42 protein-coding genes, 2 pseudogenes and 1 riboswitch are annotated in these 44,540 nt (G+C 67.7%); of the genes and pseudogenes, 20 read left to right on the top strand and 24 right to left on the bottom strand.

The annotated features are described in order from the left end of the window. Positions 1 to 238: 238 nt before the first annotated feature. Positions 239 to 1,126, bottom strand: a complete 888-nt coding sequence (locus tag WDC87_RS15285; protein ID WP_065178704.1) for a hypothetical protein — start codon at positions 1,124 to 1,126, stop codon at positions 239 to 241. Between the two features lie 93 nt (positions 1,127 to 1,219). On the opposite strand from WDC87_RS15285, the gene WDC87_RS15280 reads away from it, so the two are divergent. After that, a complete protein-coding gene (locus tag WDC87_RS15280) occupies positions 1,220 to 2,515 on the top strand; it encodes an acetyl-CoA C-acetyltransferase (RefSeq protein ID WP_005420942.1) in 1,296 nt (431 codons plus the stop codon). 161 nt (positions 2,516 to 2,676) lie between these two features. On the opposite strand, the gene WDC87_RS15275 is transcribed toward WDC87_RS15280, so the two are convergent. From WDC87_RS15275 to WDC87_RS15265, 3 genes are all read right to left on the bottom strand, one after another. Next, entirely contained in the window at positions 2,677 to 3,972 is a 1,296-nt protein-coding gene (locus WDC87_RS15275) for a heme biosynthesis HemY N-terminal domain-containing protein (RefSeq protein WP_072167353.1), read from the bottom strand. 6 nt (positions 3,973 to 3,978) lie between these two features. Next, positions 3,979 to 4,956, bottom strand: a complete 978-nt coding sequence (locus WDC87_RS15270) for a uroporphyrinogen-III C-methyltransferase (protein WP_072167352.1) — start codon at positions 4,954 to 4,956, stop codon at positions 3,979 to 3,981. 105 nt (positions 4,957 to 5,061) lie between these two features. Beyond that, a complete protein-coding gene (locus WDC87_RS15265) occupies positions 5,062 to 5,871 on the bottom strand; it encodes a uroporphyrinogen-III synthase (protein WP_252744274.1) in 810 nt (269 codons plus the stop codon). Positions 5,872 to 5,906: 35 nt separating this feature from the next. On the opposite strand from WDC87_RS15265, the gene WDC87_RS15260 reads away from it, so the two are divergent. The 5 genes from WDC87_RS15260 (at position 5,907) to WDC87_RS15240 (ending at position 8,992) form a co-directional block, all read left to right on the top strand. Continuing rightward, positions 5,907 to 6,374 (top strand): YiiD C-terminal domain-containing protein, encoded by a 468-nt coding sequence (locus tag WDC87_RS15260; RefSeq protein ID WP_005407593.1) that lies wholly within the window; start codon positions 5,907 to 5,909, stop codon positions 6,372 to 6,374. Between the two features lie 32 nt (positions 6,375 to 6,406). Continuing rightward, the gene (locus tag WDC87_RS15255) at positions 6,407 to 6,832 is read left to right on the top strand and encodes a hypothetical protein (protein WP_061479368.1); all 426 of its coding nucleotides are present in this window, start codon (positions 6,407 to 6,409) and stop codon (positions 6,830 to 6,832) included. Between the two features lie 57 nt (positions 6,833 to 6,889). Next, positions 6,890 to 7,327 carry a rhodanese-like domain-containing protein gene (locus tag WDC87_RS15250; RefSeq protein ID WP_049416566.1) on the top strand — a complete coding sequence of 146 codons (438 nt, stop codon included), beginning with the start codon at positions 6,890 to 6,892 and terminating at the stop codon, positions 7,325 to 7,327. A 100-nt stretch (positions 7,328 to 7,427) separates the two neighbouring features. After that, positions 7,428 to 7,946 carry a protein-export chaperone SecB gene (gene secB, locus WDC87_RS15245; protein ID WP_252744273.1) on the top strand — a complete coding sequence of 173 codons (519 nt, stop codon included), beginning with the start codon at positions 7,428 to 7,430 and terminating at the stop codon, positions 7,944 to 7,946. Between the two features lie 20 nt (positions 7,947 to 7,966). Continuing rightward, the gene (locus tag WDC87_RS15240; RefSeq protein ID WP_065195990.1) at positions 7,967 to 8,992 is read left to right on the top strand and encodes an NAD(P)H-dependent glycerol-3-phosphate dehydrogenase; all 1,026 of its coding nucleotides are present in this window, start codon (positions 7,967 to 7,969) and stop codon (positions 8,990 to 8,992) included. A 125-nt stretch (positions 8,993 to 9,117) separates the two neighbouring features. On the opposite strand, the gene WDC87_RS15235 is transcribed toward WDC87_RS15240, so the two are convergent. Continuing rightward, complete coding sequence (locus tag WDC87_RS15235) at positions 9,118 to 9,594, bottom strand: nuclear transport factor 2 family protein (protein WP_252744272.1); 477 nt, start codon at positions 9,592 to 9,594, stop codon at positions 9,118 to 9,120. Positions 9,595 to 9,708: 114 nt separating this feature from the next. Between WDC87_RS15235 and WDC87_RS15230 the strand changes: the two genes are divergently transcribed. Further along, positions 9,709 to 10,383, top strand: coding sequence for an Ivy family c-type lysozyme inhibitor (locus WDC87_RS15230; RefSeq protein WP_252744271.1), 675 nt, complete (start codon positions 9,709 to 9,711; stop codon positions 10,381 to 10,383). Positions 10,384 to 10,443: 60 nt separating this feature from the next. Here the strand turns inward: WDC87_RS15230 and WDC87_RS15225 are convergent, their stop codons facing one another. The 5 genes and pseudogenes from WDC87_RS15225 to WDC87_RS15205 form a co-directional block, all read right to left on the bottom strand. Beyond that, positions 10,444 to 10,818, bottom strand: a complete 375-nt coding sequence (locus WDC87_RS15225; RefSeq protein WP_072167348.1) for a hypothetical protein — start codon at positions 10,816 to 10,818, stop codon at positions 10,444 to 10,446. Between the two features lie 480 nt (positions 10,819 to 11,298). Then, positions 11,299 to 12,330, bottom strand: coding sequence for an ACR3 family arsenite efflux transporter (gene arsB, locus WDC87_RS15220; RefSeq protein ID WP_252744270.1), 1,032 nt, complete (start codon positions 12,328 to 12,330; stop codon positions 11,299 to 11,301). 13 nt (positions 12,331 to 12,343) lie between these two features. Next, complete coding sequence (locus WDC87_RS15215) at positions 12,344 to 12,847, bottom strand: arsenate reductase ArsC (protein ID WP_043034987.1); 504 nt, start codon at positions 12,845 to 12,847, stop codon at positions 12,344 to 12,346. A 36-nt stretch (positions 12,848 to 12,883) separates the two neighbouring features. Next, positions 12,884 to 13,303: pseudogene (gene arsN2, locus WDC87_RS15210) on the bottom strand (arsenic resistance N-acetyltransferase ArsN2); the annotation flags it as partial. Position 13,304: 1 nt separating this feature from the next. Then, positions 13,305 to 13,634: a metalloregulator ArsR/SmtB family transcription factor gene (locus WDC87_RS15205; protein WP_134968525.1), complete on the bottom strand. Its 330-nt coding sequence runs from the start codon at positions 13,632 to 13,634 to the stop codon at positions 13,305 to 13,307. A gap of 17 nt (positions 13,635 to 13,651) precedes the next feature. On the opposite strand from WDC87_RS15205, the gene arsH reads away from it, so the two are divergent. Next, the gene (gene arsH / locus WDC87_RS15200; protein ID WP_227836879.1) at positions 13,652 to 14,380 is read left to right on the top strand and encodes an arsenical resistance protein ArsH; all 729 of its coding nucleotides are present in this window, start codon (positions 13,652 to 13,654) and stop codon (positions 14,378 to 14,380) included. A gap of 15 nt (positions 14,381 to 14,395) precedes the next feature. Here the strand turns inward: arsH and WDC87_RS15195 are convergent, their stop codons facing one another. The 3 genes and pseudogenes from WDC87_RS15195 to WDC87_RS15185 form a co-directional block, all read right to left on the bottom strand. Next, complete coding sequence (locus WDC87_RS15195; protein WP_088496695.1) at positions 14,396 to 15,082, bottom strand: hypothetical protein; 687 nt, start codon at positions 15,080 to 15,082, stop codon at positions 14,396 to 14,398. Between the two features lie 156 nt (positions 15,083 to 15,238). Continuing rightward, positions 15,239 to 15,511, bottom strand: coding sequence for a hypothetical protein (locus tag WDC87_RS15190; RefSeq protein ID WP_005420910.1), 273 nt, complete (start codon positions 15,509 to 15,511; stop codon positions 15,239 to 15,241). A 195-nt stretch (positions 15,512 to 15,706) separates the two neighbouring features. Then, positions 15,707 to 16,642, bottom strand: a pseudogene (locus WDC87_RS15185) (DUF2268 domain-containing putative Zn-dependent protease). A gap of 215 nt (positions 16,643 to 16,857) precedes the next feature. On the opposite strand from WDC87_RS15185, the gene WDC87_RS15180 reads away from it, so the two are divergent. The 3 genes from WDC87_RS15180 (at position 16,858) to WDC87_RS15170 (ending at position 19,174) form a co-directional block, all read left to right on the top strand. Then, positions 16,858 to 17,433 (top strand): Ax21 family protein, encoded by a 576-nt coding sequence (locus WDC87_RS15180; RefSeq protein WP_049465985.1) that lies wholly within the window; start codon positions 16,858 to 16,860, stop codon positions 17,431 to 17,433. A 266-nt stretch (positions 17,434 to 17,699) separates the two neighbouring features. Then, positions 17,700 to 18,671 carry a Dyp-type peroxidase gene (locus WDC87_RS15175; protein ID WP_252744269.1) on the top strand — a complete coding sequence of 324 codons (972 nt, stop codon included), beginning with the start codon at positions 17,700 to 17,702 and terminating at the stop codon, positions 18,669 to 18,671. An 86-nt stretch (positions 18,672 to 18,757) separates the two neighbouring features. Further along, positions 18,758 to 19,174 (top strand): hypothetical protein, encoded by a 417-nt coding sequence (locus WDC87_RS15170; protein WP_072167331.1) that lies wholly within the window; start codon positions 18,758 to 18,760, stop codon positions 19,172 to 19,174. A gap of 96 nt (positions 19,175 to 19,270) precedes the next feature. Here WDC87_RS15170 and pnuC read toward each other — a convergent pair whose 3' ends face one another. The 5 genes from pnuC to WDC87_RS15145 form a co-directional block, all read right to left on the bottom strand. After that, on the bottom strand, positions 19,271 to 19,843 hold the full coding sequence (gene pnuC, locus WDC87_RS15165; RefSeq protein ID WP_111201259.1) for a nicotinamide riboside transporter PnuC: 573 nt from the start codon (positions 19,841 to 19,843) through the stop codon (positions 19,271 to 19,273). An 8-nt stretch (positions 19,844 to 19,851) separates the two neighbouring features. Then, entirely contained in the window at positions 19,852 to 22,041 is a 2,190-nt protein-coding gene (locus WDC87_RS15160; protein ID WP_252744268.1) for a TonB-dependent siderophore receptor, read from the bottom strand. Positions 22,042 to 22,111: 70 nt separating this feature from the next. Next, positions 22,112 to 22,207: riboswitch (TPP riboswitch) on the bottom strand. A 98-nt stretch (positions 22,208 to 22,305) separates the two neighbouring features. After that, a complete protein-coding gene (locus WDC87_RS15155) occupies positions 22,306 to 23,430 on the bottom strand; it encodes a phosphotransferase (RefSeq protein ID WP_252744267.1) in 1,125 nt (374 codons plus the stop codon). Between the two features lie 129 nt (positions 23,431 to 23,559). Continuing rightward, positions 23,560 to 23,952 (bottom strand): glycine zipper 2TM domain-containing protein, encoded by a 393-nt coding sequence (locus WDC87_RS15150; RefSeq protein WP_053497758.1) that lies wholly within the window; start codon positions 23,950 to 23,952, stop codon positions 23,560 to 23,562. 467 nt (positions 23,953 to 24,419) lie between these two features. Continuing rightward, entirely contained in the window at positions 24,420 to 25,058 is a 639-nt protein-coding gene (locus tag WDC87_RS15145) for a response regulator transcription factor (protein WP_005420808.1), read from the bottom strand. Between the two features lie 75 nt (positions 25,059 to 25,133). On the opposite strand from WDC87_RS15145, the gene WDC87_RS15140 reads away from it, so the two are divergent. Continuing rightward, complete coding sequence (locus WDC87_RS15140) at positions 25,134 to 28,733, top strand: transporter substrate-binding domain-containing protein (RefSeq protein WP_252744266.1); 3,600 nt, start codon at positions 25,134 to 25,136, stop codon at positions 28,731 to 28,733. On the opposite strand, the gene WDC87_RS15135 is transcribed toward WDC87_RS15140, so the two are convergent. Both WDC87_RS15135 and WDC87_RS15130 read right to left on the bottom strand, forming a co-directional pair. Continuing rightward, positions 28,727 to 29,128 carry a c-type cytochrome gene (locus WDC87_RS15135; RefSeq protein WP_053497753.1) on the bottom strand — a complete coding sequence of 134 codons (402 nt, stop codon included), beginning with the start codon at positions 29,126 to 29,128 and terminating at the stop codon, positions 28,727 to 28,729. The genes WDC87_RS15140 and WDC87_RS15135 overlap by 7 nt on opposite strands. Positions 29,129 to 29,193: 65 nt before the next feature. Then, positions 29,194 to 30,870, bottom strand: coding sequence for an electron transfer flavoprotein-ubiquinone oxidoreductase (locus WDC87_RS15130; protein WP_061479353.1), 1,677 nt, complete (start codon positions 30,868 to 30,870; stop codon positions 29,194 to 29,196). A gap of 257 nt (positions 30,871 to 31,127) precedes the next feature. On the opposite strand from WDC87_RS15130, the gene WDC87_RS15125 reads away from it, so the two are divergent. After that, entirely contained in the window at positions 31,128 to 32,291 is a 1,164-nt protein-coding gene (locus tag WDC87_RS15125) for an acyl-CoA dehydrogenase family protein (RefSeq protein ID WP_024956299.1), read from the top strand. A gap of 331 nt (positions 32,292 to 32,622) precedes the next feature. Here the strand turns inward: WDC87_RS15125 and WDC87_RS15120 are convergent, their stop codons facing one another. Both WDC87_RS15120 and WDC87_RS15115 read right to left on the bottom strand, forming a co-directional pair. After that, positions 32,623 to 33,102, bottom strand: coding sequence for a tRNA (cytidine(34)-2'-O)-methyltransferase (locus tag WDC87_RS15120; protein ID WP_061479351.1), 480 nt, complete (start codon positions 33,100 to 33,102; stop codon positions 32,623 to 32,625). Positions 33,103 to 33,171: 69 nt separating this feature from the next. Next, complete coding sequence (locus WDC87_RS15115) at positions 33,172 to 33,648, bottom strand: hypothetical protein (protein WP_014035556.1); 477 nt, start codon at positions 33,646 to 33,648, stop codon at positions 33,172 to 33,174. Between the two features lie 416 nt (positions 33,649 to 34,064). Between WDC87_RS15115 and WDC87_RS15110 the strand changes: the two genes are divergently transcribed. The 4 genes from WDC87_RS15110 (at position 34,065) to WDC87_RS15095 (ending at position 39,534) form a co-directional block, all read left to right on the top strand. After that, the gene (locus tag WDC87_RS15110; protein WP_227836884.1) at positions 34,065 to 36,914 is read left to right on the top strand and encodes a pitrilysin family protein; all 2,850 of its coding nucleotides are present in this window, start codon (positions 34,065 to 34,067) and stop codon (positions 36,912 to 36,914) included. Positions 36,915 to 37,066: 152 nt separating this feature from the next. After that, positions 37,067 to 37,384: a DUF4156 domain-containing protein gene (locus WDC87_RS15105; protein WP_005407628.1), complete on the top strand. Its 318-nt coding sequence runs from the start codon at positions 37,067 to 37,069 to the stop codon at positions 37,382 to 37,384. Positions 37,385 to 37,486: 102 nt separating this feature from the next. Next, positions 37,487 to 38,503, top strand: coding sequence for a 3-oxoacyl-ACP synthase III (locus WDC87_RS15100; protein WP_005420782.1), 1,017 nt, complete (start codon positions 37,487 to 37,489; stop codon positions 38,501 to 38,503). A gap of 140 nt (positions 38,504 to 38,643) precedes the next feature. Further along, positions 38,644 to 39,534 carry an alpha/beta fold hydrolase gene (locus WDC87_RS15095; protein WP_072167325.1) on the top strand — a complete coding sequence of 297 codons (891 nt, stop codon included), beginning with the start codon at positions 38,644 to 38,646 and terminating at the stop codon, positions 39,532 to 39,534. 76 nt (positions 39,535 to 39,610) lie between these two features. Here WDC87_RS15095 and WDC87_RS15090 read toward each other — a convergent pair whose 3' ends face one another. After that, positions 39,611 to 40,042, bottom strand: coding sequence for a YkgJ family cysteine cluster protein (locus WDC87_RS15090; protein WP_005407630.1), 432 nt, complete (start codon positions 40,040 to 40,042; stop codon positions 39,611 to 39,613). A gap of 104 nt (positions 40,043 to 40,146) precedes the next feature. Between WDC87_RS15090 and oleC the strand changes: the two genes are divergently transcribed. The 3 genes from oleC (at position 40,147) to WDC87_RS15075 (ending at position 43,031) form a co-directional block, all read left to right on the top strand. Then, positions 40,147 to 41,805, top strand: coding sequence for an olefin beta-lactone synthetase (gene oleC / locus WDC87_RS15085; protein ID WP_227836885.1), 1,659 nt, complete (start codon positions 40,147 to 40,149; stop codon positions 41,803 to 41,805). Beyond that, entirely contained in the window at positions 41,802 to 42,794 is a 993-nt protein-coding gene (oleD, locus tag WDC87_RS15080) for a 2-alkyl-3-oxoalkanoate reductase (RefSeq protein ID WP_188241375.1), read from the top strand. Before oleC ends, oleD begins: the two co-directional genes overlap by 4 nt. 81 nt (positions 42,795 to 42,875) lie before the next feature. Then, positions 42,876 to 43,031 carry a DUF1328 domain-containing protein gene (locus WDC87_RS15075; protein WP_005407633.1) on the top strand — a complete coding sequence of 52 codons (156 nt, stop codon included), beginning with the start codon at positions 42,876 to 42,878 and terminating at the stop codon, positions 43,029 to 43,031. Positions 43,032 to 43,107: 76 nt separating this feature from the next. On the opposite strand, the gene ddlA is transcribed toward WDC87_RS15075, so the two are convergent. Further along, positions 43,108 to 44,202 (bottom strand): D-alanine--D-alanine ligase, encoded by a 1,095-nt coding sequence (ddlA, locus tag WDC87_RS15070; RefSeq protein WP_252744265.1) that lies wholly within the window; start codon positions 44,200 to 44,202, stop codon positions 43,108 to 43,110. Positions 44,203 to 44,540 lie beyond the last annotated feature (338 nt).

Below are 44,540 nucleotides of genomic sequence, written 5' to 3'. Positions count from 1 at the left end.
CACTCCTCCCCCCCCCCCGATACGCCCCCCCCCCCACCGCCAACAAAACCCCCCCGCCGCCCCCCCCGCGCGGGCCGCGGGGGGGGGGGGGGGGGCGTAAACACCCCGCCAAATAAAAACCCCCCCACCCCACCCGCCGGGGTTTGTTATGCGGCCGCCGCGCCCCCGCCCCCCCCCACCAACCACCGCCGGGGGCGCCCCCCCCCCCCCCCCCCCCACTACCCACATATCACCCGGATCAGCGCGCCAGCAGTTCGCGCGCGTCCTGCCCGGCCTCGCAGTGCACGAACAGTACCGGCACGCCATGTGCTTCCAGCACCGCGGCCATCTGTCGCTGGCGCATCAGGAACTGCTCGTAGATGCCCTTCAGGCGATCGCAGTCGTTCTTGCTGTGGCTGTAGTGCGCGCACCAACCGGCCGGGTCGAACAGCGCCATGCGTGCTTCGCCATGCGTATAGCGCAGCAGCGGCTCGGGCGCGGCATTGAGCCACTCGTCCTCGCCCGGCGCCATGATCGCGGTCTCGATCAGCGGCCACAGTGCGGCCAGGCCCTGGTTGTCGTACTGCATCGACATCATCGCGGCCAGGTCGTTCACGGTGAAATAGCGCGCGTGCTCGATGCGGGCACCGAAGGTGTTCTGCGCCATCAGCGCGGTGTCGGCGTGCGCCATGCCGTTGGCCAGCAAGGTTTCTTCCAGCGCATCGGCGACCGCGCTGGTGGTGGCCACGTCGCTGCCGGTCAGCAGGAACGGCACCACGCGCAGGCCACCGCCCACCAGCGTGGCATCGGCCTGGAACGGCAGTGGCACGTCACCTTCGGCATCGGTACCGAAAGCCAGCAGGCGCGGGCCCTGGTTGCGGCCCGGGGCACGCATCTGCAGTTCTTCCAGGCGGCGATGGATCGGCCAGCCCGGACGCAGCACTTCGGCCGGGTCGAAATGCGCGGCGGCGAACACCAGGTCCAGCTCGGCCACCTGTGGCACCAGCTTGGCCAGGTCACGGCCGACGCGTTCGGCCAGTTCACCGGCCTGTTCAGCGCTGAGCACCGCCTGGCGGGGGATTTCGCCGCCGGCCAGTTCCAGGGCCAGCACGCCAAGGGCATTCATCGCGGGGTCGGGTTTGCTCATGGTTCCACGGTTGGCCCATCACAGGGCGGCAGCTACACTTGGCTCCATTATGCCTGCTCCGTCGTGCAGGCCATGTTGCAGACACCCTCATCCATGCCAGGTATCTCCATGCCCAACGCTCGTCCCGTCGCCATCCTCGGTGGCGTCCGCATTCCGTTCTGCCGCCAGAACACCGCGTATTCGGATGTCGGCAACCTCGGCATGTCCGTCCGTACGCTGGGTGCGCTGGTCGAACGGTTCGGCCTGCATGGCCAGCAGCTGGGTGAAGTGGCGATGGGCGCGGTGATCAAGCATTCCAGCGACTGGAACCTGGGCCGCGAAGCCACGCTGTCGTCCGGCCTGTCGCCGCTGACCCCGGGCATCACCCTGCAGCGTGCCTGCGGTACCTCGCTGGACAGCATCATCACCGTGGCCAACAAGATCGCGCTGGGCCAGATCGAATCGGGCATCGGCGGTGGTTCGGACACCACCTCCGACGTGCCGATCGTCTACGGAAAGAAACTGCGTGCACGCCTGCTGGCGGCCAACCGCGCCAAGAGCACCGGCGACAAGATCCGTGCGCTCACCGCCGGTTTCAAGTTCTCCGAGCTCAAGCCCGAGTTCCCGGGCGTGGCCGAGCCGCGCACCGGCAAGAGCATGGGCGACCACTGCGAGGACATGGCGAAGGAGTGGAACATCTCGCGCGACTCGCAGGATGAGTGGGCGGTGTCGTCGCACAAGAAGCTGGCTGCCGCCTACGAGCGTGGCTTCTTCAACGACCTGATCGCACCGTTCCGTGGCGTCGAGCGCGACAACATCCTGCGCCCGGATACCTCGCTGGAAAAGCTGGCGACGCTGAAGCCGGCGTTCGACAAGGTTTCCGGGCGTGGCACGCTCACCGCCGCCAATTCCACCCCGCTGACCGACGGTGCCGCTGCGGTACTGCTGGCCAGCGAAGAGTGGGCGCGCGCGCATGGCCATGAGCCGCAGGCCTACCTGCGTGACGCACACGTGGCGGCAGTGGACTTCGTGCATGGCGAAGGCCTGCTGATGGCACCGACCATCGCGGTGCCGGAGATGCTCAAGCGCAACGGCCTGACCCTGCAGGACTTCGACATCTACGAGATCCACGAAGCCTTTGCCGCGCAGGTGTTGTGCACCCTGCGTGCGTGGGAGAGCGAGGATTACTGCCGCAACCGTCTGGGCCTGGACGCGCCGCTGGGCCGCATCGACCCGGACAAGATCAACCTGCTGGGCTCGTCGCTGGCCACCGGCCACCCGTTCGCCGCTACCGGCGCACGCGTGATCGCCACGGCAGCCAAGCAACTGGCCGAACGCGGCGGTGGCCGCGCACTGGTGTCGATCTGCACCGCCGGCGGCATGGGCGTGGTGGCGATCGTCGAACGCTGATCGCATCCATCGGTGGGTGCCGACCGTTGGTCGGCACGATCCGGCCGGCACTCCTGGAACTGAAAACGCCGCCCATCGGGCGGCGTTTTTTTTGTTCGGATTGTTGCTCTGGTGGGTGCCAAATTCACCGGTGGATGCCGGCCAGCGGCCGGCACTACCAATCAGGGTAACCGCGGGTTGCCGAACTCGTCGCGCTCTTCGTTGGCGTCATACACCGGCGGCTGTGCAACGATGGGCTGCTCCTCCACCGTGGCGCGCAGCGGCGTCTCGGTGCCACGCACCAGTTCCACGCTGTCCTCGCCGCGCTGCAGGCGCAGCGCATTGGCCAGGCACTGCGCGGCCAGCGCGTGTTCGCCACGCTGGGCGAACACTTCACCCAGCGCTTCCCACGCCGGTGCACCGGCGCCCGCGGCGATGGCCTCGTGCAGGAACGCATCGGCGGCATCCCATTGCTGCTGGCCCAGGGCCACGCGGCCCTGTGCCAGGCGCAGGGCGGCCGAGTCATCGTGCACGTTGCGCCAGCGCGCCAGATTGGCCTGGCGGGTGGCCAGGCGCTCGGCGGGCAGGCGGCCATACAGCGCCACCAGATCGTCATTCCAACGCTGGTCCAGTGCCTGTTCCAGCGCCAGCAGCGCCGGCTCATCCCAGTCCAGCGCCACCGCACGGCTGGCATAGGCGCCCACCACGTCCGGGGTGGGGCGCAGCGCCTTCGGGGTGGCCTCCCACTGTGCGGCCAGCGCGTTGACGTCGGCCGCTTCCAGTAGCGCCTGTGCGGCCAGGCGTGCCTCCAGTTCGCTGTTCGCGTCGGCCGGCAGCACCTTGCTCTGGCGCAGCGCACCCAGCTGGCCATACGCTTCGTGGGCGCGGCCGGCCTGTGCCAGCGCTTCGGTACGCAGCCACAGGCCGCGCGGCGGCAGCGGCTGGATCGCCGCTACGTCCAGCGCATTGATCGCATCGACCGGCAGATCGCGCGCCAGCAGCTGTTCGGCGCGCAGCAGCGCCTGCAGGGTGGCGTCGCTTTCACCCAGGCGCTGCAGCAGCGCCTCTCCGGCGGGGCCGTCGGCGCGTGCCTGCGCGCTGCGCACGGCGGTGGCCAGTGCCACCGCGCTCACTTCCGGGTCCTTGGCGGCGCCGTCCAGCAGCTTCTCCGCACGCTGCCACTGGCCATGCTCGTAGGCCTGCAGGCCGTCGATCAGGCGCACCCGGCCCTGCTTGCGGCGGTAGCGGCCCCAGGCACGGAACGGTGCAGCGATCAGGCTCCACAGCAGCCACAGCACCAGCACCGTGATCACCGCCAGCAGCGCTACCTTCGGCAGGTTGCTGTGATAGTCGTAGCCGCCGTAGCGCAGGGTCACTTCGCCGAAGCGGTTCAGGTCATCGGCGCCGAGCCATTGCGCGGCGACCACGCCGATGGCCACGGCCAGCAACAGCACGACCAGGGATTGCAGGGGTTTCATGCGGGCTTACCTCCGGTCGGTCTGGGTGCGCAGTTGTTGCAGGGTGCTGCCAAGGACAGCGTCGTTGGCCTGCAGCGGCAGTTCGCGCAAGGCCTTCAGTTCAGCACGTTGCGCGCGCAGGGCCGGTGAATCCGGCCAGCGCCGCTGTGCCCACTGCTCCACGCGGTCCAGAGCGGTGTTGCGGCCCGCGCGGTCGCCGCGCTCGATCGCGGCGCGCGCCAACGTCAATTCCAGCTGTAGTGCATCGTCGGCGTTGCGCTTTTCGGCGGCCGTCAGCGGGCCGTTCTGGCGGCTCGGGGTGATGTCCACGAACGGTGCCAGCGTGGCCTGCCACCAGGGCTTGGCGGTGCTGCTGCCGGTCGTGCCGGTGATCTGCGAGGGCAGGCCCTGCAGCGCCCGGGCCACAGCATCCAGGCGCTGCAGCGACTGCACGCGCGGGCCGCTGCCCAGCGCATCCAGTGCCTCGCGCTCCTGCACCAGCGCCTGGCGCAGGTTCAGGCCGTCGGCGTCGGGCAGATCGGCCAGCGCGATGGCGGCCTGTGCATACAGGCGGCGCGCGCCGTCCACGTCGTCGGCGTAGTTCAGGCGCTGCGCAGCCTGGGTCAGCAGCAGCTCGGCCTCATCGCGCTGCACCGCCTGGCGGCCCTGGTTGGCACTGTCGGCCAGCTTGGCCACGTTCTCTTCCAGCAGCGCGCTGCGCTGTGAGAGTCCCAGCATCTCGTCGCGCAGCACGCGGTTGGTGGTCGCCGCATCCTGCAGGCGCTGGCTGGTCGCGCGCTGGTCACGGCGCAGCGCATCCAGCGTGGCCTCCAGGCCCTTCAGCTGTACGGCCTTGGCCTGTGCCTGCGCTTCCTGTTCGCGCTGTTGCTGCTGCCAGACGTACCAGCCGGCATAACCGCCCGCGCCGAGCACGACCACGGCGGCCAGCGGCAGCAGCCAGCGCACGGGTCGATGGGGTGGGGGTGCGGGCGGAGTATCGTTCATCAGGCTTCCTTGTCGGCAACGTCGCCGGTCGGGGTGCCGGCAGGCTGCGTTGTGCACAGCATCACCGTTGCCGACGGCAGCGGCAAGCGTGATCCACGTCCCTGTTCAGGTCGCTGCCGGGACGGTGAGCGTGGCGTGTGCAGCGGCCACCAGCTGCGCAGCGGTGGGGCCGGCGCTGCGTGTGATGCGCTGCAGGCCGAGCGCCTGCGCCTGTTCGCCGAGGCGGTCACTGGCAACCACCACGCGGGCAGACGCCCGCAGGCGCTGCTGCCCGGCCGGCGGAAGCTGTTGCCAGAAATGCTGCAACGCTTCGCCACTGCTCACGGCCAGTACCCACGGCTGTGCTGAATGCGCCAACCGCGCCAGCGTTCGCGGGGGCAGTCGCAGCAGGCGACGCTTGTAGACGTCGGCACGTTCGATCGTGGCGCCCGCCGCCTGCAGCTGCGCGGCAATCAGGCCACGCCCGCCGGGCGCGGTCACCAGTCCGACGCGCAGGCCCTGTACGTCGGCCAGCACCGGCAGCGCCAGCAGGCCTTCACTGTCCATCCGCTGCGGCGCGTGCACCTCGGTGATGCCATGTGCCTGCAATGCGCGCGCAGTGCCTTCGCCCACGGTCAGCCACGGGCTGCGCTGCACGCCGGCCAGCGGCAGCAGGGACGCGGCTGCGGCAACGGCGGCCGGGCTGGTGAACACCACCCGGTCGCAGTTCAGCGTGCGTTGCAACTGGCGCACCACAGCCGTGCCATGCAGGCGCTGCAGGCGCCAGGGCGCCAGGGCCAGGACATTCCCGCCCAGCCCGGCAACGGCGCGGCGCAGCGCCACGTTCTGGCCCCGCGGGCGCAGCGAGATCAGGGTCCAGCGTGGGCCGGAACGGCTGGCGCCAGTGGGTATCGTATGGTCGACCATTGCCTGCATTATGCGGGCCCTTCGTTGTCGTGGTCGCTGCTCCGATGTCCGTTGATGCCCTGACTTCCTCGTTGGCCGCCCTGCAGGACGTGCTGGACTGCATGCCGGCGGTGCGCGCCATGCAGATCCAGCTCGACGGCTATGCCGATGGCGTGCTGCGCATCACCGCGCCGCTGGCGGCCAACGTCAATGACAAGGGCAACGCCTTCGGCGGCAGCCTGGCCTCGGTGCTGACCCTGTCCGGCTGGGCGCTGGTCAGCCTGCGCCTGCGCCTGGCCGGCCACGATGCCGAGGTCTATGTGGCCGACAGCAACCTGCGCTATCTGGCGCCGGTCTATGAGGACCTGCACGCCCACGCCGAAGCGGCCGAAGCCACCGGCTGGGACGCCTTCCTGAATACCTTCCGGCAGCGCCGCAAGGCCCGCATCAGCATCATCGCCACCCAGCCCGGTGCCGATGGCAAGCCCGCCGCCGAATTCAGCGGTCGCTTTGTTGCCTTCGCCAAAGGGTAGGATGGCAGGCTGACGTTCTGGGGAAACCACCGATGCGCCGCCTCATCCAGTTCCTGATGTATTCCCTGCTGCTGGCCAGTGCCGTGGCCTCGGCCGACGACCTCAGCCGCAAGCAGCGCAAGCTGCTGGAAGAGACCCAGATCGCCTACGGGGCGACCATCCGCTGGGGCAGCATGGACGATGCCATCGGCTACCTCGACCCCAAGCTGCGCAAGGAAAAGCCGCCGACCGAGTTCGAGCTCAACCGTTACGCGCAGCTGCGCGTGTCGTCCTATCGCGAGCGCAGCAGCGCCTCGCTGGACGGTGGCCTGGTCGAGCGCCGGGTCGAAATCGGGGTGATCAACCAGAACACCCAGGCCGAGCGCACCGTGGTCGTGGTCGAGCGCTGGCGCTGGGACCCGGAGGCCAAGCGCTGGTGGCAGACCGCCGGCCTGCCGGACCTGTGGAAGGGGCAGTGACGGGCCGCGTCCGGCTTGTGCGACAATCGGCGCCCGCTTAATCGACCCGTGACCTGAGTGAATTACGAAGAGTTGCTGGCCTTTGCAGGCCGAAACCCGATGCTGTCCGCGGCCCTGGTCGGCCTGACCGTGGCCATCATCGTCACCGAGATCCGCCGCCTGTTCCGGGGCTTCAAGGGCATCAAGCCCGCCGAACTGACCCAGCTGATCAACGCGGGCGGCACGGTGGTGGTCGACCTGTCGGCCAGCGGTGACTTCGAGAAGGGCCACATTGCCGGCAGCCGCAACGCCCAGGCCAGTGCCTTCGGCCCGGAAAACAAGCTGGTGGCCAACGCCAAGCAGTCGCCGGTGGTGCTGGTGTGCCGCAGCGGCAACGCTTCGGAAACCGCCGCCAAGGCGCTGAAGAAGGCCGGTTTCGAGAAGGTCTACGTGCTCGACGGCGGCATTCCCGCCTGGCAGCAGGCCGAACTGCCGCTGGTCAAGGGCCGCAACTGATTGTCGCAGGTGGCGGATCCGGCCTTGTCTGGGCCGGGTCCCGCCCCCATCGCAGTAGTTAGACCATCGTTTTCATTGCATTCACCTGGAGTTACTGGAAATGTCCGAAGAGATCACCAACAGCGCCGCTGCGCCGGTCGATGCCGCTACCGGCCCCGCTTTCACCGTCGAGAAGATCTACGTCAAGGACGTCTCCTTCGAGTCGCCGAACGCGCCGACCATCTTCAATGACCAGGTGCAGCCGGAGCTGCAGCTGAACCTGAACCAGCAGGTGCAGCGCCTGGGTGAGAACGCCTTCGAAGTCGTGCTGGCCGTGACCCTGACCTGCCAGGCCGGTGAGCGCACCGCCTACGTGGCCGAAGTGAAGCAGGCCGGCGTGTTCGGCCTGGTCGGCCTGGACCCGCAGTCGATCGACGTGCTGCTCGGCACCCAGTGCCCGAACATCCTGTTCCCGTACGTGCGCCAGCTGATCAGCGACCTGATCCAGGCCGGCGGCTTCCCGCCGTTCTTCCTGCAGCCGATCAACTTCGAAGGCCTGTACGCAGAAACCCTGCGCCAGCGCCAGGAGCAGGGCGACGCACCGTCGCTGGCTGACTCCGAGCCGGCCGGCAACGCCTGATTCCTGCCGCGACGTCACGGATGAGCACTCCCGCTGACAAGATCGCCGTGCTGGGCGCCGGTTCCTGGGGAACCGCCCTGGCCAGCCTGCTCGCACGGCACGGTCACCCGACCGTGCTGTGGGGGCGCGACGCGGCCGTGGTCGAGGCCATCGACCAGCGCCACGAGAACCCGCGCTACCTGCCGGGCATCCCGCTGCCGGACAGCCTGCGTGCCACCACCGATCTGGCGTCGGCGGTGCAGGGCGCGGCCTGGATCCTGGTGGTGACGCCGTCGCACGCGTTCGGCGAGACCGTGCGTGCGCTGGCGCCGCTGCGACCGGCCGGTGCCGGCGTGGCCTGGGCCACCAAGGGCTTCGAACCCGGTTCGGGCCGTTTCCTGCATGAAGTGGCGCGCGAAGTGCTGGGTGAGGATGTGCCGCTGGCCGTCGTCACCGGGCCGTCGTTCGCCAAGGAAGTCACCCAGGGCCTGCCGACCGCGATCACCGTGCACGGCGACGTGCCCGAGTTCGCGCAGACGGTGGCCGAGGCGATGCATGGCCCGGCGTTCCGCGCCTACACCGGCGACGACATGGTCGGTGCCGAGCTGGGCGGCGCGATGAAGAACGTGCTGGCGGTGGCCACCGGCGTGGCCGATGGCATGCAGCTGGGCCTCAACGCCCGTGCCGGCCTGATCACCCGTGGTCTGAACGAGATGCTGCGCCTGGCCGCTGCGATCGGCGCCAAGCCGGAAACGCTGATGGGCCTGGCCGGCCTGGGCGATCTGGTGCTGACCTGCACCGGCGACCTGTCGCGCAACCGCCGCCTGGGCCTGGCCCTGGGCCGCGGCCAGACGCTGCAGGATGCAGTGCGCGAGATCGGCCAGGTGGTCGAGTCGGTGCAGACCGCCGACGAAGTGATGCGACAGGCGCGCCGTCATGGCATCGACCTGCCGATCTCCGACGGTGTGCGTGCCGTGCTGCATGGCGAGCAGACCCCGGAAGAAGGCTTGCGCGCACTGCTGGCGCGGGAACAGAAACCGGAGTATCCGGACACGCTGTTCAAGTGAATCGAAAAACCCCGGCCACGCGCCGGGATTTTTTTATGTGCGTGCCCTATCCACGCATGGCGTGGATCTACTGCCGAACCCGCTTCTGGTAGCTGCCAACCTTGGTTGGCGCCCGGCGGCAGCAATCACCGCGCCCGCGGCGGCGCGCTGGTGTTGTCCATGTCCGAAAAGATCAACCACGGCCCATCGTCCACGCGCTTCAACGTGAGCGTGAACTTGCCGGTATCGCCCACGTTGTTGCCGTAGCTGTACGCACCGACGATGTAGCCCGTGTTGCCCTCCATCGAATACGCCAGCGCACGCAGCCGCAACGGGCTGCCGCCCTGGCCGGCATACGCGGCCTCGATCGCGCTGCGTCCGCGCACGGGCGGCTGGTTGCTCTGCAACACAAAGCCATCCTCGGCGAACAGCGCAGCCAGTGCCTTGGCATCACCCGTGCGCCACGCCTGCTCGTAGTCGCGCAGTACACGGTCCAGCGGTGCGGGCAGCGCTGCGTCCGGGAGCGACTGCGCAGGCTTCGCGTTTCCTGCATCGTGAGCAATTGCCGACGATGCCAGCAGCAGAGCACTGCAGAAGATCATGGCGAGTCGTGTCCGGCGCATGCGTCTGGCTCCAGGCGATGACGGGAAGCTGCGAACGCATCCTGGCACGGTGCTGGTTAGAATCACGCGGCCGCCGATTCGGCGGACGCAGCGCAGATCAGACAAGGACACGGAATGAAGATGCGAATCACAGGGATGGCGATGATGGCCGCGCTGCTGGCAGCCTGCGGACAGGCGCCGGAGAAGACTGGCGGGACTGCACCTGCTGCGGCGCCAGCGCCGACCACCGAAGCACCGGCCGCCGCGGCGACGGTGGTCGAGGAGGAACCGTCCGCCGAAGACGGCGTGGCCCCCTCGGTGTGGGACAACGAAGGCGAACCGGAAGACCCGGGCGCCGGCGGCGAACTGACCTGCGCGGACAACCCGCTGGCGACCCACTTCTTCACCCTGGTGGGCGGCAACACCGTGGACGACTGTGGCCGCAAGGATCCGAAGGTGCTGGCCGCGTTCAACGCCCTGATGAAGAACACGGCCGCAGCCGAATCCGCCGACAAGGAGATTCCATCGCTGCGCGAACGCCTGTTGAGCGGGCCCAGCGGTCCTGGCGAACTGGTAGTGCTGCAGGGCGAGCCGTGGTGGTTCTACACCGCCTGCCAGGCCCACGACTGCCCCGGCACCGCGTTGGCGATGCTGTACGCACCCACGCAGGCGAAGATGGTCGGCCGTCTTACTGCGCGCTGCCGTGTGTGGTGGCTGGGCGAGCCGACGGCGGAACAGCGTGTGCAGATCGAACAGCGCCAGCCACTGCAGGATGCCGCGCTGAAGGAAGACAGCGCGCTTTGCGAGTGATGTGGCGCGCGCCGCAGCGCCGGGCCGTGCCCGGCGTTGCAGTGAGCGTTGTTCCCCGTGTCACCCTTCCGGGCGCATGCGTGCGCTGACCTGTGCGGTCAGCGACAGACTGGCCATCATCAGGCCCTCCATCACGCGGTCGCCCACGTACTCCTCGTCGGGACCGTTCTGGCGCACGCGCCCGGCAGCCAGCAGCATTTCCAGCGCCACGCGCAGGCCGGTCAATGCGCAATCCGCGTCGGCCAGCGCCATGCGGCGGCCGGGCATCTGATGACGTTCGGGCCAGGGTTGGCCGTCGGCGGCGGCGCCCTTGCCGATGCGGTCGAGGGTGGCGATGAAACCGAGAGGATCCTGCTGGTGCGGTGCTTCCGAAGGCGCGTCCGCGTTGGCGGGCACGTATTGCGTGCGTAGTCGGGAGGATTCGGGTGTGCTCATGGCAATGCTCCGTGCAGGACAGACGGCAGCCGCCACACAAAGGTGGCGGGCGGAGACGTGGCTCGAAAACCGGGCGCTTGTTGAAACCGGCAGGCACAGGGCCTCCACGCTCCGCCCGCCATAGCCGGCAGACGGATTGCCCGCCGGCGCCACGAGGGGTGACGCCGGCGGGCAAGCGTTGTTAAACAAGCGCACGGGTTTTCGAAGCCCGGCCATCCTTTTTCGATGGCACGTCATCTGTACGCGTGCTGCTGCGCGGTGCCAATCAGAACAGTTGCATTCAACGCTTGATCAAAGACGCTTTCGGCATTTTTGCACGCTGTTAAGCTGTCGCAGACGCAGGCGCCGCAACGGCCGTAGCGGCATGGGGAATATGCGACATGGGTCGAAGTTGATGACGTGGCGTACGGGCACCCCACCAAGTCGATGACGACAGTGCGGGGCGAAGAACGCAATTCGACTCCCACACACTTTGATCTGTCAGTGCTCTTCGCATCTCTCGTACCAGGCTTGTGTACGGTTCACGATCCGCACCACGGACAGCATGACCGGTACCTCGATCAGCACACCCACCACGGTGGCCAGCGCCGCTCCCGAGTGCACGCCGAACAGTCCCACCGCTGTGGCCACAGCCAGTTCGAAGAAGTTGCTCGCACCAATCAGCGCTGACGGGCCGGCCACGCAATGCGCCACGCCCAGACGGCGGTTCAGAAGGTAGGCCAGGCCCGAAGTGAAATAGACCTGGATCAGGATCGGCACCGCAATCAGCGCGATCACCAGCGGTTGCTTCACGATCTGCTGGCCCTGGAACCCGAACAGCAGCACCAGCGTCAGCAGCAGCGCGGACAGGGACAGCGGGCCCAGCCGTCGAAGCGCGCGCTGCAGGCCCGCCTCGCCGCTGCGCGAAAGCATCCAGCGCCGAAGCAACGCGGCCACCAGCACGGGCACCACGATGTAGAGGCCAACCGACAACAGCAGCGTGTCCCAGGGCACAGTGATCGCCGACAGGCCCAGCAGCAGCGCAACCACCGGCGCATACGCGACCACCATGATCGCGTCGTTCAAGGCCACCTGGCTCAGGGTGAAGTTGGCATCACCGCGGCACAGGTTGCTCCACACGAACACCATGGCGGTGCAGGGCGCGGCCGCCAGCAGGATCAAACCGGCGATGTAGCTGTCGATCTGTGCTGCGGGCAGCCAGTCCGCGAAGGCATGGCGCAGGAACAGCCAGCCCAGCAGCGCCATCGAGAACGGCTTCACGGCCCAGTTGATGAACAGTGTCACGCCGATGCCCTTCCAGTGCTGCTGCAACTGGCCCATCGCAGTGAAGTCGACCTTCAGCAGCATCGGGATGATCATCAGCCAGATCAGCACCGCAACCGGCAGGTTGACTTTGGCCACTTCGGCGGAGGCCAGCACCGCGAAGGCATCGGGCAGGACGTGGCCCAGCAGCGTGCCCATCGCAATGCACAGCACAACCCACAGCGTCAGGTGTCGCTCGAACAGGCTCATGGCAGTGGCACCGTCATTGTGCGCCGTCGGTCGGCAGCAGCTGGCCGATCCGGTCCAGCGCGTGCTGCAGCGCTTCGCGTTCGGACCACACCGATTCGGGCAGTGCGAGCAGCGCGCGCAGGCGCGTTTTCACGATGGCATGGGCCAGTGCGAAGGCCGCGGCCTTGTCGGCATCGCTGCCTGCCACGGCGGCCGGATCAGGCAGGCCCCAGTGGCTGCGGATGAAGTCACCGAACACCACAGGGCAGGCTTCGGCAGCGGCCGCGTCACACACGGTGATCACCAGATCCATCGGGGCTGCATCCACGAACTCATCCCACGACTTGCTGCGCAGCCCTTCAACGGGCATTCCTTCGGCCTGCAGCTGGGCGAGCGCGAAGGGATTGATCTGGCCAGTGGGCTGGCTGCCCGCACTGAATGCGCTGAAGTGATCGCCGCCCCAGGCGCGCAGGGTGGCTTCAGCCAGCACGCTGCGCGCGCTGTTGCCGGTGCAGAGGAACAGGACATTGCGGGTCATGTGGCTTCCGTGGTCAGTGAGTGGCTTGGACATGCACAGCGCGCTGGCCGGGCAGAGACGAGTGAACTCGGCAGAGCTGCGGATCGCCTCCGCTATCTGCGCGCGATCGCATCCGGCATAGCCGTGCCGCGCGAACCACGGGCCTGCCGACGTTGTCAGCAGCACCAGTTCCCTGACCTGCATGCGGCGGGCCATGTCCTCGGCCGCTGACAGCAACGCGCGCCCAAGGCCGGTATTGCGTCGGTCATCTGACACCACCAGTGAGCGAAGCAGGGCCGACGCGCCGAAGATCTGCAATCCAACGGCACCCACGGGAATGCCGTCGAGGTCTGCGACGAGAAACGCCACCTCGCTGCTTTCCAGATCGGCCACGGGCAACTGCGCCTGCCGCAGAAGGTCGCGGATGGAGCACAGGTCGTCGCGCGTGCCTGCACGAATCACCGGATCGGGTTTCATCTCAGCACCTGCATGCCGGTTCGGTGACCGCGCACCGCTCATCCGGGGAGCCCGCGCAGCAGTTGTGCGTCAGGTACTGGATCAAGCCGTTCATCGCATCGAAGTTGGCGCGGTAGCAGACGTGGCGGCCTTGGCTTTCGCTCTCCACCAGCCCGGCCTGCACCAGCTCCTTCAGGTGGAAGCTGAGCGTGGCTGGGGGTACCTGCAGGGCCGTGGCGATGTCGCCCGCCATGCGCCCTGCCGGGCCCGCCTCCACCAGCAGTCGGAAGGCAGCCAGGCGGGTGGCATGGCCGAGGGCGGTCAGGGCAGCGATTGCATTCGACGTTTCCATATTTCTAGAATAATCGAATGAATAAGCCAATCACAAGCCTGGACCTGCCCAACCTGGCGGAATCGTCATTGCCCCAGCCCAATCATCACCAGCTCGCCGCGGCAGATCTGGGGCCGCCACGCATTCTCCTGCTCTACGGCTCGCTGCGGCCCCAGTCGTTCAGCCGCAAGCTGGCGCTGGAAGCCGAGCGGCTGCTGCGCCACCTGGGGTGCGATACCCGGGTGTTCGATCCGCATGCGCTGCCGATGCTGGACAGCGTGGACAGGAATCACCCCGAAGTGCGGCGACTGCGCGAATGGTCACAGTGGTCGGAAGGGCAGGTCTGGGTCAGCCCCGAGCGGCATGGCACGGTCACCGGCGTGTTCAAGAACCAGATCGACTGGTTGCCGCTGGAAGATGGCAGCGTGCGGCCGACGCAGGGCAGGACGCTGGCGGTGATGCAGGTGAGCGGCGGCTCGCAGTCGTTCAACACCGTCAACACGTTGCGCGTGCTCGGCCGCTGGATGCGCATGCTGACCATCCCCAACCAGTCGTCGGTGGCCAAGGCCTGGCAGGAATTCGATGACGACGGCCGGATGAAACCCTCGCCGTACTACGACCGGGTGGTGGACGTGATGGAGGAACTGGTGAAGTTCACGCTGCTGACGCGGGGCCGGTCGGACTACCTGGTGGACCGCTACAGCGAGCGGAAGGGCGACGCGCACGCCGCGGCATTGGCGCGGGCTGCAGGGGCTACGGCTTCCTGAGTTCCAGTACGCGCGCTACCTGCTCGCGCGCTGCGCGCCCTTGCTGTTCTCGTCCTTTGCATCGCCACGGCTCTGCGCGAACGCCGGGAACGTCTTCGCGATCGAATCCTTGTCCGGCAGGATGTAGAACACGCCGCCCTTCTCGAACGTGGAGTGCACGATCTGCTCGTAGAACGCCGGCGAGACGTTGATGCAGCCGTGGGTGACGCGGTTGTCGTCCGGCGTCGGCGTCGCCAGTCGTTCGGCGCGCTTTTCCTTCGGGGTGCCCGGCGGCAGCGGATGCATCGACACGGCGGAATCATAGTCCACCCACAGCACGCGCCCGGCATCGTCGGAGGGGCCATAGGCGCCGATGAAGCGGCCCGCAGGGGTGGTGCGGTCGTGGCCGGGAATCGCGCTCAGGGCAAGCTTGGCGACGCCGGGTGCGGAATGATCGCCGATGGCCGAACCGAACAGCGCCGGCGCGGCGCCGCGCAGCTTGCCGTCGCCGCCGAAGACCAGGACCTGCGCCGCGGCCTTGTCCATGATCGCGAACGGATAACCCTGGTTGTCCTTGCTGGCGACCACCCAGCCGGCCAGCTCGATCACTGTTTCGGAGACGCTCTGGTCGGGCGGAAGTTCATCAACGGCGGCCGCCGGTGCTGCGGGTGCGTCCTTGTCCCTGGCGTTGGCTGCGCCGCTGCATGCAACGGCCAGTGCCATGGCCAGAGCGGCATGGAAGGCGCGGCGTGCAGGGGAGGAGGAGGTACGAATGGGAAGGCTCCTGGCAATGCAATCCTGGTGGAAGGAGGCCAGTGGCCGGCGAGGGCCACTGGTTCCCGATACAGAGGTGGATCAATTCAAACGGTGAGGGAGCGATCAGCCGCGCGGCTTGCGTCCGACGGGTGCCCTTTCAAGCTGCTGCACGCGGCCTTCGATCTGGTCCAGGCGCTGGTTGGCCTGCTGTGCCGACTGGTTGGCGGACTCGGCACTCTGTGCAGCGCCCTGCACCTTTACATCGAGCTGATCGAGGCGCGAGTTGATGGTTGCGAACTCGTCCTTGTAGGTGGCACAAGCGCCAAGGCTCACGGTGGCGATGAGCGCTACAGCAAGTGCGCGGGCCGTCTTCATGTGTTGCGGGTTCAGGTTCATTGCACTCCCTCCTTCGTCTGGGGAAGCTGGAATATAGCGGCGTTTGTTCCCCACGCTGACAAGCGCTTTCAGCTGAAGTTGGAAGACGTGGAAGGGTTGTGAAATATGTTCATCAGCAAAGCTTAACGAGTGAGATTAGGCGAGCTGATGTGCACAGAGGCGATGGCCTTGCGGTTGCTCGAATCGCCCAATTCATCAGCCTGAAGACGGCTTCATTCCTACCCGTTTTCCACTGGCCCACACGCCGGGCGCCGGCGCACTTTCCGGACGCACCGTCAGCAGCGTGGCGACGGCACCAGCTTTGTCATCGGCGCGGGCAACGTAGTCAGCGGCAATGCAGTAGCCGATCCAGTAGCCAAGATCGCCGCGGCGCGTTTCGTCGCCCGCTCCGTTGTAGAGCCATTGCGACAGATCAGTACCAGCGCTGTCCCGGGCGAACTGGCGTTCCAGGGCGCATTCGCGGCCCTGCGTCCAACGACGCAGATGCGCGTTGGACGGTTGCCCCGAGATCAGTTCGCCCACGTACTCGGCGCCGCCTTCAAGCAACGTCTGATAGAGCAGGGTGGGCTGCGCGACATCGACGCTCGCACCGGGCTGCTGCACGTGCACGTACTCATGGGCAATCAGGTGCACGAATCGATCGCCGATGTCGGGCTGCATACAGTCGGCGTGGCACAGTGCCTCCAGTCCGATCACCACGCCGTCGGGCGTGGTGACACCGCCGCTGTTTCCCCGACCCACCAGCACGGTGACCGGCGGAAAACGTGCGGAGGGAATCAGAGTGCCCAACCGATCGAGTGCCTTGGCAACCCGCTCGCGGATCTCCGGCAGCGCCGTCGCACAGGTACGTGCTTTGGCAAACAGCGCAGGTCTGCGCTGGATCGCATCTGCAAGACGATCCATCGAGCCGATACGGCTGTCAGTGAAGCTGCGTAGTGCATCCGTACCCGCATGCAGATAGCCGCGCTACAGATCGTCGGCATTCGGCTTCCCTCCGCTTGCATCCAGCACGCTGAAGAAGCGCGTGACATCGTCGGTCTGAATCACGATGCGCCCGGAAGGGCGGGTACGCTCGGCTGCGTTGGCTACCTGCAGCATCATCGGCAGGGCGAAGAGCAGCAAAGCCCGCACTGTGCGCCGGGCATGAAGCGGAAACAGCAGTGACGCGACTGATGCGTGCGGCATGAGGAGTTCCCTGAACGCCAGCCTTATTTATACACCAGTCAGTTCAATATTCAGGGTCGATTAGACCCCCTAACGGATAATTCACACCTGTCGACCGCCCCCTCTCTCTCCCCCTCCCGGGAGGCGGCCGACGAAACCAAAATAATTAAAGGTGTGTCCCGATGAACAAGAATTCGCTGCTCGCCCTGGGCCTTCTGGCTGCCCTGCCGTTCGCTGCATCGGCAACCGATGGCCTGTCGTACAACTACGTTGAAGGCGGCTACGTGAACACCGATGCCAAGGGCGGCGACGCCGATGGCTGGAAGGTGAAGGGTTCCGTGGCGGTGCACCCGAACTTCCACATCTTCGGCGACTACAGCGCGCAGGAGACCGACACGTTCAAGAATGACGTCGACCAGTGGCGCATCGGTGCCGGCTACAACTACGGCATCGCACCGAACACCGACCTGGTCGCCCGTGTCGCGTACCAGAAGTTCGACATGAAGCACGGCCTGGACTTCAACGGCTACTCCACCGAAGTCGGCGTGCGCACCGCGTTCAACCCGTACGTGGAAGGCTACGTGATGGCCGGCTACGAGGACTACACCAAGAAGCACGGCATCAACCCGGACGGCGAGTTCTACGGCCGCGTCGGCGCCACCGCCAAGTTCAACCAGAACTGGGGCCTGAGTGGCGAAGTGAAGCTGGCCAAGGCCGGCGACCGCGAGTGGTTCGTGGGCCCGCGCTTCACCTGGTAACAAACGCCCGTCGTTGGAGCGTGTTGTGCTGGCGTGTGACTCTCTCTCTCTCCCACACGCCAACCGAAGCCCGGCCTCGCGCCGGGCTTCTTCTTTTGTGTGCGTCCGGAGAGTGCAGGGCCGCAGCAGTTCCATGTAGCGCGGGAATGCACGGTGCTGCTCGCAGGACGGAACGAGAAACGCTCCGTCGCCGGTCAGGCGGTTCCGCTATGATCCCGGCACGTCGCCATTGACGATGCACCCGCCTCAAGCCAGCAGGAACTGCCGTGAATTCCCAGCCCGCACCGATCACCGCCCTCAACCACACGCTCGACAAGCCGCAGCAGATCACCGCACCGCTTACCCATTCGGCGGTGTTTCTGGTGCTGAAGGTGAAGGATGACGAGGCGTCGATCGCCAAGGCACGCGAGGTGCTGGCCAGCACCGATGACCTGATCAAGAACACCGCCATCCGCGAGATCGAGCGCACCTTCACCTGCAACGTGGCCATCGGCCATCGCGTGTGGCAGCCGCTGGTGGGCTCCACGCCGCCACGCGAGCTGAAGCCGTTCCGCGAGATCAAGGGCGCGACCCACACCGCTGTGGCCACGCCCGGTGACCTGCTGTACCACATCCGCGCACGTACCATGGACCTGATCGTGGCGTTCGAGCGCAACCTGCTGATGGCCTTCGGTGATGCGGTGGAAGCGGTCGATGACGTGGCCGGCTTCCGCTACTTCGATGGCCGCGATCTGCTGGACTTCGTCGACGGCACCGCCAACCCGGAAGGACTGTCGCTGCCGGAAGCCACCATTGTTGGCGATGAAGACCCGGAGCATGCCGGCGGCAGCTACGTGGTGGTGCAGAAGTACCTGCACAACCTCGATGCCTGGCGCGCGCAGAAGACCGAGGCGCAGGAGGCGATCATCGGCCGCACCAAGCACGACAACATCGAGCTGGATGATGCGCCGGCCGATGCGCAGAAATCGCACAAGACGCTGTGCACCATCGAAGACGCCGACGGCGAGCACGAAATCCTGCGCGACAACATGCCGTTCGCCAACCCGGGGCGCGGCGAGTACGGCACCTACTTCATCGGCTACACGCGCCGCCTGTGGGTGATCGAGAAGATGCTCGAGCGCATGTTCATCGGCAATCCTGCGCCGCTGCACGACCGCATCCTCGACTTCTCCACCGCCACCACCGGCGTGACCTTCTTCGCGCCCTCGCGCAAGGTGCTGGCCGACCTGGGCGAGTGATCGCGCCGGGCCATCACGGCCCGCCATCTGCCTGTCATCTATGGCGCCGACCATGGCGCGCTGGATGGGAGCGCAGGAGGCAGGCGATGGCCATGGCAGGGAACAGGACCGGCATCCGCCGCTGGTGGCGGCGTCTGGCTGCGGTGTTCGGCACACTGGCACTGGGGAGTGCCGCGGCGTCCGCACACGAAGCCCCTGCGCACTGGATGGCCTACGCCGCCGCCGTGGGTGGCCAGCTGCAGCAGCGCCTGCAGCAGGAACAGGACCCGCAGGCGCAGCGCGTGGTGGAGTGGCTGCGTGCACACCCGGATACACCCACGCCGCTGCCGGTGAGCCTGTGGATTGCGGCGGACGGCCGCATCTCGAAGCTGGAGTTCGACAGCCTGGGTGACCGCGAGGTGGATGCGGACCTGCGCGTGACGTTGCAGGCCGCGCCGTTGCAGGCGGCTCCGCCGGCCGACATGCGCCAACCGCTGCGATTGGGTCTGGTGCTTGACCGGTAGATCCACGCCGTGCGTGGATGGGCCTACCGGTGACCCTTCAGCCACGCATGGCGTGGCTCTACTGTGGATGGCCAGCGCACAGCCCGGCCATCCGCATCAACGAACCGGCGCCACCTGCGGTTCGCGCGCGGCCGCGCTCCATGCACGCAGGCCGAACACGGCCAAGCCCAGGAAAAACACGTACAGCGCGGCAGTTACGTGCAGCGACTTGAACAGGTACGCACCCACATAGACTACGTCCACGGCGATCCATACCCACCAGCAGGCGACGTGGCGGCGCGCCTGCCACCACTGGCCGACCAGGCTCAGTGCGGTCAGCATCGCGTCCAGCCACGGCAGCGCGGCATCGGTGAAGGTGTGCATGGCCGCACCCAGCGCCACGCCACCGCACAGGCCGAAGGCCAGGTCGCGCAGCAGCTTGCCTCGCGCCAGTGGCACGAGGCGGATGCTGCCCTCATCGGCGGCGTGCTGGCGCCAGTTGAGCCAGCCGTAGACCAGGAAGCCACCGAAGGCGACCTGCAGCAGCGTGTCCGAGTACAGCTTGGCCTCGGCGAACACCAGGCCATACAGCGTGACCGACAGCAGGCCCACCGGCCATGCAGACAACCGGCGCCGGGCCATCAGCCAGACGCCGAGCACGCTGCACAGCGCGGCGCTCCACTCGAGCATCACGCTGCTCACAGCGCGAACGTCACCGACAGGCGCGCCTGTCGCGGTGCGCCGGGGAACAGGTAATAGTCACCGCCGCTGCTGCCGGTATCGCGCCAATAGAAGCGGTTGAACACGTTGTCCACCGACAGGTTCCAGGTCACCGCACGCTCGTGCAGGCGATGCTGGAAACGCAGGCCGGCATCGAAGACCGCGTAGTCCGGCGCGCGCACGGCGCCGTCGGCGCGTGCCACGTTGGCACCGGCATAGCGCCAGCCGCCAGTGACATCCAGGCCCTGCACGAACGGCAGTGCATAGGCCACGTGCACGCTGGCACGCACCTTCGGCACGTTCACCAGCTGATGGCCTTCATAGGTGGGCGTGCCGGTATCGCGCGCGCGCGCCTGCAGCACGCTGGCGCTGGCCACGATCTGCAGTGCATCGGTCAGCTGGCCGTTGGCGGTCAGCTCCAGGCCGGTGTGGGTCTGCGTGCCTTCCTCGACGAAGGTGTAGCCCACATCGCTGTTGTCGGGCTTGGCGTACTGGTAAGGCTGCGAAATGCGGAACACCGCCGCACCCAGGGTCAGCGCTTCGACCGGCACGTACTTCACGCCCACTTCCAGCTGGCGCGACTGTACCGACGGCAGGAAGGTGTCGGCGTTGCTGGTCCAGAACGGCGCTTCCTGGCCCAGCGAAATGCCGCGCACGTAACTGGCGTAGGCGTTGAGCTGGTCGGTGGCTTTCCACACCACCGCAGTCTGTGGCAGGAAGCGCGACAGGCGGCTGTGCCGCTGCGGGATGCCGCGCTTGTCGTAGGCGCGCTCGTCCAGGCGGACGAAGCGGCCACCGGCCAGCCACTGCCAGTCGTCACCGAAGCTGATCCGGTCCAGCGCGAAGAACGCGGTCTGGCGACTGTCCAGGCGCCGTGCGGAAGGGCCCGGCATCTTCGGCGACGGCGCGAACACCGGCACCGGTGCGTCGTGGATGTTGCTGGTGCCGACGTACTCGTTGACGCTCGGGCGCCTGTCCACGGTGCGGCGGAAGTAGTCGGCACCGACGGTCAGCTGGTGGCCGATGCTGCCGGTCTCGAAGCGGCCACGCAGTTCGGCACGGGCCTGCTGGTTCTGGCGGGTGTCGTCCGGGCTGCGGTAGTCGTAGATGTCATAGTCGCCGTTGGGCGCGAAGTAGTTGCCCGGCACGCTGCCATCGGCACATTGCGCGGCGTAGTAGCAGCCGTAGGCGAAGGCGACGTTGTCGTCGATCACCGAGCGGCTGTGGCCGACCGAGACGCGCGACTGCCAGGCCTCATTGAAGTCGTAGGTGTGCAGCGCAGTGATGTTGGTGCTGGCGATATCCACCGGGCGCTGCCACGGCTGGTAGCCGAGCAGATGCTCGCGGTCGACACCGCGCGGCAGGTCACGCGCGCCCAGCAGCTGGTAGCCGGACACCGAGCGCTGCGCGCTGGTCTGATAGTTGGCATCCACTTCCAGCTTGCCGCGCTCGCCGATCAGCCAGTCGGCGGCCAGCGAGTAGAAGTTGCGGCGGCCATCGGCATGCTCGACGTAGGAATTGCTGGAATCCCATGCGGCATTCAGGCGCAGGCCGAAGCGCGGGGTGATCCAGTGGCCGACATCGACGGCGATGTAGCGCGAGCCTTCCGAATCGGTACCGAGCGTGGCGGTGCGCACTTCGGCCGGGCGCTTGCCGATGTAGTTGATGATCCCGCCCGGCGCCATCACCCCTGCCGCCAGCCCGGCTTCACCCTTGAGGATCTCCACCGACTGCACGTTCTCCAGCGCCAGGCGCTGTTCGCCGGCGATGGACAGGCCGTTGAAGCGGTAGCCGGTGGCGGCGTCCAGGGCGAAGCCGCGGATGGCGATGTTCTGGTAGTAGCCCACAGGCGCGTAGGCATCACCCAGCGAGGCATCATTGCTGGCCAGCTCGGACAGCGAACGTAGCTGGCGGCGGTCGAGATAGTCGCGCTCGAGCACGTTCACCGAAGCCGGCGTGTCCTTCCAAGAACCGCCACCGAAGGCGTTCACGCGCGAGGTATCGGCCTTCGGCTTGCCGGCCTGCACGCGCACCGCCGCCAGTTCGGTCGGCGAGCGCTCGGCGCCGGTGGCAGCCGCATCAGGGGATGCCTCGGCCTCGCTGGCGTGCAGTGGCAGCGCAGCGCAGAGGGCGAGGGAGAGCAGGGTGGGGCGCAGGCAGCGGTTCATTCGGTTCGTCTTCGGACAACAAGGGAGACGAAGCGACGGCGCGCAGGTGCACCGGCCCATGACGGGGGTGTGGCTGCGGCTCAAAGCTCCCTACGCCGGTGCAAACCGGATCAGGTTCCAAGGGACTCTCTCAGCCTGGCAGATCCAGGCACCCCCGCTTCAGGTGACCATTTCACTACAAATGGTACGGATTTGCGAGCGCCACCCAGGGTCAGATCCCCTTCCTGCGGAAAGGGATCTGACTCCAACGCTGCGTCAACCGGATCACGCGGCGGCGTGCAGGGCCTGCAGCAGTGCCTGCCCCGGGGCGGCATGGAACCACGCCGGATGGCCAAGCATGAAGGGCTGCCACGCCACGTCGGCATTGGCGGTCGAGCCGGTGACGCCCTCGAAATACTCCACTTCGGACAGTGCGAAGTCGAAATGCACCATCGGCAGCAGGTCGGCCAGCAGGTGCACGCGTGCCGCCGACAGCGGCAGCACCTCGCGGTAGCCATCGAGCAACGCCAGCGCGATATCGACGCGCACGGCCTCCATGCCGCGCGCCAGCTCCAGCCATGCCACGGCGTTGCGCTCGATGGCGGTGGCCAGGTCGAACAGTGCGCTGGTGGGCGAGGTCAGGCCGAAATCCAGCACGGTGCTGACCTGCCCGTCGCGCCAGAGCAGGTTGGAGACATGCCAGTCGTTGTGCGCCCACAGCCGTGGTTCGTCGCGCAGGCGCTCGGCCAGGCCCGTGTGCCACGGCAGCACGTCACGCCGCAACTGCGCTTCCCACGGAATGCGCGCGAGATAGCGGGCCAGGCCGGGGCGCTCGTGCAGCCCTGCCTTGATTGCCGCCACCGGATCGTCGGCGCGGATCAGATCATCGCGCGCGACCAGCAGATGGGTGCTGCGCTGGGGCGCACGGTAGCCGTCGGCGGCACGGTGCAGCTGGGCCAGCATGCGTCCGGCTTCACGGGCCTGCGCGACGTCGGTCAGCAGCGACCACGACACCGCGTCGCGGTACAGGTCGTCGCCTACGCCGACGTCGTGCAGTTCAAACGTCCATTCGCCGTGTTCGACTGCGGTGTGACCATCGGTCGCTGCCAGCACCTGTGCCACCGGCACGCCAGCAGCGTCGAGATGGGCGATGAAGCGGTGCTCTTCCTCCAGGCAGGCCGCGTTGCGCACGCTGTGGTGATGGCGCTTGATGAACACCGCGCCGCGCGTGCCATCGACGATGGCGGCAGCCGACAGCGGTCGCGGGCTGTGCCAGCGCGGTTGGCTGCCGCTGTGCAGCTGCGGATAGCACTGCCGCAACCACGCGATGTCCGCCGCGCTGATCGGTGGCCAGTCGGCAGCGACCTCGTCGTTGTTGAGGCCCTGCACGCGGTGGGAGGAAGACGTCATGCCGCAGCCCGAGAGGGGAAAGTCACATCCAAGGCTGCGCATTCAACGCCATGCGCGCGGCCAACGCAAACGGGCGGGTCATCGACCCGCCCGTCTCCGCCATCGGCAGGGGTAGCGCCGCCCTGCCGCTTACCAGCCGCGATGGCGACCGCGGTCGTGGTAGTAGCGGTTGTCGTAGTAACGCTCGCGCTGCCAGCGGCGGTCGTCGCCACGGTTGTAGTAGCCGCTGCGGTAGTAGCCACGATCGTAGCGGCGGTCGTAGCGATTGTCGTAATAGCGACGGTCGCGGCGGTCGGAGGTGGTCAGATTGCCGATTGCGCCACCGGCCACGGCACCGCCGACGGTGGCCGCAGGGTCGCCGTTGGAGAGCAGGTTGCCGGCCACGCCACCGACCACGGCGCCGACCAGGGTGCGCTTGTCCTTCCTCGACATCGCGCTGGCATCGCTGACCACGGCGACACCGGCAACCAGCGCCAGGGCCATCGCCAGACCACGGAAGCTGAGTGTGGAAGTACTGAGCATGTTCGTTCTCCTGTGAGGTGCATGCCACGCTGGGCAGGGAGGGCGCGGGGCGCCCCGGCTGCCGTGATGTCCACGCTGGCGTTCCAACATTGCCGGAACATTGCCTGGTGCACCGAGCGGCTTGCGCATTCATCTAGCGGCAGGCGGCATGAAGCAAGGCTGAAAGCGGCTGCGGCCGCTCAGCTGGCGGAAAGGAAAAGGGCCGCGGAGGTGGCCCCTCCCTTCTCTGCCAAGGCGTTGGCATGTCCGACGCCCATCGCTTTCTGGGCCTGCCGCGCCTGCTCCTGCGGGGTCTCCTGCTGCGGCCGCAGCACGTCAGGCGCGCTCTGGCACCGCACCGCGGCGAAGCGCCAGGCTCTGCCCGCTGGCGGCCCGCGTCTCCACGGTGACGCGGCTGGCGGCCGGACATGCGCCGGTCGATTCCTTCGACCTCGCATTGTTGCCGGTGCGATTATGTGAATCGCGTCTCAAATTTTCCCGTCACGCAGATAGTCGAACAATTCGGCATCGCCCTTCAGCCCCAGCTTGAGCATCGCATCGCCCTTCTGCCGGCTGATGGTGCTGACGCTCTTGTGCAGCAGCAGCGAAATCTCCTTGACCGTCATGCCGGTGCCGAGCAAGCGCAGCACCTCCACCTCGCGCGGGGACAGCGGCTTGCCGTCGCCCTCGCGCATGCGCCAGCTGCCGGCCGCCTCCACCCGTTCGCGCAGGCTGCGGCTGATGTAGGGCTGGCCGCGGTAGACCGACTGGATGGCCTGTGGCAGTTCGTCCATCGACGAACTCTTGTCGACCAGGCCGAGCACGCCGCTGTCGAGCACCATGCGCAGGATCGCCAGGTTGCTGGAGACGCTGAGCATCAGCACGGGCAGGTCGGGATGGCGGCGGCGGATCATGCCGATCATGGCGAAGCCGTCGGCCTGCGGGCTGCCCGGCATGGAGTAGTCGGTGACCAGCAGGTCACAGGGCTGGCTGGCGAGCAGGGTCATCAGCGCCTGCGCGCTGTCGGCCTCGCCGACCACGCGGCCGACGCCGCTCGACTCGATGACGGCGCGGGTACCGATACGGACCACGGGGTGATCGTCTGCGATGATGATGCGCAAGCTCATGCTCTAGTATGGCCATCGGGCACGCCGGACCGCGACCATCGCGGTCCCTGGCAGGATTCTAGGAGATCGACGCAGATGCGTAGGTGGGCTGTTCGCGGGCTGCTCCTGCTGCTGGCGGTGCTGGCGCTGCCCGTGGCCCAGGCACAGCCGGCCCCTGGCCTGCTGCCGCTCAGCCCGTTGCAGCGCGAATACCTGGTGGCGCATCCGACCATCGTTGTCGGGCAGTATGACAGCGGCTGGCCGCCCTTCGAGTCCCTCCGTGATGGCGAGCAGGTCGGGCTGGGACCGGACTACCTGTCGCATCTTGCTCGCCAGCTCGGTGTGAAGGTCGAGGCGCGCCGCTATCCGGACTGGACATCCGTGCTGGATGCGGCATGTCGTGGCGAGATCGACGTGGTGATGAATGTCGGCCTCAGTGCCGACCGCACCCGCTGCATGGTCTATACCGCCGCCTACAGTGAGGCGCCGCTCGCACTGGTGGGCCGGCCCGATGACCTGCGTGCCTCCGACATGCCGGACCTGGATGGGCTGAGGGTGGTGATCGAACAGGACTTCCTGACCGGTCCGCAGGTGCGCGCCCGATTCCCGCGTGCCCGCCAGCTTGTCGCAAACGACACGTTGAGCGCATTGCAGATGGTCAGAGACGACAAAGCGGACGTCTACATCGGCAATGCCTTCGTCGCCACCGAGCTGATTGCCAGCCGGCGCCTGCAGGGCGTGGCGCTGTTGCGGCCAAGCGACCTGCCCCCTGAACGGTTGCACTTCGGCATTCCCAACAGCAAGCAACCCCTGGCCGAAGCCCTGGACCTGGCGCTGGCCGCGACCAGCCAGGCCCAGCGCGATGCCCTCGCACAACGCTGGTTGTCACCGCCGCACTGGTCGGCATCGGCGCAGCTGGCGCTGAGCCAGGCCGAGAAGCGTGTGCTGGAGCAGCCGCTGATGATCGGTTTCGCGCCGAATGCCGCGCCCCTGTCGTTCACCGGCGAGGATGGCCGGCCCAGTGGCCTGGCCAGCGAGTACCTGCAGCGCCTGATGCAGGCCGGTGCCAACCTGAAGGTCGAGAACAGCCACGACTGGTACGAGGTGCGTGAGAAGGCCCGCCGCGGTGAACTGCAGGCGGTGATGGGCATACCCGTTGATTCGCGCTACCTGGGCCCGGACTGGGTGTTCAGCCAGCCCTTCATCAGCGTGCCGAACGTGATTGTGGTCAGGAGCGATGGCGAGTCGCTGCTGGGCCTGGCCGACCTGCAGGGCAAGCGCGTGCTGCTGTCCGACCCGGAGCGCGTGCGTGGCTATGTGCAGCAACAGGCGCCGCAGGCCCGGATCATTGCTGCGCGGAGTGCCGAGCAGGCGCTGCAGCGCCTGCTTGAGGGTGAAGCCGATGCCTATGTCGGCAACCTTGCCGTGGTCGATCACCTGCTGCGCAGCCGTTTCCCGGGGCGGATGCAGGTCGCGGCTCCGGCCGGTTTCAACGACCAGCTGGCGCTGGCAGTGGATCGCCGCCATGCGGCCCTGGCCACGACCTTCGATCGCCTGCTGCTGCAGATGACCCCACGCAAGCGCGAGGCGCTGCGCAGCGCCTGGCTGGCGGTGGAGTACCGCAATGGGGTCGACTGGAGCAATCTGCTGCGGTGGGGCGTGCCCGTGCTGATGGTGCTGCTGACCGCACTGCTGGTGCATGGCGTGGGCCATTGGCGGCTGCGCCGTGAGGTGGCAGGACGCCGCCAGCTGGAGCAGCGCCTGGCCGAGGTGACCGACAACCTGCCGGCGGTGGTCTACCAGGCCCGCCGCGATGCCGATGGCACGCTGAGCTTCCCGTTCATCGCCGGCGACCTGCCTGCGTTGTTCGGCATCACCCGGCAGCAGGCCGAACAGGATGCGAGGGTGTTGCTGGAACGCGTCGAGCAGGAGGACCGCGCGCGCATCCTGCATTCCATCGAGCAGGCCGCGCACCAGTTCGCGCCGTTGATCCTGGAGTTCCGCCTGCGCAGCGACGGGGAAGGCGTGCGCTGGGTGCGCAGCCAGGCCCATCCCTACGCCGCCGAAGAAGGCGCGGTGATCTGGAGCGGGTACTGGGTGGATGTAAGCGAAGCCCGGATGCAGGCCGATGCACTGGCGGCGGCGAAGGCGGACGCCGAGCAGGCCGCTGAGGCCAAATCGCGTTTCCTGGCCACGATGAGCCACGAGATCCGTACGCCGATGAGCGGCGTGCTGGGCATGCTGGAGGTGCTGGCGCACTCACCGCTGGACAGCGAGCAGCAGCGCATCCTCGGCGTGATCGAGGATTCGGCGCAGATGCTGCGGCAGATCCTCGACGACATCCTCGATTACTCGCGGCTGGAAGCGGGTGCACTGCGCCTGGAGCCGGTGCCGCAACCGCTGCGGCCCCTGCTGGAAAGCGTGTGCCGGTTGATGTCGGCGCAGGCCAGTGCACGCGGGCTGGAGCTGCACGTGCAGATCGACCCCCAGCTGGCGGCAGCGCACGAAGTGGATGGCGTGCGCCTGCGCCAGATCGTGTTCAACCTGCTCAGCAATGCCATCAAGTTCACTGCACGCGGCGAAGTGCGGCTGCAGCTGGAGGTACTGGGCCCGACCGCCGAAGACGGCAGCCAGCCGCTGTGCCTGAGCGTCACCGACACCGGCACCGGGATCGCACCGGAACAGCTGCGGCACCTGTTTGCGCCGTTCACCCAGGCCGGTGCCTACATCCAGCGCGACCATGGTGGTACCGGCCTCGGCCTGAGCATCTGCCAGCGCCTGGTGCAGATGATGGGCGGCGAGCTGGAGTTGCACAGCACGCTGGGCGAGGGCACCCGCGCCGAGGTGCGGCTGGCGCTGGTGGAGGCAGGCAGGGGTGACGTTGAAGCGCTGGTTGCGGAGCAGGAGCAGGCGGCGCTGCTGCCGCCGGCGCTGCGCGACGCACGCGTGCTGGTGATCGAGGATCACCCGACCAACCAGGCGATGATGGCGTGGCGGCTGCAGCAGCTGGGCGTACCCCATGTGCCGCTGGGCGATGGCCAGCAGGCACTGGACCGCTTGTCATCGGAGGCCTTCGATCTGGTCATTACCGACTGCCGCATGCCGGTACTCGACGGCTTCGGTTTCACCCGCCTGCTGCGCGAGCGCGAGGGCCGTACCGGCCAGCCGCGGCTGACGGTGCTGGCGCTGACCGCCAGCGTGCTGGACGACGATGCGCGCCGCTGCCGCGAGGCCGGCATGGACGAGGTGCTGGCCAAGCCGCTGTCGCTGGCCACGCTGCGCACCGCGCTGCTGCGCTGGCTGCCGCAGGCACAGGGCCAGTCGTTCGATGCGCCCGTGCAGGAGACTGTCGCCGACGACGCTGAAGTGCTGCCTGATCTGGCCACCCTGCAGCAGCGCTATGGCTCGCGCGCCGTGGCCGAGCAGCTGCGCGACAGCCTGCTGCAGGCCAGTGAAAGTGATCTGGCGGCGGTGCAGCGCGCCGTGCGGGCCGGTGACCGCGAGACTGCGGCGCTCCACCTGCATCGCCAGGCGGGCGGTCTGGGGGCGATCGGGGCAAGCGCACTGGCCGGGCAGGCCAACGCGCTGGTCGAGCGCCTGCAGGATGCGACCGAGGCCGATCCGGCACCGGTGTTCGCCGCTGTAACGGCGTTCGTGGAGCGCCTGCAGCACCAGCTGCAGCGACTGGGTCACTGAGCCGACTGCTGTTGCAGGTAGGCGATCACCAGCGCGCGGCGTTCGGCGCTGGGAAAGGCGTTGTACATGCGCGTGCCGGGCACCACGTGGGTGGGCGACTGCAGGAACGCGTCCAGGGTCTGCGCGCTCCAGGTGATGTCGGCGCGACGCATGCCGTCGGAATAGCCGTAATCGGGCAGGCTGCCGGCGCGACGGCCGATCACGCCGTGCAGGTTGGGGCCGAAGCGGTGGATGCCGCCAGGCTGCACGGTGTGGCAGCCTGCGCACAGTTCGAACGCGCGCTGCATGGCCTGCTGCCGGGCCTGTTCAGGCGTGGCCGGCGCCGCAGGCGGGCGCTGGCAGGCCGTGGCAAGCAGGGCCACGGCAACGGTGGTGAGCAGGCGGGAGGCACGCATGGGCGGGCAGGATAGCGGTGCGGTGGAGCGGCCGGGCTGCGACACGTGGTCGCAGCCCGGGGCGATCACATGCCCGAGTAGTTCGGGCCGCCGCCGCCCTGCGGGGTCACCCAGACGATGTTCTGGGTCGGGTCCTTGATGTCGCAGGTCTTGCAGTGCACGCAGTTCTGCGCGTTGATCTGCAGGCGCGCGTTGTCGGCGTCGCCGACGAACTCGTACACGCCGGCCGGGCAGTAACGGGCTTCGGGACCGGCGTACTCGGCCAGATTCACCTTCACCGGAATGCTCGGATCCTTCAGCGTCAGGTGGCTGGGCTGGTTCTCGTCGTGGTTGGTGCTGCTCAGGAACACCGAGCTGAGACGATCGAAGGTCAGCACGCCATCGGGCTTGGGGTAGGCGATGCGGGTGTGCTGCGACGCCGGCTCCAGGCAGGCGTGGTCCGGCTGGGTGCGGTGCAGGGTCCACGGCGGGTTGCGCACGCCCAGCTTCGGCAGCAGCCACTGCTCCACGCCGGTCATCAGCGTGGCAACGGTCTGGCCCTTCTTGAACCACTGCTTGAAGTTCTTGGCCTGCTGCAGTTCGGTGAACAGCCAGCTGGCTTCGAACGCCTTCGGGTAGGCGCTCAGTTCATCGTGCTGGCGATCGGCGGCCAGCGCGTCGAACGCGGCGTCGGCGCACAGCATGCCGGTCTTGATCGCGGCATGGCTGCCCTTGATGCGGCTGGCGTTGAGGTAGCCGGCCTCGCAGCCGACCAGCGCCCCCCCGGGGAACACCGTCTTCGGCAGCGACAGCAGGCCGCCGGCGGTGATCGCACGGGCGCCGTAACCGATGCGGGTGCCGCCCTCCAGGTGCTTGCGGATGGAGGGATGGGTCTTGAAACGCTGGAACTCCTCGAACGGGCTCAGCCACGGGTTCCTGTAGTCCAGGCCGACCACGTAACCAATGGCGACCTTGCCGCCGTCGGCGTGGTACAGGAACGCGCCGCCGTAGGTGTCGCTGTCCAGCGGCCAGCCAGCCGCATGCACCACCAGGCCCGGCTCATGCCTGGCCGGGTCGATCTGCCACAGCTCCTTGATGCCGATGCCGTAGGCCTGCGGGTCCTTGCCTTCGTCCAGTTTGTAGCGGGCGATCAGCTGGCGACCGAGGTGGCCGCGCGCACCTTCGGCGAAGATCGTGTACTTGGCGTGCAGCGCCATCCCACGCTCGAAGGCCGGACCGATGCTGCCGTCCTTCTCGATGCCCATGTCGCCGGTGGCCACGCCGATGACCTCGCCGTTGTCGCCGTACAGCACTTCTGCAGCGGCGAAGCCCGGGAAGATCGCAACCTCCAGCGCCTCGGCCTGCTGCGCCAGCCAGCGGGTCACTTCGCCCAGGCTGATGATGTAGTTGCCTTCGTTGTGGAAGCACTCCGGCAGCAGCGCGTTGGGGGTGCTGCGCGCGCCGGTCTCGCTGAGGAACAGGAATTCGTCGCGGGTGACCTTCTGCTTCAGCGGAGCGCCGCGCTCGGCCCAGTCCGGGAACAGCTCGGTCAGCGCGCGCGGATCCATCACCGCGCCGGACAGCACGTGCGCGCCCGGCTCGGAACCCTTCTCCAGCACGCATACCGACAGCTCGCGGCCGGCTTCGATCGCGCGCTGGCGCAGCCGGATCGCGGTGGCCAGGCCGGCGGGGCCGGCACCGACGATCACCACGTCGAATTCCATTACTTCACGCGGGGGCAGGGCGTTGGCTTCAGCGCTCATCGATTGCATGACTCGTGGGTAGGGCCGGCATCGGGGCCACCGGCGGTGCCTGGGAATCGCGCGTGCGGCCACGGGCGAAACGGTTGTTTGAATGTGTCAGGGTACCGGTACGCGCGTGATCGAGCTAGATCAGCGATGTTCACACCACGATTGCTGCATTGCAGCGTAGTGCTGCAGCTCTGGTGGGTGCCGACCTTGGTCGGCACGCTCTGCCCGGATGACCGACAATGGCCGGGTCCTGACTGCGCGTGAGTGCCATGGCTTTGCATCCGTACGATCTGTTCGATGTCCGTTCCCTGCTCAACGAGGAAGAGCGCGCAGTGCAGGAGAGCGTCGCCCGCTTCACCAACGAGCGCGTGCTGCCGATCATCGGCGATGCTTTCGACCAGGCCCGCTTCCCCGACGAACTGGTGCCGGAGATCGCCTCGTTGGGCCTGCTGGGCGCGACCCTGCCGACCGAGTACGGCGGCGGTGGTCTCGGCGCGGTCAGCTATGGCCTGATCTGCCAGGAGCTGGAGCGCGGCGATTCGGGCCTGCGCAGCTTCGTTTCGGTGCAGAGCTCGCTGTGCATGTATCCCATCTACGCGTACGGCAGCGAGGAACAGCGCCAGCAGTGGCTGCCGGCGATGGCACGCGGCGAACTGATCGGCTGCTTCGGCCTGACCGAGGCGCACGGTGGGTCCGACCCGGCCAGCATGAAGACCCGCGCGGTGCGCGACGGCAGCGACTGGCGCATCAGCGGCAGCAAGATGTGGATCACCAGCGGCCCGGTGGCCGACCTGGCCATCGTCTGGGCACAGACCGAGGACGGCATCCAGGGCTTCGTGCTGGAAAAGGGCATGGCCGGCTTCACGACGCAGGAGATCAAGCACAAGATGAGCCTGCGCGCGTCGCTGACCGGCGCGCTGTTCTTCGATGACGTGCGCGTGCCCGACAGCCATCGCCTGCCGAACGTGAAGGGCCTGAAGGGGCCGCTGGGCTGCCTGACCCAGGCCCGTTACGGCATCAGCTGGGGGCCGATCGGTGCGGCGATTGCCTGCCTGGATGAAGCGCTGGGCTATGCCAAGGAGCGCGTGCTGTTTGGTCGTCCGCTGGCGGCCACGCAGAGCGCGCAGATCAAGCTGGCCGAGATGGCCCGCCGCATCACCACCGCGCAGCTGCTGGCCTTGCAGCTGGGCCGGCTGAAGGAAGCCGGCCAGCTGCAGCCGCAGCAGGTCAGCCTGGCCAAGTGGAACAACTGCCGCATGGCGATTGACATCGCCCGCGAGTGTCGCGATCTGCTCGGTGGGGCCGGGATCACCACCGAGCACGTGGCGATCCGCCACGCGCTGAACCTGGAATCGGTGATCACCTACGAGGGCACCGAGACCGTGCACCAGCTGGTGATCGGCCGCGAACTGACCGGCATCAACGCGTTCTGAGTGCATCGGTAGTGCCGGCCGCTGGCCGGCATAGTCCAGCAGCGTATCCGCAGGCGGGCGATCGATGTACCGAACCGCGCACCGGACGGAACTGCCGCGAGGGTTCAAGGACAGCCTGTACCGCGCGGCTGTTGGGTCCGCCTTGAAGCGAGCCGAGCACCGCAGGTCCGGCGGGGGCGAAAAGGCGCGGGTGTCTGAGCGCAGCGAGTTCCGCGCCGTCCCCCGGCGGGCCGAGGAGCGCAGGTTACCGGTGCGCAGCACCGGCTCGCCGATGGCGGCGCGTTTCTTTGGTTACTTTCTTTGCGCGAGCAAAGAAAGTGACACACGTGAGCTACGCGCCGCCGGCAAACCCATGCTGCCGCCACGCCTCGTACATCACCACCGCAACGGTGTTGGAAAGATTGAGGCTGCGGTTGTCCGGCCGCATCGGCAGGCGCAGGCGGCGGCCATCCGGCAGTGCATCGAGCACGTCCTGCGGCAGGCCACGGCTTTCCGGGCCGAACAGAAACGCATCGCCCTCTTCAAAGGCCACGCTGTCGTAGCGCACGCTGGCGCGGGTACTGAGTGCGAACAACCGATTCGGTGCGATCCGCGCCAGCGCGGTGTCCAGGTCGGGGTGCACCTGCAGGCGCGAGTACTCGTGGTAGTCCAGCCCGGCGCGCTTGAGCTGCTTGTCTTCCAGTGCGAAGCCAAGCGGCTCGACCAGGTGCAGCTGCGCGCCGGTGTTGGCACAGAGCCGGATCACATTGCCCGTGTTGGGCGGGATTTCCGGTTGGAACAGGATCACGTGGAACTGGGGCGCGGCATTCATCGGCGCAGTGTACCTGCGACGACCGCCGCCTTTACGGCGCACGCCCTGCGCGGGGCAGGGCGGCACCGGTTACGGGCGCAGCAGGACCTGGGCGGTTTCGGTGGCCAGGGCCTGCAGGTCGGCGGCGCTCGGACGCACCTGCAGGGCCGGCAGGTTGACGATGACCGAGTTGGCGACGTTGGTGGCGGCGGCAGCCAGGGTCGCGGCGTAGCGCTGGGCTTCCAGTTCGGCGGCCAGGGCGACGCGCTGTTCCAGGCTCGGGCGCACTTCCACCGAGGCCAGCGTGGTGATCGGCATCGCGGCGGCGACCGGGGCGGCGACGTAGCCGTTGCGCTCGGCCAGCTGGTCGGCGCTCGGGCGCACTTCCACGGTGGCCAGGGTCGGGATGCCGCTGGCCTGTTCCCAGGCCTGCTGGGCCAGCTGGTCGGCGGCCGGGCGAACCTGCACGGTGGACAGGGTCTTGATGGATTCGGAGGCCTGCACCGACGAAACAACCGCGGTGCCGGCGATCAGGGCGATGGCGATGGCAATGGTCTTGGCGTTCATGACGGGGCCTGTTTAGTGTTGGTGAGCAGTGGTGTGGTAGTAAGGTAGTACACCAATTCTGGGCATGCAAGAGAAATTTGCTATTTCCTGCATCTGTTCAGTCTTCAGTCAGCTTTTGTCTGAAGCCCTTCCTGGCGCAGGAAGTACCAAGCAATCCGCGTGCCAACTTTTAGTTGTTGATTTGCAAGGCTTTTATGTGGTCCCGAAAGTGTCCGGTGGGCGGACACCTGTCCATTCGATAAGCCGCGGACACTGTCCGGACGCCTCCAGCCGGCGTCTGTGACGTTTCAAGAGCGCCCGTGGGCGTCGGGCAGGATGGCCATCTGGGCAAACACCCCCAGTGACTGGCGACCGATTCCGGCCGCCGCGCGCGCAGGCTAGGATCGGGGTTCACCTATGTGACCAAGGATCCGGATATGTCTCTCGCCCTTCGCCCGCGCGCTGCACTGCTGGCCGTCGCCCTCAGCACCGCCCTGGGCACGCTTGTGCCTTCCCATGCGCTGGCGGCCAAGCCGGCCGCACCGGCCAAGGTCGATATCCCGTACGAGCAGTTCACCCTGCCCAACGGCCTGCGCGTGATCGTGCATACCGATCGCAAGGCGCCGATCGTTGCGGTCAACGTCTGGTACCACGTGGGCAGCAAGGACGAGCCGGCTGGCCGTACCGGCTTCGCGCACCTGTTCGAACACCTGATGTTCCAGGGCAGCGAAAACCACGACGGCGAATTCTTCGAACCGTTCAAGCAGGTGGGTGCCACCAACCAGAACGGCACCACCAACACCGATCGCACCAACTATTTCGAAAACGTGCCGACCACCGCGCTGGACATGGCGCTGTGGATGGAATCGGACCGCATGGGCCATCTGGTCGGTGCGATCGACCAGGCCGCGCTGGACGAGCAGCGTGGCGTGGTGCAGAACGAGAAGCGCCAGGGCGAGAACCAGCCCTACGGCCAGGCCTGGGACCAGCTCAACAAGGCGCTGTACCCGGTGGGCCACCCGTACCACCACGGCGTGATCGGATCGATGAACGATCTGAACGCGGCGTCGCTGGATGACGTGAAGACCTGGTTCCGTACCTGGTACGGCCCGAACAACGCGGTGCTGGTGCTGGCCGGCGACATCGACCTGGCCACCGCCAAGGAAAAGGTCGCCAGGTACTTCGGCAGCATCCCGGCCGGCCCGACCATGGCGCAGCCGGCGGTGAACGTGGCCAAGCGTAGTGCCGACACGCGCGAGACGATGACCGACAAGGTGCCGCAGGCGCGCATCTACCGCGCCTGGAACGTGCCGCAGGTCGGCACCATCGAGGTCGATCAGCTGCAGTTGTTCGCGCAGGTGCTGGGCGGTGCGAAGTCTTCGCGCCTGAGCCAGCGCCTGCAGCACCAGGACAAGCTGGTGGACAGCATCGCGTCGGGCCTGTCGACCTCGCAGTTGGGCTCGAACTTCGTGATCATGGCGACGGTCAAGCAGGGCCAGGACCCGGCCAAGGTCGAGAAGATCATCGACGAGGAACTGGACCGGCTGATCAAGCAGGGCCCGACCGCGGCCGAACTGGAGCGTGCCAAGACCGGTGCCCGCGCCGGCTTCATCCGCGGCATCGAGCGCATCGGTGGCTTCGGCGGCAAGGCCGACGCCCTTGCAGAATGTGCGGTGTTCACAGGCGACCCGGGCTGCTTCCGCACCTCGCTGGCCAACATCGAGAAGGCCAGTGCTGCTGATCTGAGCCGGCTGGGCGCGCAGTGGCTGGACAAGGGCAGCCACACCCTGGTGATCGCGCCGGGTGAGCGCGTGGCGCTGAAGGAAGACCCGAGCCAGGCGCCGAAGCCGTTCACCGTGCCGGCGGTGGACCCGAAGTACAGCACCCTGCCCGAGCAGGTCGACCGCAAGGCCGGCGTGCCGCAGACCCGCGAGTTCCCGCAGCTGAAGTTCCCGGCGCTGCAGCGCGCGACGCTGAAGAACGGTACCCAGGTGATCCTGGCCGAGCGCCACGAGATTCCGGTGGTGCAGTTCAGCTACCAGTTCCCGGGCGGCTTCAGTGCCGACCAGGGCCGCAAGCCGGGCACCGCCAACTTCACCATGAGCCTGATGACCGAAGGCGCCGGCAAGCTGGGCTCGCTGGCCTTCGCCGACGCCGCGGATGCGCTGGGCGCCAGCCTGGATGCCTCGGCCGGCCTGGACTCGATGAGCGTGGACCTGTCGGCGCTGAAGGAAAACCTGGTGCCGTCGCTGGCGCTGTACCGCGACCTGCTGCGCGAGCCGCGCTTCGAGCAGGGCGAGATCGACCGGGTCAAGGCGAGCTGGATCGCGGGCATCCAGCAGGAGAAGGTCAACCCGGGTGCGGTGGCGATGCGCGTGCTGCCCCCGCTGCTGTACGGCAAGGGCCACCCGTATGCCATTCCGTTCACCGGTAGCGGTGACGAGGCGGCGATCAACGGCCTGACCCGCGAGGACCTGGTCGACTTCCACCACGACTGGCTGCGCCCGCAGAACGGCACCCTGATCGTGGTCGGCGACACCACCCTGGCCGAGATCGTGCCGCTGCTGGACAAGCAGCTGGGCGACTGGAAGGCCAGTGGCGAGGCCCCGCAGGTGAAGGCGGCCACCGACGTTGCGCTGCCGAAGGGCCCGCGCGTGTTCCTGATCGACCAGCCGGGCGCGGTACAGGCCAACCTGTTTGCCGGCCAGGTGGTGGCACCTTCCAGCGCCACCAGCTCGACCCGCTTCGACATCGCCAACGGCGTGATCGGCGGCGACTTCACCTCGCGCCTGAACATGAACCTGCGCGAGGACAAGCACTGGTCGTACGGTGCGCGCAGCAGCGCGGTCAATTCGGTGGGCCAGCGCCCGTGGATGGCCAGCGCGCCGGTGCAGATCGACAAGACCGGCCCGGCACTGGCGGAAATGCGCAAGGAAATCGCCGCGTTCGCCGATGGCAGCAAGCCGGCCACCGCTGCCGAGGTCAACCGCATCCGCAACATCCAGACCCTGAGCCTGCCCGGTGCCTACGAGACCGCCAGTGCGGTGGCGTCGACCATCGGTTCGATCGTGCAGTTCAAGCGCCCGGACGACTATGTGCTGCGGCGCAAGGCCGAGATCGAGGCGATGACCCCGGCGCAGGTGCAGCAGGCCGCCGCCGAGATCAAGCCGCAGGCCCTGACCTGGGTGGTGGTGGGTGACCTCAAGCAGACCGAAGCGGCCGTGCGCGCGCTGAACCTGGGCGAGGTGACGGTGATCGACGCCGAAGGCAACCCGGTCAAGAAATAAGGGATGTGCCTGCCCGCCCTGGCGGGCAGGCCTCCCCAGGTAGTGCCGGCCGCTGGCCGGCAACCCCGTCATGCATCCGGGGTCAGAGCCCCGGCTACCCCCGATTCAGGCTGTTCAGGCAGAATCCCCCCATACCCTTCCAGGATCTGCCCATGCGCGTTCTGCTGCTTTCCTCCCTGCTGCTCACCGTCACCGCCTGTACCTGGGTGCCGATCGAACCGGCCGGCAAGGCAACCCGCGTGCTGCCGGCAGGGCCGGTTCCGGCCGGCTGCATCGCCAAGGGCGAGGTGGTGGTCACCGTGAAGAGCAAGGTCGGCTTCTACAACCGCAACCCGCTGCGGGTGCAGGAAGAGCTGGAAACCCTGGCCCGCAACGAGGCCCCGAGCGCCGGTGCCAATGCCGTCCAGGCCGCTGCGGCCCCCGCCGATGGCAGCCAGCGCTTCGCCGCGTTCCAGTGCCCGCCGCGCTGAACGCTTCACCATACGGCCGAGGCTGAATTCGTAAAGATGCGGTGAAAGCCCGGGGGTTATAGAATAGCGCCCCCTTTTGCCTGAGCCTTGGCGCTAACCTCGATGCTCTTCAAGAATGTCTCGATCGCCGGCCTGGCACACGTCGACGCACCGCATACGCTGACGACCAAGGAAATCAACGAACGCCTGCAGCCGACGTTGGATCGCCTGGGTATCCGCACCGATGTGCTCGGCGACATCGCCGGCATCCACGCCCGCCGCCTGTGGGACAACGGCGTGCTGGCGTCGGACGCCGCCACCATGGCCGGCCGCAAGGCACTGGAAGACGCGGGCATCACCGCGACCCAGGTCGGCCTGCTGGTCAACACCTCGGTCAGCCGCGACTACCTGGAGCCGTCCACGGCCTCGATCGTGTCGGGCAACCTCGGTGTCAGCGACGAATGCATGACCTTCGACGTCGCCAATGCCTGCCTGGCCTTCATCAACGGCATGGACATCGCGGCGCGCATGATCGAGCGCGGTGATATCGACTACGCGCTGGTGGTGGACGGCGAGACCGCCAACCTGGTGTACGAGAAGACCCTGGAGCGCATGACCGCCCCGGACGTCACCGCCGACGACTTCCGCAACGAGCTGGCCGCGCTGACCACCGGGTCGGGCGCCGCCGCGATGGTGATGGCGCGCGCGGAGCTGGTGCCGGACGCGCCGCGCTACAAGGGCGGCGTGACCCGCTCGGCCACCGAGTGGAACCAGCTGTGCCTGGGCAACCTGGACCGCATGGTCACCGACACCCGCCTGTTGCTGATCGAAGGCATCAAGCTGGCGCAGAAGACCTTCAGCGCCGCCAAGATCGCACTCGGCTGGGCCGTGGAGGAGCTGGACCAGTTCGTGATCCACCAGGTCAGCCAGCCGCACACCGCCGCGTTCATCAAGAACTTCGGCATCGACCCGAAGAAGGTCATGACCATCTTCGGCGAGCACGGCAACATCGGCCCGGCCTCGGTGCCGATCGTGCTGAGCAAGCTCAAGCAGCTGGGCAAGCTGAAGAAGGGCGATCGCATCGCGCTTCTGGGTATTGGCTCGGGCCTGAACTGCTCGATGGCTGAAGTGGTCTGGTAAGCAGCCCGTTGCCCGACCTCCTGTAGAGCCGAGCCATGCTCGGCTCACGCGCGCAGCGCGGCTCTTCCGCAGCGGACCGGAGAGCAGCCGAGCAACGGCTCGGCTCTACATTGCGCCGCGACTCTCCTTAGGTGCTCCGCATGCGCGATCTTCCCGGTTACCCCGCCCACCCGCAGCGCTTCGAGGTCCGCCCCGGCCTGTCGATGAACTATCTCGACGAGGGCCCGCGCGATGGCGAGGTGGTGGTGATGGTGCACGGCAACCCGTCGTGGAGCTATTACTGGCGCACGCTGGTGGCCGGCCTGTCGGACACCTACCGCTGCATCGTGCCGGACCACATCGGCATGGGCCTGTCGGACAAGCCGGACGACAGCCGCTATGAGTACACGCTGCAGTCGCGCGTGGACGATCTTGATGCGCTGCTGAAGCACCTGGGCATCACCGGCCCGGTGACCCTGGCCGTGCACGACTGGGGCGGCATGATCGGGTTCGGCTGGGCGCTGTCGCACCACGACCAGGTGAAGCGCCTGGTCGTGCTCAACACCGCTGCCTTCCCGATGCCGGCGGCGAAGAAGATGCCGTGGCAGATCGCGCTGGGCCGCCACTGGAAGATCGGCGAGTGGATCATCCGCAGCTTCAACGCGTTCTCGTCCGGTGCCTCGTGGCTGGGCGTGGAGCGGAAGATGCCGGCCGATGTGCGCCGCGCCTACGTGTCGCCGTATAACAGCTGGGCCAACCGCATCAGCACCATCCGCTTCATGCAGGACATCCCGCTGTCGCCGGCCGACAAGGCCTGGTCGCTGCTGGAGCGTGCCGGCAAGGCACTGCCCTCGTTCGCCGACCGCCCGGCCTTCCTCGGCTGGGGCCTGCGTGACTTCGTGTTCGACCATCATTTCCTGAAGGGTTTCCAGGCCGCACTGCCGCAGGCCCAGGTGCATGCCTTCGAGGACGCCGGCCACTATGTGCTGGAAGACAAGCACGAAGTGCTGGTACCGGAGATCCGCGCGTTCCTGGACGCCAACCCGATCTGATCGGTGTGCCGACCAACGGTCGGCACCCACAAGTGGAAGGTATGGGTGGGTGCCGACCGTTGGTCGGCACACCGGATTACGCGGCGACCGGTGCCTGCGGCGGCGAGGACGGGCTGTTGCCGTTGTCGTCCGGGTGATCGTCGTCATTGTCGGCGTCATCGCGCCAGCGCCAGTCGGCCGGCGTCAGCGGATCCAGGCCATAGGCAATGCGCGCCTTGTCGCACTGCGGGCTGGCCTTGCCGTATTCCCACGATGCATCCACCTCACGGCACACGCTGGGCCGGTTGGGGTGGATGGTGCAGCGTGAATACACGCCGATCTGCGCATCCAGCGCGACGCAGCGCACCGGCTTGGAATGGGTGCCGCGCATGCACAGGCGGTGCGGATCCAGCACCTCGGTGAGCTGATGCGGCACGCCGCCGGGGGTGACCTCGTCCGATTCCATCCAGTGGAAGGCCACGCGGTACTGGGTGCAGCAGGCGCCGCAGGTCATGCAGGGATGTTGCATGGGCAAGCCGCCTCGGGCGGCAGTCGGAATCAGGAACGAGGGTGCGGATTTTCCACGAAGTGGGCCGCCGCGCAAGAAATTCCGTAAGCGGCGACAATGAACGGATGAACCGACCCTGCAATATCGCCGCACGGCTGCCTGAACTGGCGCGTGAACGCCCCGACCAGATCGCCATCCGCTGCCCCGGCCGCCGCGGCGCCGGCAACGGCATGGCCGCCTACGATGTCACCCTCGATTACCGTCAGCTGGACGCCCGCAGTGATGCCATGGCCGCCGGCCTGGCCGGCTACGGGATCGGCCGTGGCGTGCGCACGGTGGTGATGGTGCGGCCTTCTCCGGAGTTCTTCCTGCTGATGTTCGCGCTGTTCAAGCTGGGCGCAGTGCCGGTGCTGGTCGATCCGGGCATCGACCGGCGCGCGCTGAAGCAGTGCCTGGACGAGGCGCAGCCGCAGGCCTTCATCGGCATTCCGCTGGCGCATGTGGCGCGGCTGGTGCTGCGCTGGGCGCCGTCGGCCACCCGGCTGGTGACGGTCGGCCGCCGCCTCGGCTGGGGCGGCACCACGCTGGCCGCGCTGGAGCGCGCTGGCGCCAGCGCTGGGCCGATGCTGGCCGACACCGATGGCGAGGACATGGCGGCGATCCTGTTCACCAGCGGCTCCACCGGCGTGCCCAAGGGCGTCGTCTACCGCCACCGCCACTTCGTCGGCCAGATCCAGTTGCTGGGCAGTGCCTTCGGCATGGAAGCGGGTGGGGTGGACCTGCCGACCTTCCCACCGTTCGCGCTGTTCGACCCGGCGCTGGGGCTGACCTCGGTGATCCCGGACATGGACCCGACGCGGCCGGCGCAGGCCGACCCGGGACGCCTGCACGATGCCATCCAGCGCTTCGGCGTGACCCAGCTGTTCGGCTCGCCAGCGCTGATGCGGGTGCTGGCCCGGCACGGGCGGCCACTGCCGACGGTGACCCGGGTGACCTCGGCCGGGGCACCGGTGCCGCCGGACGTGGTCGCCACCATCCGCAGCCTGCTGCCGGCCGATGCGCAGTTCTGGACTCCCTATGGCGCCACCGAGTGCCTGCCGGTGGCGGTGGTCGAAGGCCGCGAACTGGAGCGCACCCGCGCGGCGACCGAGGCCGGTGCCGGCACCTGCGTGGGCAACGTGGTGGCCCCCAACGAGGTGCGCATCATCGCCATCGACGACGCACCGCTGCCGGACTGGTCGCAGGCGCGCGTGCTGGCGGTGGGGGAAGTGGGGGAAATCACCGTGGCCGGGCCGACCGCCACCGACAGCTACTTCAACCGCCCGCAGGCCACCGCGGCGGCGAAGATCCGCGAGACGCTGGTCGATGGCAGCACCCGCGTGGTGCATCGCATGGGCGACGTCGGTTATTTCGATGTGCAGGGCCGCCTGTGGTTCTGCGGGCGCAAGACCCAGCGCGTGGAAACCGCGCGCGGGCCGCTGTACACCGAGCAGGTCGAGCCGGTGTTCAACACCGTGGCCGGCGTGGCGCGCACGGCACTGGTCGGCGTCGGCGCCGCCGGCGCGCAGGTGCCGGTGCTGTGCGTGGAACTGCAGCGCGGCCGGTCCGACAGCCCGGCGCTGCAGGAAGCGCTGCGTGCGCACGCGGCCGCCCGCCTGCCAGAGGCCGGCCTGCAGCACTTCCTGGTGCATCCGGCGTTCCCCGTCGATATCCGTCACAACGCCAAGATCGGCCGCGAAAAGCTCGCCGTCTGGGCCAGCGCCGAACTGGAGAAGCGCGCATGAAGATCCTGGTCACCGGTGGCGGTGGTTTCCTTGGGCGGGCGCTGTGCCGCGGGCTGGTCGAGCGTGGCCACCAGGTGCTGGCGTTCAACCGCAGTCATTACTCGGAACTGCAGGCGATGGGCGTGGGCCAGATCCGCGGTGATCTGGCCGATGCGCAGGCGGTGCTGCATGCGGTGGCCGGCGTCGATGCGGTGTTCCACAACGGCGCCAAGGCCGGCGCATGGGGCAGCTATGACAGCTACCACCAGGCCAACGTGGTCGGCACCGACAACGTCCTCGCGGCCTGCCGCGTGCATGGCATCAACCGGCTGGTCTACACCTCCACGCCCAGCGTGACCCATCGTGCCACGCACCCGGTGGAAGGCCTCGGGGCTGACGAGGTGCCGTACGGCGAAGATTTCCAGGCGCCGTATGCGGCCACCAAGGCAATCGCCGAACAGCGCGTGCTGGCCGCCAACGATGCGTCGCTGGCGACGGTGGCACTGCGCCCGCGGCTGATCTGGGGCCCCGGTGACCAGCAGCTGGTGCCCAGGCTCGCCGAGCGTGCGCGGCAGGGACGCCTGCGCCTGGTCGGCGATGGCAACAACAAGGTCGATACCACCTACATCGACAACGCCGCGCTGGCGCACTTCCTCGCCTTTGACGCCCTGGCACCGGGCGCTGCGTGTGCGGGCAAGGCCTACTTCATCTCCAACGGCGAGCCGTTGCCGATGCGCGAGCTGGTGAACAAGCTGTTGGCTGCGGTGGGTGCGCCATCCGTGGACAAGGCGATCAGCTTCAAGACCGCCTACCGCATCGGCGCCGTCTGCGAGCGGCTGTGGCCGCTGCTGCGCCTGCGCGGCGAGCCGCCGCTGACCCGCTTCCTGGCCGAGCAGCTGTGCACGCCGCACTGGTACAGCATGGAACCGGCGCGCCGTGACTTCGGCTACGTGCCGCAGGTCAGCATCGAAGAAGGGCTGCGCAGGCTGAAGGCTTCATCTGCTGCATAGATCGCCATCACTGGTTGCACACCGCAGGATCGGGAGGATGGACCCACGCCATCCAAGGCTCGACCACCCGCGAGGAGCGCCATGCTGCACTATGCCATCATCTTCTTTGTCATCGCCATCATCGCCGCCGTTCTGGGTTTCTCCGGAATTGCCGGCGCCGCAACGAACATCGCCTGGATCCTGTTCGTGGTGTTCCTGATCCTTGCGGTGATCTCGATGTTCCGCAAGCGAGGCTAGCTGGTAGTGCCGGCCGCTGGCAGGTATCGCTTTCCGCAGAGTCGAGCCATGCTCGACTCTGCGGGCGATAACAACGCTATACAGCGCTCTGCAGTTCGCGATCGGCTTCATGGCGCTCCAGCGCCAGCTCGATCAGGCGGGTGATCAGCGTGGTGTAGTCCACGCCGCTGGCACCCCACAGCTTCGGGTACATGCTGATGCGGGTGAAGCCCGGCAGCGTGTTGACCTCGTTGATGGTGATGTCGCCGCCCGCGGTGAGGAACACATCCACGCGCGCCATGCCGGCACACTCCAGCGCCTGGTAGGCCCGCAGCGCGATCTGCTGGATCCGCGCCTGGGTTGCAGCATCGATATCCGCGGGTACCACCACTTCGGCACCATCGGCGTTGATGTACTTGGTGTCGTAGGCGTAGAACTCGTCGTGCACCACCACTTCACCGCACAGGCTGGCCTGCGGATGTTCGTTGCCCAGCACCGCGCACTCGATCTCGCGGCCGATCACCGCCGATTCCACCAGCACTTTGTGGTCGTAGCGCAGCGCCAATGCCAGCGCTCCGGCAAAGCCCGCCGCATCCTTGACCTTGCTCACGCCTACCGATGAGCCTTGGTTGGCCGGCTTCACGAACAGCGGCAGGCCAAGCCGGGCGATCACCGCATCGACATCCACTTCCGCCACCTGGTGGCGGCGGATGCACAGCCACGGCGCCACCTGCAGCCCGGCGTCGCGCAGCAGGCGCTTGGTCACGTCCTTGTCCATCGCCGCTGCCGAGCCCAGTACCGGCGAACCGACGAAGGGCAGGTTGGCCATGCGCAGCAGGCCCTGCAGCGCGCCGTCCTCGCCCAGCGGCCCGTGCACGATCGGCAGCACCACATCGACCTGGCCGAGCGCGTAGGCCGCATCGCACGGCTGCAGCTGCCCCTGCTCGGCGCCCGGGCGCACCACCAGCGACGTGCCGGAGCGATGCAGCGCGATGCGCGAGGGATCTTCGGCATTGATCAGGAACGTCTCCGGCTGGCTCAGGTGCCACTGCCCCTGCTTGTCGATGCCGACCAGCACCGGCTCGAAGCGCTCGCGATCGAGCGCATCGAGGATGTTCTTCGCCGACTGCAGTGAAACTTCGTGCTCGGAAGACTTGCCCCCGAAGATGATGCCGACCCGGGTCCGTGCCATGGGGAATGCGATGTCCTGTGCGTTGCGTGGCCTCATAGCATGAACCTTCATCAGCCCTCCGCGTGAGGCACAGATGAACCGGATATCCATCCACGCATGGCGTGGATCTGCCGTGTCGACCAAGGTCGACACCCACCAACAGCAACACAGAACGCCGTCCCGACAGATCGCAGCAAGCTGTCGAAGGCGGGGTGGGGGGGGGGGGGGGGGGGGGGGGGGGCGGGGGGGGGGGGGGCCCGGGGGGCTGGCGGGGTGGTTGGTGCGCGCCCCCCCCCCGCCCCCCCCCCCCCCCGCCCCCCTCCCGCCGCTGTTTTTTTAGCTGCGGGGTTTTGTTATTG

This window comes from Stenotrophomonas maltophilia group sp. Smal12 (assembly GCF_037079935.1).
GTDB lineage: Bacteria > Pseudomonadota > Gammaproteobacteria > Xanthomonadales > Xanthomonadaceae > Stenotrophomonas > Stenotrophomonas sepilia.
The sequence above is the reverse complement of the archived record's forward strand: the minus strand, read 5'-3'. Positions and strand labels throughout refer to the sequence as shown.

Excerpts from the sequence above, each read along its gene's own strand:
- WDC87_RS15285 (WP_065178704.1), bottom strand. The coding sequence starts at position 1,126 with ATGAGCAAACCCGACCCCGCGATGAATGCCCTTGGCGTGCTGGCCCTG.
- WDC87_RS15280 (WP_005420942.1), top strand. The coding sequence starts at position 1,220 with ATGCCAGGTATCTCCATGCCCAACGCTCGTCCCGTCGCCATCCTCGGT.
- WDC87_RS15275 (WP_072167353.1), bottom strand. The coding sequence starts at position 3,972 with ATGAAACCCCTGCAATCCCTGGTCGTGCTGTTGCTGGCCGTGGCCATC.
- WDC87_RS15270 (WP_072167352.1), bottom strand. The coding sequence starts at position 4,956 with ATGAACGATACTCCGCCCGCACCCCCACCCCATCGACCCGTGCGCTGG.
- WDC87_RS15265 (WP_252744274.1), bottom strand. The coding sequence starts at position 5,871 with ATGCAGGCAATGGTCGACCATACGATACCCACTGGCGCCAGCCGTTCC.
- WDC87_RS15260 (WP_005407593.1), top strand. The coding sequence starts at position 5,907 with ATGTCCGTTGATGCCCTGACTTCCTCGTTGGCCGCCCTGCAGGACGTG.
- WDC87_RS15255 (WP_061479368.1), top strand. The coding sequence starts at position 6,407 with ATGCGCCGCCTCATCCAGTTCCTGATGTATTCCCTGCTGCTGGCCAGT.
- secB (WP_252744273.1), top strand. The coding sequence starts at position 7,428 with ATGTCCGAAGAGATCACCAACAGCGCCGCTGCGCCGGTCGATGCCGCT.
- WDC87_RS15240 (WP_065195990.1), top strand. The coding sequence starts at position 7,967 with ATGAGCACTCCCGCTGACAAGATCGCCGTGCTGGGCGCCGGTTCCTGG.
- WDC87_RS15235 (WP_252744272.1), bottom strand. The coding sequence starts at position 9,594 with ATGCGCCGGACACGACTCGCCATGATCTTCTGCAGTGCTCTGCTGCTG.
- WDC87_RS15230 (WP_252744271.1), top strand. The coding sequence starts at position 9,709 with ATGAAGATGCGAATCACAGGGATGGCGATGATGGCCGCGCTGCTGGCA.
- WDC87_RS15225 (WP_072167348.1), bottom strand. The coding sequence starts at position 10,818 with ATGAGCACACCCGAATCCTCCCGACTACGCACGCAATACGTGCCCGCC.
- arsB (WP_252744270.1), bottom strand. The coding sequence starts at position 12,330 with ATGAGCCTGTTCGAGCGACACCTGACGCTGTGGGTTGTGCTGTGCATT.
- WDC87_RS15215 (WP_043034987.1), bottom strand. The coding sequence starts at position 12,847 with ATGACCCGCAATGTCCTGTTCCTCTGCACCGGCAACAGCGCGCGCAGC.
- WDC87_RS15205 (WP_134968525.1), bottom strand. The coding sequence starts at position 13,634 with ATGGAAACGTCGAATGCAATCGCTGCCCTGACCGCCCTCGGCCATGCC.
- arsH (WP_227836879.1), top strand. The coding sequence starts at position 13,652 with ATGAATAAGCCAATCACAAGCCTGGACCTGCCCAACCTGGCGGAATCG.
- WDC87_RS15195 (WP_088496695.1), bottom strand. The coding sequence starts at position 15,082 with ATGGCACTGGCCGTTGCATGCAGCGGCGCAGCCAACGCCAGGGACAAG.
- WDC87_RS15190 (WP_005420910.1), bottom strand. The coding sequence starts at position 15,511 with ATGAACCTGAACCCGCAACACATGAAGACGGCCCGCGCACTTGCTGTA.
- WDC87_RS15180 (WP_049465985.1), top strand. The coding sequence starts at position 16,858 with ATGAACAAGAATTCGCTGCTCGCCCTGGGCCTTCTGGCTGCCCTGCCG.
- WDC87_RS15170 (WP_072167331.1), top strand. The coding sequence starts at position 18,758 with ATGGCCATGGCAGGGAACAGGACCGGCATCCGCCGCTGGTGGCGGCGT.
- pnuC (WP_111201259.1), bottom strand. The coding sequence starts at position 19,843 with ATGCTCGAGTGGAGCGCCGCGCTGTGCAGCGTGCTCGGCGTCTGGCTG.
- WDC87_RS15160 (WP_252744268.1), bottom strand. The coding sequence starts at position 22,041 with ATGAACCGCTGCCTGCGCCCCACCCTGCTCTCCCTCGCCCTCTGCGCT.
- WDC87_RS15155 (WP_252744267.1), bottom strand. The coding sequence starts at position 23,430 with ATGACGTCTTCCTCCCACCGCGTGCAGGGCCTCAACAACGACGAGGTC.
- WDC87_RS15150 (WP_053497758.1), bottom strand. The coding sequence starts at position 23,952 with ATGCTCAGTACTTCCACACTCAGCTTCCGTGGTCTGGCGATGGCCCTG.
- WDC87_RS15145 (WP_005420808.1), bottom strand. The coding sequence starts at position 25,058 with ATGAGCTTGCGCATCATCATCGCAGACGATCACCCCGTGGTCCGTATC.
- WDC87_RS15140 (WP_252744266.1), top strand. The coding sequence starts at position 25,134 with ATGCGTAGGTGGGCTGTTCGCGGGCTGCTCCTGCTGCTGGCGGTGCTG.
- WDC87_RS15135 (WP_053497753.1), bottom strand. The coding sequence starts at position 29,128 with ATGCGTGCCTCCCGCCTGCTCACCACCGTTGCCGTGGCCCTGCTTGCC.
- WDC87_RS15130 (WP_061479353.1), bottom strand. The coding sequence starts at position 30,870 with ATGAGCGCTGAAGCCAACGCCCTGCCCCCGCGTGAAGTAATGGAATTC.
- WDC87_RS15125 (WP_024956299.1), top strand. The coding sequence starts at position 31,128 with ATGGCTTTGCATCCGTACGATCTGTTCGATGTCCGTTCCCTGCTCAAC.
- WDC87_RS15120 (WP_061479351.1), bottom strand. The coding sequence starts at position 33,102 with ATGAATGCCGCGCCCCAGTTCCACGTGATCCTGTTCCAACCGGAAATC.
- WDC87_RS15115 (WP_014035556.1), bottom strand. The coding sequence starts at position 33,648 with ATGAACGCCAAGACCATTGCCATCGCCATCGCCCTGATCGCCGGCACC.
- WDC87_RS15110 (WP_227836884.1), top strand. The coding sequence starts at position 34,065 with ATGTCTCTCGCCCTTCGCCCGCGCGCTGCACTGCTGGCCGTCGCCCTC.
- WDC87_RS15105 (WP_005407628.1), top strand. The coding sequence starts at position 37,067 with ATGCGCGTTCTGCTGCTTTCCTCCCTGCTGCTCACCGTCACCGCCTGT.
- WDC87_RS15100 (WP_005420782.1), top strand. The coding sequence starts at position 37,487 with ATGCTCTTCAAGAATGTCTCGATCGCCGGCCTGGCACACGTCGACGCA.
- WDC87_RS15095 (WP_072167325.1), top strand. The coding sequence starts at position 38,644 with ATGCGCGATCTTCCCGGTTACCCCGCCCACCCGCAGCGCTTCGAGGTC.
- WDC87_RS15090 (WP_005407630.1), bottom strand. The coding sequence starts at position 40,042 with ATGCAACATCCCTGCATGACCTGCGGCGCCTGCTGCACCCAGTACCGC.
- oleC (WP_227836885.1), top strand. The coding sequence starts at position 40,147 with ATGAACCGACCCTGCAATATCGCCGCACGGCTGCCTGAACTGGCGCGT.
- oleD (WP_188241375.1), top strand. The coding sequence starts at position 41,802 with ATGAAGATCCTGGTCACCGGTGGCGGTGGTTTCCTTGGGCGGGCGCTG.
- WDC87_RS15075 (WP_005407633.1), top strand. The coding sequence starts at position 42,876 with ATGCTGCACTATGCCATCATCTTCTTTGTCATCGCCATCATCGCCGCC.
- ddlA (WP_252744265.1), bottom strand. The coding sequence starts at position 44,202 with ATGGCACGGACCCGGGTCGGCATCATCTTCGGGGGCAAGTCTTCCGAG.